Here is a 56,717-nt window from a genome sequence, read left to right as displayed (position 1 = left end):
GTCGATGGTCACGTGCAGAGTGAAGTAGTAAGGATCGATCCCCAACTCACTGAGCTCGTAACTGCTGATCAACAGGTGCAGGGGCAGCTGTTCGTAACCAAGGTTGTAACCGATCACCTCCGGGAGAAAATCCATGCCGCCGGCACCCAGGGCCAATTGCAGCGCGCCTTGCAGATAGCGTTCGTCGGGCAGCGGACTGCTGGGCTCGAGGCCCTGTTCGGCGAGCAGCTGGCGGTAGATCACGACGTGGTTCTGCGCCGGATTGCCCTCGCCCAGTTCTTCCAGATAAGTGCTGATCAGGCTACTGAAGCGCGGATCGCGCCACTGTCCGAGCAAGCCGTAGAGCCAGGCGCCATCAACCAGCTTGGTCGGCGCCACCGCTTGCAGGAAATACAGCGCATGAGCCTTGCAACTGAAGAACTGCCGTGCGCCTCCAGCCTTGCGTTGTTGCAGGTAGTCGGCGTATTGCCGGGCGACATCGGCACAGTGCTCAGCCACCCAGGCATGCCACTGCGCGGGGTCCGATGGCAGCTCATCCTTCAACTGCGCGGCTTGCAGCAGTTGATCTTCCAGAAAGGCGCGCGCCAGCGGCTGAGGATGTTCGTCGGCTAAAAGTGCTTCATGGATACGCCGCAACCCATCCAGAGAATCGAGCGGACGCGATGGGGCGGGGGCAGCTTGCAGGTGAGTCAGGACAGTCATGGCAATATTCTCGATCGATTGGCAGGACGCTCAGTCACTCGCCTCTAATGAAGCAGAGAGGCTTGGCGCGTCAAAAATTCAATCGGCTTGAAAATTGCCCTGACGGACGGAGCCTTCGGCTCGCTCCTTGCTTGAACAGAGCGGTCGAAGGCTGTGGGATGAGAGGGTCAGGCCGTGCCTTTGGCTTGCTGTTCGAGGTGAACCTGCAACTCCGGGTCAATCTGCAACGCCGCTGCCAGTTCATCCAGATAATTGCGCTCGGCGTCCTGCTGATCGTCGACCAGCATCACGCTGGCCAGGTACATCTCGGCGGCCATGGCTGGATCGTTCTGCGCCGCCTGCGCCACTTCGGTGGGATCCAGTGGTTTGGCGACCTCGTCGTCGAGCCATTGCTGCAGGTTCGGGTCATCGGTGTGCCTGCCGATTTCACTGCTGATGAGGTGTTTTTCCGACTCGTCGATCCGCCCGTCAGCCTTGGCCGCCGCGATCAACGCACGCAGGACGGCGTGGCTGTGTTCTTCGACTTGCGGGCCCGACAGCAGATCCGCGGTTTGCGGGGTTTGCTGCGGCGCAGCAGAAGCCTGGCTGCGTTGCCAGGCCTGATACGCCTGGAAGGCCATCATGCCCAGCGAGGCCAGTGCTGCGTAATTGGTGCCGCCGGAACGACGCTGCGTCCCGCCGCTCAGCGCCCCGCCACCGCCGAGCAATCCGCCAAGCAACCCGCCCAGGCCACCCAGCCCTCCGGCAGCAGAACCGCCGCCACTGCCGCCGCCCAGCAGACCGCCGAGCAACCCGCCAAGCCCACCCGCTCCCCCGCCGGCCGACGCGCCACCTGGTTGTCCCGCCGAGGCCTGGCCTCGCAGCAGTTGTTCGAGCAGATCGCTGGTGTTCATGACGTCGTCCTCAGGCAAAGGGGTATGACTGCGTCAGGCAACGATAGCCCTCCTGATGCGTTGCGCCAGCACCGTTGGGCTGACGTGGCCATGGGCGAGTGATTCTCCAGAGAAATTTTTCCCCGGCCAGCTAATCTTCACGAATGGGTGAACCTTGACCCGGCCCGACCGGTCGATAGCTGCAACCCCGACCCGGTTGGTCGCCGCCCTTGCTGCCCAAGGGTTTACGCGGCTTGCTGCATTTTCTGGAGAACGCCTTCGTGATATCGACCGTCCACATCGCCAGGCTCAAGGCCTGGGGCGCCCATGGTTTCACCGCGACCGGCGTGGTCACCGCTTTTCTGGCCACCCTTGCCCTGCTGGAAAACCAGCCAATCCACTGCCTGATGTGGCTCGGCGTGGCGCTGATCGTCGACGGCCTCGACGGGGCGCTGGCACGCAAGGTCAACGTGCAGTCGGTGCTGCCGAGTTTCGACGGATCGATCCTCGATCTGGTGATCGATTACCTGACCTATGTGTTCATTCCGGCGCTGTTCATCTATCGCTACATTCCCCTGCCCGACTACACCCTGCTGCTGACCGTATCGCTGATTCTGGTGTCGTCACTGTTCTGCTTCTGCAACGTCAACATGAAGAGCAAGGACAACTATTTCGTCGGCTTCCCCGCCGCCTGGAACGTGGTTGCGTTGTGTCTGTACATCATCGATCCGGGGCCGTGGCTCACCTTCCTGACGGTGATCGGCCTGGCGCTGCTGACCGTGACCCGCATGAAATTCCTCCATCCTTTCCGGGTACGCCGGTTCATGCCGATCAACATTGCGGTGACGGCGATCTGGCTGCTGTGCAGTCTGTCGCTGGTGCTGAACCACCCGGTGATCAACCCGCTGGTGATGGGCCTGTGGCTGCTGGCGTCGGCGTACTTTCTCGGCATCTGCATCTGGCGCACGGCGCTGGAGTGGTTTGACGGTGCGCATCTGAAATAGAAGCCCTGTCGCAATCCCTGTGGGAGCGAGCAAGCTCGCTCCCACAATGGTTTCAGCGCTTGGTGATGACGACCTCCAGATATTCACTCGGCACCACCATCGATTCCGCCCCCGCCCGGTTCAGCCCGTCGATCAGTAGCGTCAGATCCGTCTCCAGCGCCTGCCCGCTCTCCGGCGGCAACGCCGCGAACGCCTTGTGTACCGGGCCGTACCAGTGGCGAAACACATCAATGAAATGCGCCGCCGAGCGGTAGCGAAAGTTGAAGTGGCGGCGAGTCACCTGCACCTGAAACTGGCGATCGTCGAAATGCGAATGCAGCCAGGCTTCCGCGCCCCAGTTCGAGGGCGGTTGCGAACCGGGTGGCGGTGGCAGATAGCGCCCGAGGGTCTTGAACATCTGGCCGACGAAACCTTCCGGTGTCCAGTTGGCCAGGCCGATCCGGCCACCACGGCGGCAGACCCGCGCCAGCTCCTTGGCCGCCTTCGCCTGATCCGGGGCGAACATCACGCCGAAGGTCGACAGCACCGCGTCGAAACTGGAGTCGGCAAACGGCAGCGCTTCGGCATCGGCGACCTGAAAGGTCACGTCCAGATGCTCGGCGCGCGCCCGGTCCTGGCCGCGTTCCAGCAGCGCCGCGACATAGTCGGTGGACGTCACCAGACAACCCCGGCGCGCCGCCGCCAGCGTGGCATTGCCGTTACCGGCAGCAACGTCCAGCACTTCTTCATCGCAGCGCAGGTCGCAGGCTTCGGCGAGGGTTTCGCCGACGATCTGCAAGGTGGTGCCGATCACGGCGTAGTCGCCACTGGCCCAGGCGACTCTTTGGCGTTCCTTCAGGGCAGTGAGATCAATAGGGGTACTCATGAATGGGGGCTCCACGGCAGAGGGGTCAATCGGCGGTCGTCGGGTCGATGATGCTCGTCACCCGGGACACGCTGTTGGCCGGAAATCCCCCACGCTTGGCGTGTTCACGCACCAGTTCCTCGTTGGGTGCGATGTACACGCAATAGATCTTGTCGGCCGTCACATAACTCTGCAGCCACTGCACCTCTGGTCCGAGTTCACGCAGCACGTTGCAGGACGTTTGCGACACGGCCTTGAGTTCTTGCTCCGATAGCTTTCCGGCTCCTGGAATCTCGCGTTCAATCACGAACTTCGGCATGGCAACCTCGCTTTCTTTTTATGGATGTCAGAGCCGTGGCGGCCCTGCTCGCCCACTATCGCGCGGGCGCCGTGCGGCGTCCCTGCCAATCGTCCGGAGAGCCCGTGAAACCGGGCGTTGGCCGATGAATGGCGAGATTTTGTAAAGGCCCCGAAACACTGTCGGGGGGTTGCCAACGCGCCGGCTGATCGGCTCTCATGCAGACCCTCCCCCGAAACGGAATTCGATCATGTCCTTGCGCTTCGAATGGCTCACCGATCACATGCAGCACAGCGACACCTACGCGGCATGGATCCACCGCCAGTTTCACTACGAATATGCCGAGCAGCCACTGGCCGAATGGCAGCGCGAATTTGCCGAGGGCCAGACCAATGGTGACTGGCGTTGCCTGATTGCGCTGGACGGGGATCGACTGCTGGGCGGTGCGGCACTGGCCCGGGCGGACCTTGCCCTTCGACCGGATCTGGAGCCGTGGCTGGCCTGTGTGCTGGTCAGCCCCGAATCACGCGGCCAGGGCCTGGCAGAGAGGTTGATCGCGGGAATCGCTGAAGAAGCGAAACACCGGGGCCTGCCGCGTTTCTACCTGCACACCCAGAACAAACGGGACTATTACGCCAAACGCGGCTGGACGGTGCTGGAGCGTTTTCACGCCTGGGGCAACGAACAATGGCTCATGGTGCGCGACCTGTGAGCCATTGAGTTTTGCGGTTTACGCAGCCGGCGCCTTGGCCTCCTTGAGCAGTTGCTGAATCATCTGCTCCTGCGCCTGGTAACTGCCTTCGCCAAAGTGGGTGTAACGCACCTGGCCCTTGGCGTCGACCAGGTAATGCGCCGGCCAGTACTGGTTATCGAAGTTGCGCCAGATCGCGTAGTTGTTGTCGATGGCCACCGGGTAGGTGATGCCGAGCTTGTGCACTTGATCCTTGACGTTGTCGATGATCCGCTCGTAACCGTATTCCGGGGTGTGCACGCCGATCACCACCAGACCGTCCTTGCCGTACTTCTTCTCCCACTCCTTCACGTACGGCAGGGTGTGCTGGCAGTTGATGCAGTCGTAGGTCCAGAAGTCCACCAGCACCACTTTGCCGCGCAGGGACTCAGCGCTCAGTTCCGGAGAGTTCAGCCACTGCACCGCGCCGGACAGCGATGGCATCGCGCCTTTGCTCGCCTCGTCTTCAGTCGAGTCTGCACGGACTTTGCTGACAAAGTAGTCCACCACCTTCGGCACGTTTTCCAGCACGCTTTTCTCTACCGATGCCACGCCTTGGGACGAGGTGTTGGCCAGCAGCAGGTTGTCGGCACCGGTGGCGATCACCGCCGCCGTCGCCAGCACCGCAACACCCGCGCCGCGGCGGAACCAGCCGGTGAACGGAATCGACGGTTTCAGCCGATTGACCAGACCGCGACCGGCGAAAATCAGCGTCCCCAGCGACAGCGCACTGCCCACACCGTAGGCCAGCAACAACAGGCTGGTCTGGGCGTTGGCGCCTTGCAGCATGGCACCCGTGAGGATCACGCCGAGGATCGGACCGGCGCACGGCGCCCACAGCAGACCGGTGGCGACACCGATCATGATCGAGGCCATGGGTCCGGTCTTTTTCCGGGCGTCGGGGTCGAGGCGATTGCCCAGCAGCACGAAGGGCCGGGCCAGCCAGTCACCGATACGCGCGGAAATCAGCGACAGCGCAAACAGCACCATTACCGCCAGCGCGATATGGCGACCGGTGTTGCTGGCCTGAATCACCCACTCGCTGCTGACCACCGCCAGACTGGAGATCAGGGCAAAGGTCAGGGCCATGCCGCCGAGGGTCAGCAGGATCGAAGAACGGGTGCGGTCGGCTCCGGCGAACAGAAACGGCACCACCGGCAGGATGCAGGGACTGAGGACAGTCAACAGACCGCCCAGGAAAGCGATGAGAAACATGAGGTTCACCTTTTGAATGAGGGGTGGTCTGTTGAGTGGTTCGGGGGGCGCCCGTTACGGGCAGCCCCCTTCAATCCTCAAACCGTCTGGCTGTCCAGCCATTGGCTTTGTGGCGTACGGCTGGCACCGTTTTCAGCCACCATCTGGCCTTGCGGCGTATGGCTGGAACCGTCGGCGGCGACCATTTGCCCCTGCGGTGTGCGGCTGGAACCGTCGGCGGCCAGTGTCTGCCCCTGTGGCGTGCGGCTGGCGCCATCGGCGGCGATCAGGCCGTCGCTGACCGGCTTGGCCACCGGAGCCAGTTGGAAGCAGGTGCTGCTGCCACAGCTGTTCTGTTCGACGGCAGCGTTGGCGTGGGCTGCGACGCCGGCGAGGGAGAAGGCAACAGCGGTCAGATAGCGCGATACGTTGTTCATGGCGATGTTCCTTTTATAGAGGTGGGTAATCAGTTGTCTTCGTTGCAGCCGTCGGCGAATTTGCGGTAGTCGAGCACCTGGGTCTTGCCGGCCGAGTCGAGGTAGGTCAGGCGGGCGTCGACGATGCCGCAGGTCATCGAGTTGTCCTGTTTCAGCGACACCACTTTCTGGATGTCCAGGTGGCTGCCGTAGGAGTAGGTTTGCGGGGTGACATCGGCTTCGGCGCGGGCCGACAGGGTGCAGATGTTCAGAGCGGCAAACAGGCAAGCGGCAGCGATCGATTTGGTCTTGGTGTTCATGGCGTTTTCCTCGGGGCTTCAATGGTTGAATCGTTGATTGGGCCGAGGCGTTCTGTGTGTGCCTCGATGGAGCTCATTTAAAGCTCGCGAGGTATCGCGCATGTGTCGGCAAATGCCGTGTATAAATCGCTACGTATCCGCGCGCGCCCGGGATACACAGCGATACAAAACCCTGTAAAAATCCGCTTTTTGCGTCGGCGTGTATCCGTCACAGCGCTGGATACACTGCAATACAAAGGCAGGCAGGCGGCCTCGCGCAGGCTCGATAGACTGCCCGGCAATCCCCTTTGATTGAGGTTTGGCCCCATGGAACATGTCGATCACATCCTGATCGTCGACGACGACCGCGAGATTCGCGAACTGGTCGGCAATTACCTGAAGAAGAACGGCCTGCGCACCACGGTGGTTGCCGATGGCCGGCAGATGCGCAGCTTTCTGGAAGCCAACACCGTCGACCTGATCGTGCTCGACATCATGATGCCCGGCGACGACGGCCTGCTGCTGTGCCGCGAATTGCGCTCGGGCAAACACAAAGCCACGCCGATCCTGATGCTCACCGCACGCAATGATGAAACCGACCGCATCCTTGGTCTGGAAATGGGCGCTGACGATTACCTGACCAAACCGTTCGCCGCCCGCGAACTGCTGGCGCGGATCAATGCCGTGCTGCGCCGCACCCGGATGCTGCCGCCGAACCTGGTGGTCACCGAAAGCGGTCGGCTGCTGGCGTTCGGTCGCTGGCAGCTCGACACATCGGCTCGGCATCTGCTGGACAAGGACGGCACCATGGTCGCGCTGAGTGGCGCGGAATACCGTCTGTTGCGCGTGTTCCTCGACCATCCGCAACGGGTGCTGAGCCGCGATCAATTGCTGAATCTGACCCAGGGCCGTGACGCCGATCTGTTCGACCGGTCCATCGATCTGCTGGTCAGTCGCCTGCGCCAGCGCCTGCTGGATGACGCCCGTGAACCGGCCTACATCAAGACCGTGCGCAGCGAAGGCTATGTGTTCTCGTTGCCGGTCGAAGTCCTCGGAGCCCCCGCATGAATCTCGCCCTGCGCTGGCCGCGCACCCTTGCCTCGCGCTTGTCGCTGATTTTTCTGATCGGGTTGATCCTCGCTCAGGCGCTGTCGTTCGGCGCGCAGTATTACGAGCGCTACGAAAGCGCGAAAAACACCATGCTCGGCAACCTCGAAACCGACGTCTCGACCTCGATTGCCATTCTTGATCGGCTGCCCGCCGAAGAACGCCCGATGTGGCTCAAACGCCTGGCGCGCAAGAACTACGGTTATCTGCTGAGCGAAGGCGAACCGGGCACGCCGCTGGACCCGCAGGACGTGCCGATTGCCGTCACCTCGATTACCGACGCAATTGGCGAGGCCTATCCGCTGACGTTCACCGATATTCCCGGCCCGATAAAACACTTTCAAGGCCACCTGCGCCTGAGCGACGGCAGCCCGGTGACCATCGATGTGCGCCCGTCGATGGTGCCGCTGTCGCCATGGCTGCCGGTGGTATTGCTCGGGCAACTGGCGCTGATGCTCGCCTGCACCTGGCTGGCGGTGCGCATCGCCATCCGCCCCCTCACCCGCCTCGCCAACGCCGTGGAAACCCTCGACCCCAACGCGCACCCGATCAACCTCGACGAAAAAGGCCCGAACGAAGTGGCTTACGCCGCCCGCGCTTTCAACTCGATGCAGGCGCGCATCGCCGCGTACCTGAAGGAGCGCATGCAACTGCTGGCGGCGATTTCCCACGACCTGCAAACCCCGATCACCCGCATGAAACTGCGGGCGGAGTTCATGGACGATTCCGCCGAGAAAGACAAACTGTGGAGCGACCTCGGTGAGATGGAGCATCTGGTGCGCGAAGGTGTGGCCTACGCCCGCAGCATCCACGGCTCGACTGAAGAAAGCCGACGCACCAATCTGGACTCGTTCCTCGACAGCCTGGTGTTCGACTATCAGGACATGGGCAAGGAAGTGCAGTTGAGCGGCAAGAGTGACGCGGTCATCGACACCCGCCCCCACGCGTTGCGCCGGGTGCTGGTCAACCTGACCGACAACGCGCTGAAGTTCGCCGGGGCTGCCGAGCTGCTGATTCAACGCGACAAGAGCAGTCTGTCGATAAAGGTCATGGATCGCGGCCCGGGCATCGCCGAAGAAGAGCTGGCCCAGGTGATGGAGCCTTTCTACCGCGTGGAAAACTCGCGCAACCGCAGCACCGGCGGCACCGGGCTGGGGCTGGCGATCGCTCAGCAACTGGCGCTGGCGCTGGGCGGTTCGCTGACGCTGAGCAATCGCGACGGTGGCGGGTTGTGTGCGGAACTGAAACTGCCATTGAGCTGAGCACCAGCGGTCGCTACTGTCAGATCTGACAGTAGCCGGCCAGGCAGAATTATTGTGGGATGACACCTCGCTCAGCCGTTGCGTGGTGATCCATGTCTCTGCTCGAAACTGTCAACCAGGCGTGCCGGCGGCTCGCGCCGGGCGGCTGGCACTCGCTGTTGCTGGCCCATGGTCTGGACATTCTTGCGGTACCGCTCAAGGCCGAGCTGCTCAAACCGCTGCGTATCGACCGGACTGTTCCCGGTTTCGAGGACTTTTGCCCGGCCGGCAATCGGGCGATCGAACCTTCCCGGCCCGCTCAGAGCCTGCTCTTTCATGCGCTGACGTCACCACGGGTCACGCGCGACGCGGGCGGTCAGCCCCTGCAAACGTATCCAACCCTTACCGAAATCGAGGCGGTTCTGAACTATGTCTTTGGCGTTCGCCCCCCCACACTCAAGGATTTGCAGCGACAAGCCCAGGGCGCACCGCTGGCCGTGGCAGTGTTTGCCAGCGAGTACCGTTGCGCCGCCGATACGGTGCATGGTGAGCACGCCGATCTGTGTTACTCGCGCAGCGGTATTGCGCGTGTGGGCAATACCAGCGCCCTGTACGCCCCCGAGCTGCGCTGCTTCTTGCCGTTCGTTCAGGACGACCCCTACGGCATTCGCATAATGCCGGTGCATTACAGCGCCTATATCGCCGTGCAACGCCAAGGAAATCACGAACAGTTCGGCCCGATGGATGCTCAGCCGGACGTCGATCCCGCACTGAAATTCTGGGTGCCGATGCACAAGCTGTTCGATGGCAAGGAATGCCTTGCGGGACTGGATCTGGAGGTGAAATTCAAAGCTTTTCATATCAATGAAAAGATTCGCCACATCCATCTGCGTCACAGCGACACCGGCTGGCAAGAACCGGATATTTCCCAGTCGCCCTTTGTCATCACCGATGGTCTGGCAACGCTGGAGGTGGAGCGCGGATCGGGGTCGAGTCTACTGCTGCCCCGGCCCAGACCCCGGCTCGCCGAGCAGGCCTGGTACCGGGGCCAGTTGTTGTCATTCACGATGCCCAGGGACTCGGGAGGCATGATCCACGGTCGGTCAATGCTCCACGACAATGGCACCATCGAAGATCTGAACCACCGCGAGGGTGTCGCCGAGCTGGTGAAGCAAGGCGGCTATCGCGCCCTGCACCATCGGGACGGCACGGCCGACGGTTACATCCGCACGCACTGCACGTCGCTGGGGCATCTGCAGTCGATTCCTGCCTATTCGATCATTGCCACCCCGGATTTCTTTCCGTTTTGCCACCCACGGCGCCTGATGCACTGGGCCAGCCAGGTGCCTGCCTTCACCGGCTTGAGCATCTGGCATGCCCGACTGCAGGCGTTATCGAATGTGCGTTATTGCGCCAACCTGACACTCGCGGGTCAGCCGTTCTCCCCGGAGGATCGGGGAGTCACCGCGATTGTCGGTTTGCCGCGCAAGTCGGTCTCATGGACGCTGACCGGCACACGCCCTGTCGGCATCGACCGTCCTTCCACATTGCCGGACGGCGAAGCCGGACTTTTCGCCCCGGGTTGGGGGGTAGGCCGAGTGCGTGAGCAAAACCCGGACGGTAGCTGGATCGACCATCTCGCCGGTTACCAGATGGCCAGTCCTTTTCCCGAGGACGCCAGAATCTGCGCAGCACTGGGCTCTTTCTGGCCAGGCCTGGCACCCGACTCCGCGAGCACTTTCGAGCCCCGCTCCAGCCTGCACACCATTATCCCGTTGACCGATGCGGAAACCGGAAGAAGCGCCGTCGCCTGGGACAACCAACCACCCGCGCAGCTGATCCAGCATCAGGGTCGGACGTTCGTCCGCTATCGCGCCTACGAATACAGCGATTACACACAAGTCGCCCTTGAAAACAGATTCTCCCTGCAGCAGACCGGCGCAATCACCCAGCAGGAATATCAAGACCGGGTGCTCTCGATGTACCGCGTGTACAACGTACTCGGTGCGGGAACCGACAAGGCCTTGCGTAATACGTGGCCGTTGCTGTCCTTCATCCAGGTGCAGCGACCCGATCCGGAATTGGAATCGGCGCAACAGCAGGTCGGCATCGTGTTGCGCGGTTGGGTCTTTCGCTTCCTGATGTACGAACGCGGCGTCATGAGCATCCCTGCCGAAGACTTCAAATGGAGGGATGTGCAAGTCAAACAACAAGTGCGACTGTTCGTCAGCGCCGAAACGATACTGGTCAAATACGAAAATGCTGCGTGGCAACTCGCCCTTGAAGCCCTTTGATGTCGTGGTGATCGGTGGCGGTCCGGCGGGATCGGCGGCAGCGATCGGTTGCGCACAACGCGCTCTGCACGTGGCATTGATCGAGCGTCAGGAATTCCCGCGATTTCGCCCCGGTGAGAGCCTGCATCCAGGCATCGAACCCGTGTTGGCGCAACTGGGCGTCGCCGGGCAACTGTGTGTGCAGGATGCGCTGCGTTTCAACGGGCACTGGGTGCAATGGAACGGGCCGCTGCGTTTCAACGGCTTCGGCAGTGACGACAAGGGTTCATGGCGAGGCTTTCAGATTCCCCGGGCAACGCTGGACACAGCGTTATTGCAGCACGCCGCAGCGTTGGGGGTGATGGTGCACCAGCCGTGTCGCGCTCTCGCCGTCCTTGGCGAGAAGAGTCGCGTGCGCGGTGTCATAACCGATTCAGGCCCGTTGCACGCCGACTATGTGATCGATGCCAGCGGCGCGTCAGCCTGGCTGCATCGACAGCTGGGATTGACCATCCGCCGCTGTTCGCCACGCCTGATTGCCCGCTACGGTTACGTCCGGGGTTGTCCACTCGCTTATCGGCACGCACCGCACTTGTCAGCAGTTCCCGGTGGATGGACGTGGATCGCAAACGTGCAGGCGCAATTGACGCACTGGACGCATCTGGCCTTCGACGCGCCGAACCTGCGCCGCCCGGCGATTCCAGAGCAGCTGCAACACTTGCCCACGCAAGGCGCCATCCACGGCGCCGATGTAACGTGGCGGATCAGCACGGCAGTCGCCGGTAACGGCTACTTCATGGTCGGTGACGCGGCCAGTCAGCTTGACCCGGCGTCTTCCCATGGCGTGCTCAAGGCCTTGATGACCGGCATGCAGGCCGCGCAGGTGGTGTCCGACTGCATCGGGCAACCCTCTGTGCAATCGTCGGCTCAGAGGCAATACAGCCAATGGCTGGGCGACTGGTTCGAGAAAGACATGGAACAACTGCGTCGCTTCTATCGCCTTCATCCTGACCCGCCACGCTGGCTGCAACCTCATGTCTGACTCAGACAACGCCGATCACCCCGTCCTCATGCAGTTGCCGTAACAACGCCAGTCCGCTTTCCATGAACGACGCAGTTCCGGGCAACCCCGCCTCCAACGCCAATCCTTGCAGTTGCTCATTACCGCTCAACAACGGTAACTCCTCGATGCGCTGCAACAACCGCCAGGCCAATGGGCTCAGCTCGGAAAACTTCACGCTCCAGTCCGCCGTTCGCCGCACCAGCAACAGCGTCGGTTGGGCCGGTGGTGTGGCCGGTTGATGATCCGGCCCGAGCATCTGCACCGGCCAGGTGTACGCCAACGGCCAGGCCAGCGCCGAAACCCGCAACGGCCGCTCCTGCAAGTGCGCCGGATCACTCGCGAGCAAAGTTTCGGCGTCGGACTGCTGCAACACCATTTCTACCCACTCGTAATGCGCCAGCTCCACCAGGAACGCCGGCCAGTCACCCTCGCTCAACACGGCCGGTTCCGAGGCGAGGTAACCGACAAACTCCTCGGCGATCTCGCCGAATTTCGGCGTCTGCGCCCGGTAGTCCCGAAGGAAGCCGCGGATCAATGTGCGCCAGCGCTGATGGCCGATGATCCGGATCAGCACCGGAAACGTACCGCCCAGCAGTTGCGAGACGTTGTTGAACACCAGATCGCGATAGACATTGACCCGCGCCGCGTTCATGCCGGACGGCAGCGCTTCATGTTCTGGATCGCGCAAATAGCGGGTCAGGGCCTGTTGTTGCCGCAGAAGATTATCCACGCGGGCCTCCTTCGGATTGCAGGCGGCGAATGGTTTGCAACTCGGCCACCAGTTCAGAAAACGCCGGGAAATTGAAATCCCGCTCCAGCAACGTCGGCTGCGCACCGAATCGGGCATAGGCGTCGGCCAGCAACGACCAGACCACCGGTTTGACCGAGGCGCCGTGGGTATCGATCTTCAGCGTGTCGGACTCGTCGAAGTGCCCGGCCACGTGCATGCCGACCACCCGGCCCGGCTCAATCGCAGCCAGGAACGTCTGCGGATCGAAACCGTGGTTGATCGAGTTGACGTAGACGTTGTTCACGTCCAGCAGCAGGTCGCAATCGGCCTCGCGCAGCACGGCATTGGTGAAGGTCACTTCGTCCATCTCCTGCCGGGGCGCGGCGTAGTAGGAAACGTTTTCCACCGCCAGACGCCGGCCAAGAATGTCCTGGGCCTGGCGGACCCGAGCGGCGACGTGGTGCACCGCTTCTTCGGTGAACGGCAGCGGCAGCAGGTCGTAGAGGTGGCCGTCGTCGCTGCAATAGCTCAGGTGTTCGCTATACAGCGGCACTTTGTGATGATCGAGAAAGGTCCGCACTTCCCGGAGAAAATCGACGTCCAGCGGCGCCGAACCACCGAGCGACAACGATAACCCGTGACAGGACAACGGATAGCGCTCGGCCAGTTCACGCAGCGCGGCGCCATGGGCACCGCCGACGCCGATCCAGTTTTCCGGCGCCACTTCGAGAAAGTCGAAATCGCCGGTGCGCGCGGCTTGCAGGTCTTTCATCAAGCCGCGACGCAGGCCGAGCCCGACGCTGGCCTGCAAGGAGGGGTGGGGAATCTGCATGGGCAAGATCTCTGCTGAGGAGCCGCCGGGCGTGGCGACTGACAGGTTCAGTAAAACCGGCGGGTGTATCGCGGCTGTGTGGGCAATGCGCGGGAAGTGGCGGGTTTTGTATCGGCGGCGGGTCTGTACACAGTGGGATACAGACCCGCTGCCGTCTTGGTGAGCGGCGAGTTACGCGAGGTCGTACTTCTCGCGGACCAGGTCACCAATGCCGAGGCGATCGAGCACGTCCATCGGGCACAGGAACGTCACCCGCACCGTGCCGGGCAAACGGCTGATGTCGATCGAACCGTTGATGGTCGCGCGGTTGAGCACTTCATCGTATGGCAGGCCGGTGACGGCGGCGGCCCGTTGCAGGCCGTTCTCCACCGCGACGTTGAGGTTTTCGCCGCTGCCGATGAAGGTGATCGGCCCGGTGGCCTGAATGTCGTGCTGACCCCAACGGGCGCCGAGCTCGCGGACATGGCGCAACTGCTCGGCGCTCAAGGGCCGGGCCATCGGCGGCAGATCGTCGAGGTTCTGCAGCAGGATCGGCCCCTCCAGGGTCAGGCCCTTGATCACATGCACCTGTACCTCGGTTTCCCCCGAGCAATCGGTGGCGTGGCCGGCGATTTCGCCGTTGCCCTGCTGCGCGTGCATGTCACCCATGTACACCCCGGCGCCCGGCACCTTGACCGGACAGATCAGCACGCAACCCTCGCGGATCGAGTTGGTGTCCATGTGGCCGTCGGTCTTGGCCGCGTGCAGTTCTTCGCGGGTCATGCCGAAGCGGTGCGGGGCGCCGATCAGGTACTGGCCGAAATCGGCGCAGTTATGCGAGTCCGGCAGATCCCGCGACGGCGTGGTGCCGATGTTGCCGAGAAACGGTCGCATGTGCGCCGCCACGCCGGGCATGTCGGCCCGGGCCAGGGACAGAATCGAGTGCTGCGCCGCCATTTCAGGCAACGCCGACACCTGCGACGCCTTGCCGGCCAGACGATCCGCCACCTCTTGATTGACCGTCAGGCTGACCTGGTGCTCGGCGTCGAACACGATCACGTAACCGTGGCTGAAGCGAAACGCACTGACTTCGGCGCCGCAATGGTTGCAGCGAATCGCCTCCTCGCCGATCCCCTCCACATGGCTCGCCGGGTGTTCGGTGCCGCACTGGCTGCAGTATTTGGCGACGAACGGATCGCCGTGATATCGCCCTTCAACAAAACTCATCACTCCTGACGACGTGGCGTGGGACGTGACCTGCATGCGTTTGATCTTGATCGCTACCGCATCGCCGACCTCGGCGCCTTCGATGTACACCGGTTGCGTCACTTCATGGCCGCCCTCGAATGACGGCGTGATCATCGGCCCCCAGCACCCCGGCGGCGTCCCCGTGACCAGCGTGCCGCCGTCGGCCAGCGGGCCGCGCATCTTCTGGCCTGGGCCGATCAGGCCGTTGGTGTACTGGTTGACGTGCAGCCGTTCGACGGACAGCTGAATGGGAGCGCTCATGGAAATCACCTCGTTGGCAGGCTGGGCGGCTCAGTTCAACGCAGGTTTGTATCGGCGCTGTGTCCGGCCAACGCTGCAATGGTCAGTCTGTGTATCCACGCACCGTCGCGATACACAACGATACAAGCCTCGAAATCCACGCAGCCCGCTCCCACCGGCGCCAACAGCGGCTAGACTCAATCAGTACCCAGTCGAGGGGGACGCAGGACAGCAGTGTCGCCCTGCCCGTTTCCACGACCACCGCCCGGTGGTGAATGCCTCGACCCCCAAACGCCACCGGACTGTGATCCTGTCAAAGGAGCACATGAAATGGACGAGGCCAGACTCAACGAATTCATGGGCAAACTGGTCAACGACATGGGCGGCGCGGCGATGCTGGCCAATGTCATTGTCGGCGAAGAACTCGGCCTTTACCGGGCGATGGCCGACAGTCAGCCGATCAGCCCCGAAACCCTTGCCGAAAAAACTACCTGCAACCCGCGACTGGTGCGCGAATGGCTGAGCGCCCACGCGGCGTCCGGCTACATGGAACACCACGACGGCAAGTTTCGTTTGCCGGAAGAACAGGCGCTGGCCCTGGCCAAGGAAGATTCGCCGGTGTACGTGGCCGGCGGCCTCGGCGTGGTGGCATCGTTTTTCCATGACAAGGACAAACTGGTCAAAGCCATGCGCGGCAACGGCGCCCTGCCGTGGGGTGATCACCATCCGTGCATGTTCACCGGCACCGAGCGCTTTTTCCGCCCCGGCTACAAGGGGCATTTGATCGCCGAGTGGCTGCCGGCGCTGGACGGCGTGGTGGCCAAACTCGAAGCAGGCGCCAAGGTCGCCGATATCGGCTGCGGTCATGGTGCGTCCACGGTGATCATGGCCCAGGCCTATCCCAACTCGCGGTTCGTCGGCTTCGACTATCACGCGCCTTCGATCACCGTCGCCACCCAACGGGCCGAAGAAGGCGGCGTCAGCAGTCGCGCGCGGTTCTTCCAGGGCACGGCGAAAAGCTATCCCGGCGATGACTATGACCTGATCTGCTATTTCGACTGCCTGCACGACATGGGCGATCCGGTCGGTGCGGCGAAGCATGCGTTTGAATCGTTGAAGGACGACGGCACAGTGCTGCTGGTCGAGCCGTTTGCCAACGACACCCTGGACGAAAACATCACGCCGGTCGGGCGCTTGTTCTATGCGGCGTCAACGTTCATCTGCACGCCAAATTCGCTATCCCAGGAAGTGGGCCTCGGCCTCGGTGCGCAGGCGGGCGAGTCACGCTTGCGCAAGGTGTTTACCGAAGCCGGCTTCAAACACTTCCGGCGGGCGACGCAGACGCCGTTCAACCTGATTCTGGAGGCGCGCAAGTAAAAACCGGGCACAGGACGCGCCTGCCGGGGAGCGTCCGTCGGTGCTAACCTGCAAGGCACTTACAGCCTGCGGAGCGCTGATCATGCTCGACCGTCCCCTCCCCGACCCGCTCGACTATCTGCAACAGGTCATGGCCGACGGCGACTTCATTGTGCTGACCGGCGCCGGCATCAGCACGCCGTCGGGAATTCCGGACTACCGCGACACCGACGGTGTGCGCCGTGGCCGGCAGCCGATGATGTACCAGGAATTCCTCGCCGCCCCGGAATCGCGCCGCCGCTATTGGGCCCGGGCCATGCTCGGCTGGCCGCGCGTGCGCCAGGCGCGGCCGAACGTTGCCCATGAGGCGTTGGCCAGCCTCCAAAGCCAAGGCCGGATCGGCGGTTTGATTACTCAGAATGTCGATACCTTGCACGATCAGGCCGGCAGTCACGACGTCATCGAACTGCACGGCAGCCTGCACCGGGTGCTGTGTCTGGATTGCGGCCAGCGCAGCGAGCGGGACTCGATTCAGCAATTGATGGAAACGCAGAACCCGTATCTGGCCGGCGTCGATGCCATGCAGGCGCCGGACGGCGACACTCTGCTCGACCCGGCCTTCGAAGCACGATTTCAGGTGCCGCACTGCCCGCATTGCGCGGGCGAACGGATGAAGCCGGACGTGGTGTTTTTCGGTGAGAACGTGGCGCAACCGACGGCGGCGCGAGCCATGGCGCTGGCAGAAAATGCCGCCGGGATGCTGGTGGTGGGTTCGTCGCTGATGGCGTATTCGGCGTTTCGCCTGTGCCGGGTGATTGCGGACCGGGGCAAGCCGCTGATTGCGATCAATCTGGGGAAGACGCGGGCGGATGAGTTGCTGGATTTGAAGATTGAAGCGTCCTGCGAACAGCTATTACCGTTGCTGACACAACGCCTGATTTCATGACCTGCCCAGGTCAGTGTTCAGCCTTGAGAATGTCAAAAAGCGCCTGCGCCGCCGCCGACAGTTCATTCCCCGGATCCGTCAGCACGCCAATCGCCCGCTCCACCACCGGCTCGTGCAAGGTCAGGCAATGCGCGCCCAGCTCGCGCATCTGCCCGGCACACAAGGCCGGCACCGCACTGACGCCCAGCCCGCTCGCCACCATCCGCCCGACCGTCGCCAGTTGATGGCTTTCAAACTCCACCGGCAGTTTCATCCCTCGGGCCTGCAGGTGTTCTTCCAGCATCACCCGAACCGTGGACGGTCGTTGCAGGGTGATGAACGGTTCCTGCAGCAAGGTCTGCCAATCAATGTCGCTACGGTCGGCCAGCAGCGAATCCTGCGGCACGACGGCGACAAAGCGATCGCGGTAAAGCGGCGTGAACGTCAGCGAAGTGCTCTGCATCGGCTCGAAGGCCACGCCGAGTTCGACCTGACGATCGCGAACCATTTCCAGCACTTGCTCGTTGATCACGTCGTTGACTGTCACGTTGACGTTTGGATAGCGCGCGCGGAAGGTCTTGAGGATCGGCGGCAGCAGATTGCCGGCAAACGACGGCATCGCCGCCAGCGTCACCCGCCCGCGTTGCAGGCTGAAGCGCTGGCGCATCTCGTCTTCGGCGTTGTCCCAGTCGGCGATCAGGCGCCGGGCCAGCGGCAGCAGCGATTCGCCCTCCGGGGTCAGCGCCACGTTGCGCGTGTTGCGGCTGAACAGACGCCCGCCCAAACCTTCTTCCAGCGCCTTGATGGTCAGGCTCAGCGCCGATTGCGACAGGTGCAGGCGCTCGCAGGCCACGGCAAAGCTCAGGCTTTGGGCCACGGCGAGAAAAGCGCGTATCTGCTTGATGGTCATGGTTGTGTTACTCGACGGACTAAGCTGAACATCCGTCCGCCGACCACGGCGGACATTTAATGAGCTTTATCAATCAATCAACCTTAAAAATCAACTTAACAAATATATCCTTCAGCGCGACACTCCAGTCATTCGGCTAGCCAGCCGCCCGACAAACAATAAAAGAGGTGCATATGGCAGGTTTCGACAAGCGCGTGTATTCCTACGAGGAAGCCATGGCAGGTCTTGAAGACGGCATGACCGTGATCGCCGGCGGCTTCGGCCTGTGCGGCATTCCGGAAAACCTGATCGCCGAGATCAAGCGCAAGGGCACCCGCGACCTCACCGTCGTCTCCAACAACTGCGGCGTTGATGGCTTCGGCCTCGGCGTGCTGCTGACCGACCGCCAGATCAGCAAGGTGGTCGCCTCCTACGTCGGCGAAAACAAACTGTTCGAAGAGCAACTGCTCAAAGGCGACATCGAAGTCGTACTGACCCCGCAAGGCACCCTCGCCGAGAAAATGCGCGCAGGCGGCGCCGGCATCCCGGCGTTCTTCACGGCTACTGGCGTCGGCACCCCGGTCGCCGAAGGCAAGGAAGTACGTGAATTCCACGGTCGCAAGTACCTGATGGAAGAGTCCATCACCGGCGACTTCGCCATCGTCAAAGGCTGGAAAGCCGACCATTTCGGCAACGTCATCTACCGCCACACCGCGCAGAACTTCAACCCGCTGGCCGCCACTGCCGGCAAGATCACCGTGGTCGAAGTCGAAGAAATCGTCGAACCCGGCGAGCTGGATCCCGCACACATCCACACGCCCGGCATCTACGTCGACCGGGTCATTTGCGGCACGTTCGAAAAACGCATCGAACAACGCACCATCCGCAAATAATCCAGGCTGACGGAGAACAAGAACATGGCACTTACCCGCGAACAAATGGCTCAACGCGTCGCCCGCGAAATGCAGGACGGCTACTACGTTAACCTCGGCATCGGCATTCCGACCCTGGTCGCCAACTACATCCCCGAAGGCATGGAAGTCATGCTGCAATCGGAAAACGGCCTGCTCGGCATGGGCCCTTTCCCGACTGAAGACACCATCGACGCCGACATGATCAACGCCGGCAAGCAAACCGTAACTGCGCGCATCGGCGCATCGATTTTCAACTCCGCCGAGTCCTTCGCCATGATCCGCGGCGGCCACGTCGACCTGACCGTGCTCGGCGCCTTCGAAGTGGACGTGCAAGGCAACATCGCCTCGTGGATGATCCCGGGCAAACTGGTCAAGGGCATGGGCGGCGCGATGGACCTGGTGGCCGGCGCCGACAACATCATCGTGATCATGACCCACGCGTCCAAGGACGGTGAGTCCAAGTTGCTGAGCCAATGCAGCCTGCCGCTGACCGGCGCCGGTTGCATCAAGCGCGTGCTGACTGACCTTGCGTACCTGGAAATCGAAAATGGCGCTTTTGTCCTCAAGGAACGCGCACCTGGCGTCAGCGTCGAGGAAATCGTCGCCAAAACCGCTGGTAAACTGATCGTCCCGGATCACGTACCGGAAATGCAGTTCGCTGCCGAGTGAGGAATTCGAAAATGCAAGACGTCGTCATTGTTGCCGCCACGCGCACCGCGATCGGCAGTTTCCAGGGATCGCTGGCCACCGTCTCCGCCGTGGATCTGGGCGCAGCGGTCATCCGCCAGTTGCTTGAGCAGACCGGACTGGACGGTGCCCAGGTCGATGAAGTGATCATGGGCCAGGTGCTGACCGCCGGCGCCGGCCAGAACCCGGCGCGCCAATCGGCGATCAAGGCCGGCCTGCCCCACGCAGTGCCGGCCATGACCCTGAACAAGGTCTGCGGCTCGGGCCTCAAGGCCCTGCACCTCGGCGCCCAGGCGATCCGTTGCGGCGACGCAGACGTAATCATCGCCGGCGGCCAGGAAAACATGAGCCTGGCCAACTACGTCATGCCGGGCGCACGCACCGGTCTGCGCATGGGGCACGCGCAAATCGTCGACACCATGATCAGCGATGGCCTGTGGGATGCGTTCAACGATTACCACATGGGTATCACCGCCGAAAATCTGGTCGAGAAATACGAGATCAGCCGCGAGCAGCAAGACGCCTTCGCTGCCGCGTCGCAACAAAAAGCCGCCGCAGCCATCGAGGCCGGTCGCTTTGTCGATGAAATCACCCCGATCCTGATCCCGCAGCGCAAAGGCGATCCGGTGGCGTTCAAGGTCGACGAACAACCACGTGGCGATACCACCGCCGATTCCCTGGCCAAACTGCGTCCGGCCTTCAAGAAGGACGGCAGCGTCACCGCCGGCAACGCTTCGTCACTGAACGACGGCGCGGCTGCCGTGATCCTGATGAGCGCCGAAAAAGCCAAGGCCCTGGGCCTGCCGGTGCTGGCGAAAATCGCCGCTTATGCCAACGCCGGCGTCGACCCGGCGATCATGGGCATCGGCCCGGTGTCCGCCACTCGCCGCTGCCTGGACAAGGCTGGCTGGAACATCGGCCAGCTGGATCTGATCGAAGCCAACGAAGCCTTCGCCGCGCAATCGCTGGCGGTGGCCAAGGATCTGCAATGGGATCTGGACAAGGTTAACGTCAACGGCGGCGCCATCGCCCTCGGTCACCCGATCGGTGCATCGGGCTGCCGTGTGCTGGTGACCCTGCTGCACGAAATGATCAAACGTGATGCGAAAAAGGGTCTGGCGACCCTGTGCATCGGCGGCGGTCAGGGCGTGGCCCTGGCGCTGGAACGCGCGTAAGGCCGCAGAGTTACAAAAGCGAGTTCACAGCGGGCGGCGGATCCACGATATCCACTGCCCGTTGGCAACAAAACCCGGTACGACTCACGTCGCACCGGGTATTTTTTTGCCCGGCCGTCAGGCGAACTTCACCAGATTCAGCACCGGCAATGGTCCGCCGGGGAACTGTACCAGTCGCGCACCCACGCTCAACTCGCCCAGATCGATACCGAAGAAACCGAGCTGATCAATCAGCGCGCCCACTTCAGCCTTGGCCTGAGCGTCATCTCCGGACAGGAACTGCACGCGCTTGCCGCCCTCCGACGCCGGATCCGCTTCCAGCAAACGCGCCAGCAAGTGGTTGAACGCCTTGACCACCCGCGCGCCCGGCACCCATTCGGCGAACACTTCGCTGGACGGCCGTCCCTGCAAATCCACCGGTTTGAAGGACGGAGCTTCAATCGAGTTGTTGGCGTCGATGACGATCCGCCCGCCGAAGTCCGGCAGACCGGCCAGTGCGGTTGGCAGTTTCGACCAGTTCACCGCGACCAGCACGATGTCCTGGGCGGCGGCTTCTTCACGGGTAACGGCGCGAGCGGTCGGGCCGAGTTCTGCGACCAGTTCAGCCAGGGTCTCCGGCCCGCGGCTGTTGGCGATGACCAACGGGATGCCCTGACGCGACAAGGCTTTGGCAAACGCTGAACCGATGGCGCCAGCGCCGATGATTCCGATAGTGCTCATGGTGTTCTCCTGAAAGTGAGGTAAGACTCGAAACGAATCTTGCGCTTGCCATTCCCACTTGATTAGCCGGTAATGCCTTGAATGATCTTCAAGCATCGCTATCAGGTCGAATCCATGGAAACCCTCGCCAATCTGGAATCTTTCGTCCGCAGCGCCGAGACCGGCAGCTTCTCCGCCGCCGCACGGTTGCTGGCGCTGACCCCGGCGGCGGTCAGTCGCAACGTGGCAATTCTTGAACGCAACCTCGGCGTGCGGCTGTTTCAGCGCTCGACCCGCAAGCTGTCGCTGACCGAGGTTGGTGAGAGTTTTCTGGCGAGCATCGGCGGCAACCTCGATGCCTTGCAGGCCGCGATTGCTACGGTGGCGACCGAGCGCGGAGAGCCGGCGGGCGTGCTCAAGATCAGCCTGCCGCCGACGTTCGGCATCGATCACATGCTGCCGCTATTGCCGGAGTTTCTGGCGCGCTATCCGTTGATTCGCCCGGAATGGCACTTCGAAAATCGTCAGGTGGACTTGATCGCCGAGGGTTACGACGTAGCGATTGGCGGCGGATTCGAGCTGACACCCGGCGTAGTCGCCCGGCCATTGTCGTCCGCCGAAGTGCTGGCGGTGGCGTCGCCGGCGTATCTGGCGGGCCGTACCCTGCCGCGACATCCGGCTGATCTCGCCGATCACCAGGGCATCGTCATGCGCGGCCTGCGCACCGGGCGCCTGCGCCAATGGCAGATGCACAACGAAACCGGCGAACAGGCCAGCGCCCTGCTCAACCCGAGCATCGTGCTGAATGACCCGATGGCCATGCGCAAGGCCGCGCTGCTGGGCTTGGGCGTGACGATGCTGGTGCTGCCCGATGTCAGCGCGCAGATCGAACGCGGTGAACTGGTGCAGCTGTTGCCCGACTGGCAATGCGATGCCGGCGCAATATCGTTGTACTACCCGAGCCGAACCTTGCTGCCGGCCAAGACCCGAGTGTTCATTGATTTTGTGGTCGAAGCGTTTGGCCGCTAGGCCGCCAGCTGCAGAATCAACCAGGCATTCGCCCCGCTGATCAGCACAAACAATCCCCACGCCAGCACCCGCGTCGGCCAGCGATTCACAAACGGTCCCATCAGCTGTTTGTCGTTGGTCATGCGAATCAGCGGATACAGCGCAAACGGCAATTGCAGGCTCAGCACCACCTGGCTCAACACCAGCAACTTGCCCACCGCGCCGTCGCCCATCAGCCACACGCCGATGAATGCCGGAATAAGCGCCAGCCCACGGGTGATCAGGCGTCGTTGCCAGCAGGGAATCCGCAGGTTCAGATAGCCTTCCATGATCACTTGCCCGGCGATGGTGCCGGTGAAGGTTGAGCTCTGCCCCGACGCCAGCAGCGCCACGCCGAACAGCACACTGGCCAGCGCGCCGCCCACCAGTGGATCGAGCAAGTGATAGGCGTCCTGGATGTCGACCACGTCGGTGTGCCCGGACTGATGAAAAGCGGCCGCCGCGAGTATCAGGATCGCCGCGTTGACCAGCAACGCCAGCGCCAGCGAACCGATGGTGTCGATGCGCGCCAGTTTCACCGCATCCTGCTTGCTGGCCAGATCCTTGCCGATCAGCCGCGTCTGCACGATCGAGGTGTGCAGGTACAGGTTGTGTGGCATCACCGTGGCACCGAGGATGCCGATAGCCAGGTACAACGGCGCAGCATCGCTGATCGCCGACAGCGACGGTGTGAAGCCTTGAGCGACATCCGGCCAGTACGGTTTGATCAGCAGCAACTCGACAAAGAAGCACGCGCCGATGGTGCCCACCAGCACCAGCATGATCGCCTCCAGCCGGCGGAAACCGCGGTTTTGCAGGGCCAGCACCAGCAACGTATCGAATGCGGTCAGGGCGATGCCGAACGTCAGCGAACAACCCAGTAACAGGTGAAACGCCAGCGCGCAGCCGAGCACTTCCGCAAGGTCGGTGGCGATGATCGAGATTTCCGCCAGCACCCATTGCAGCCGCGCCGTCGGGGTGCTGTAGCGTTCGCGGGACAGCTGCGCCAGATCGCGCCCGGTGGCGATGCCCAGCCGCGAGCACAGGCATTGCACAACCATGCCCGCCAGGCTCGCCAGCAATACCACGAACAACAGGCTGTAACCGAAGCGCGAACCGGCCTCGATGGCAGTGGCCCAGTTGCCCGGATCCATGTAGCCGATCGACACCAGCAAACCGGGGCCGGCAAAGCGCAGCACGCGTTTGAAGAACGAGGCGTTGGGATCGACCGGGACACTGCCGGCCACTTCCGGCGGGCAGAACGGCGCAGTGGCGATTTTGGGCAAACTGAATTTCACGAACACATCCAGAAACAAGTCGAAAGGCGCAGCTTAGACGTTTCAGTCGGCGTGCCCAAGCGCCGATGTGATGGACTCAAGGTTTGGCGTCGCCCAGCAATTGCTGGCGCAGCTCGGGACTGCGCGTGCGCGGGTCAAGCCAGATGTCAAAAAATGCCCGGGCAAACTGCGGATCATTAATTTCATGCTGCAACTGCTGCCCGACAAAGAACCGCGCGCCTTGGCCCGGCAAATACACTCCGGTGATCCGCGTACCGGCCTGCACGTCGACAAATGATTGCTGCATCTGGGTTTGCCACACGGCCAATTTCACCGGGCTGAGGGAGGAACCGGCCAGACGCTTGATCTCGTCGACGCTGGCCTTTACCAGATCGTCGCGGGAAATGGAGCGTCGGTAGATCAGCTCAAGGGCAAAGGGTTGGCCGTCGGCTAGCGGTCGCGCCGCGCTCCACAACCGGGCGTTGTAGACGTCGAAGCCGAACACACTGAAATCGCCGGTGCCGATGATCTGTGCGCCGGGGACTGCGTCCTGCCAGCTGGCCCAGGTAGGTGTCAGCAGCAAGGCCCACAAGCCGATCCCGCAGCATCCACGCAACCACTTCGGTGTATCGCTCATCGCGGTATCGACTCCGGTAAACCCTGACACTCACAGCATAGTCCGCTATCACGCCCGTTATTTTGTATACATGTTTTGCATACATATGCAGCAATCCGCCAATGACAATGCTAACGTGGCCCACTGCCCCCGATGGAGACACCTGCGTGCTGATCCTTAAACTGCTGCTGATTCCCGGTTTCCTGCTGCTGATTTCCCTCGCGGGCAAGCGTTGGGGCCCGAGTGTCGCCGGATGGCTGTCGGGGTTGCCGGTGGTGGTCGGGCCGATTCTGTTTTTCCTCGCCATTGAGCAGGGCCCGGCGTTTGCCGCGCAATCGGCGGTGGCGGCGTTGTCGGCCATGTTTGCGATGATCGCGTTTTGCATCACTTATGCGCAGGTGGCGCAGCGGGCGAACTGGCCGTTGGCGTTGCTGGTTTCCTTATCAGTCTGGGGCGTGCTGGCGCTGATTCTGTCGGTGATACCGGCCTCTCTGCCCTTCTCGATTGCCGCCGCTGCAACTGCCCTTCTTACCGCACCGTACCTGTTTCCCAAAGTGCAACCGCTGGTCAGCGGCCCGGGGCCAAAGTCAGACAAACTGGTCTGGCGGATGATCGCCGGGGCCGCGTTGACGCTGGTGGTGACGATGCTGGCCAGCACGGTGGGCGAGCGCTGGAGCGGATTGCTCGCGGTATTCCCGGTGCTCGGCAGCGTGATGGCGGTGTTTTCCCAACAGACCCGTGGCCCGGCGTTTACCGCCGCGTTGTTGCGGGCGACGGCGACGGGGATGTATTCGTTTTCGGCGTTTTGTCTGGTGCTGGCGATTGCGCTGCCGGGATTTGGGTGGTGGGGGTTTGCGATGGCTGTAGGGGTTTCGATGGGGATGCTGATTTTTACAAAACGACTGGTGATGAGTTCGACGAAGAATGCGCAGCGCACGGCAGCGACTTCACGCTGATTTACCTGAACGGCACCTTAAGTAATTTCAGGGTCGCGACATTCGGATAGAAGCTCTATTTCCGCTTTCCAAAATCGGTGAATTCAAAAAGGTAATAATCAGAACTCGATGGGTTGGGTGGAAGCCCATCGCTTTCCTGGCAAACGACCACCGGGAACGTTCCACCACCTGAAGGGGTATTGGTGGCCTGCATATTGAAATTCTGAGTTTCGTAGTTCAAATAGCTCCCCAGCGATTCCCATGTGCCGGATCCGCTGAGGTAGTACGCCTCTATTTGTGTAGGTTCAGAGGTGGGCGCAATCCCGTGGATAAAGGTGTGATAACCCACTTCTTCAATTTTGTTGATGACGAATTTTGAACCTGACATGGCAATTCCCCCCCGTACCTACCGCCAACCGATAAGCATCGATTCATTGTTCAAAATCGAGGGAAGCGTTGGCACCTGACAGAAATGACAGTTCCGACGAGCGGTTCCTGCCCGGCCTGACATTCCGCACTGGAGTCCACCAACGCCACCATGGGATGATCGCCGCCCAAGCGCGACCATCCCTCGGAGATTCGAATGTCATTGCTTAGCAAGAAAGCCGTCGTCCTCTTGTTGGCGGCGGTGGCCGGTTTCGGCGCCATCAATGCTCAGGCAGCCAAGGCCAAAGAGAAGGCTGTCACCGAGAAAGTCTCGATGCTCGATGGCAAATTCAGTTTCGTCCTGCCCAAGGGCTTTGTCGGCGACCCGCTGCCGGCCGGTCCGACTGGCGCCAAGGGCATGATGTACAGCAACGATGCCACCAAGACGGTCGTCATCACCGCCGAAAATCAGATTCCCGAAGGCAACAACGTCAAGGACAACGACAGTGCGTTTCTCGACGGCACCGTCTCCGATTTCATCGACGCCCAACGCAAGGCCCTGCCGGACTTCAACAAGCTCAGTGAAAAGAGCCTGACCCAGAAAGGCAATGGCCTGGGCCTGCGCCAGGTCGACAGCACCGCCACCCAGGGCGGCGGTCAGACTCTCAATACCACGTTGCTGGCCGGATCCGGCACGCGCATGGCGCTGGTCCAGGTGATTTCCCGGGCCAGCGACAAGAGCGGTCACGAAGCGCTGGTGAAAACCATCCTCAAGGAAAAATGATCTTTACGGGTTGAGTTGCTGCAACCAGTCGTTCAAATCCCGAAGCTCGGCCGTGCTGATGCTGTGGCCGACGCCGGGATAGGCATGAAATTGCGGTTTGTACGACAGCTTCTGCAACAACGCATCGGCTTCGGTGCCACCGCTGTAAGGCACCCGGTCATCCGCCGTGCCGTGGCCGATGAAGATGTCCAGCGGCGGATGCTGTTGCTCTGACTTCAGCTCGCTCTTGAGCACCGGCAATACCCGCCCGCTCAACGCCGCAATGCCCCCCACCGCCGCAGGCTGCCGCAACCCGACCTCGTAAGTCATCATCGCGCCCTGACTGAAACCGATCAGGTACACCTTCTCCGGTTGCGCGTGATATTTCTGCGCCGCTGCGGCGATAAAGGCCCGCAGTTTCTGGCTGCTGGCCTTCAGATCATCAGTCTCGCCGTTGTAGGCACCTTCACCTTTCTTGCGAAACCACTGATAACGTCCTTCGCCCAATGCCATCGGTGCCTGCACCGACAGGTAGTTGTACTGCTTGGGCAGCTGAAATTTCATACCGATCAAGTCTGCTTCGTTGCTGCCATAGCCATGCAGGAAAATCACCAGCGGACGCTGTTCGGCGTCCGGGTGCACCTGAGCCAGGTAGTTGAGTGGCAGATCGTTTTGCAGCGAGGTCTGAGCCTGAACGGCAGTGGACGCCAGCAGCGTCAACAGCGCAAACACCTTCAACATAAGCCTTCCTTCACACAGTGCAGGGTTCGGGGGAGAGCCTAACACTGTGATCCGGAGGATAGGGTGTCAGTCGTTGATCAGTTTCCCGACTCGAATCGGCTCACGCCCCGCCACCTTCGCCTGCCAGATGCCCGGCTGGGTGTAGCGTCCGCGATCGATGGCGAACAACACGCCGCTGGTGCCCGCGCGCACGGTGGTCACGCGTTCGTTCAGCGGATCGACCACTTCGAACAGCGCTTCACCGCGCTCGACCCACTCACCGGCATCACGCAGGAAACTCACCACGCCATGATGCGGGGCGAACAGGTATTCGGTGCCTTCGAACGGCATGCCTTCGCAGCATTCTTCCGGCGCTGTTGGCCATTCACCGCTGATGAAGCCCTGTTCGGCGAGAAAGCCCAGGATCGCCTCGCAGTTGGCCTGAGCCTGATCGACGCGGGTGTCGCCCATGCTGCCCAGCTCCAGGGTGGTGGCGAGGTTGGCCGGTGGAATCGCCGCGTTCGGGAAGGCCCGGGCCAGGCGCAACCACGGCGAGGAGCAGGATTCATCGAACGAACTGCCGCCGGAGTCTTCACACAACAGCGCCACGCCAGCCTTCAGGCGTGCAGCGAGGGATTGCCACTGTGGCCAGTGCTGCGGCAGTGCGTAAATATGAATTGCGGCGTCGAAGTCGCAATGCAGATCGAGGGTGATGTCGGCCTCACAGGCGTGGCGCAGCAACAGACGGTGCAGTGCTTCCAGTTGCGAGGCCGGGGCTGGCAGTTCATCGAGTACCTGGCCCATGGCCTGGCGGATCAGCGCGATGTTGGCTTGGGCATCACCGCCCAACTGACTCCCGATGCGCTCGGCCACCGGCGCACTGAGTTCGACGAAGGAGCGGTTGAAGTTCTTGCCGCTGCCCAGTTCGAAACGGCCCATGTGACTGCCTTGCAGATGCTGATCGAGGCCGATCGGGTTGGCCACCGGCACCAGTTCGATCACGCCTTGCAACTGACCGTTGCTTTCCAGCCCAGCCAGGCGTTTTTTCAGTTCCCACGCGGTGCGCATGCCCGGCAGTTCATCGGCGTGCAGGCTGGCCTGGATGTAGACCTTGCGCGGGCCGGCGCCGTAACGGAACACGCTCAGAGAACGTTCGCTGCCCAGGTGGCTCCAGGGCAGAAGATGGTCGATGCGTTGCATGGGGAACTCCGGAAATTCTGTGGTCGCTGCTACCCAGTGACCGCATTGAAAATGTGCTGACAGGATAAATCACGGGCGAAAAAAAAGTGGCCACCGCATCAACGGGGCCACTTTTTTCTACGGCGTATTAATGGCCGTATACGTCAAAGTCGAAGTACTTGTCCTGCACTTGCTTGTACTTGCCGTTGGCGCGGATTTCGTTGATGGCGGTATTGAATTTTTCCGCCAGCTCGGTATCGCCTTTACGCACGGCGATACCGGCGCCACCGCCGAAGTACTTGGCGTCTTCGTAGGTCGGGCCGACGAATTCGAAGCCTTTGCCGGCGTCGGTTTTCAGGAAGCCGTCGCTCAGGTTGACCGAGTCGGCCAGCATCGCGTCGATACGACCGGAGACCATGTCCAGGTTGGCCTCCTGCTGCGAGCCGTAACGCACCAGCTCGATGCCGGCCGGCACCAGTACTTCGGTGGCGTAGCGGTCGTGGGTACTGGCGCGCAGCACGCCGACTTTCTTGCCTTTGAGCTCGGTCAGCGGGTCTTTCACGCCGGAGCCTGCCTTCATCACGAAGCGCGCCGGGGTGTGGTAGTACTTGATGGTGAAATCGACGTTTTTCTTGCGGTCGTCAGTGATGGTCATCGAGGACAGGATCGCGTCGATCTTCTTCACTTTCAGCGCCGGGATCAGGCCGTCGAATTCCTGCTCGACCCAGGTGCATTTGACTTTCATCTGCTCACACAGCGCATCGCCGATGTCCACGTCGAAACCGGCCAGTTTGCCGTCAGGGGTTTTCATCGAGAATGGCGGGTAACCGGCTTCGATACCGATACGGATCGGCTTGGCGTCTTCGGCCACGGCGGTCAGGGACAACATCGACAGTGCCAGGGCACCGAACATAACCAGCTTTTTCATTTATTACTCCCGTGTGCGGAGGCTTTTATTGGCAGCTTTCGATTGTCAGGTTCGGCCTTGGGCTGTACAGCGCAAAAAAACCGAAGTGGCCGGCAGTCTATGGCGGCGCGCACGGGGCAAATTGTTTTTAAGCGACAAATACTTACAGAAAATCGGCGAGTGCCATCACCTGGGAAAAGTGTGCGTCAGAGCAGTGCGCGGGTTGTAGGACAAAGCCGACAAAAGTGCCGCCGAAGCGGCAACTCTCTGGCTATCAACAATCGCAAGCGATCGGGGCAGTGGCGACTCGCGGTGCCGTAACGCTCAACTGAAAGCCTTCATCCAGCCAACCGGTCACCCCGCCGATCATCTCTTTGACCGGATAACCCAACGCCGCCAGCTTCACCGCGGCCTTGTTGGCGCCATTGCAGTGGGGACCGGCGCAATAAACCACGAACAGTGTGTTTTTCGGGTAGTTCGCCAGCCCTTCTGCCGTCAACAGACGCCCCGGAATATTGATCGCTCCCGGCACATGACCACGCTCGAAGGCCAGCGGCCCGCGCACATCGACCAGCACAAAATCGATCTCACCAGCCTGCTGGCTGCTGAAGACGTCGGAACAATCGGTTTCAAAGGTCAGACGGTTGCTGAAATGCATCAGGGCAATGGCCGAAGGCGCTGCAGGAATTTCGCGAACCAGGCTGGGCATGTTGAATCACTCCTTTGTCGGTGGGGATGAACAGACTTTATCGGGCCGTCGCTTGCCGCTACAGTGGCGCACAAGACACTCACCGGGAATTTTCCGCCAAATGCCTGATTCACCTGGATTGGTCGCGATTCTGGCCTACGATGGCCTCTGCACCTTCGAGTTCGGCATCGCCGTGGAGATCTTCGGCCTGGCCCGGCCGGAGTTCGATTTCCCGTGGTACGAGCACTGCATCGCCGCCGTCGATCAAGGCCCGATGCGCGCCATGGGCGGGATTCAGGTGCTCGCCGACGGTGGGCTGGAGTTGTTGGCGCAGGCGCGCACCATCATTATTCCCGGCTGGCGCGACCGAAATGCGCCGGTGCCGGACACCTTGCTTGAAGCATTGCGTGATGCCCATTCACGCGGCGCCCGTTTGCTGTCGATCTGCTCGGGCGTGTTTGTGCTGGCCGCCAGCGGCCTGCTCGACGGGCACGGCGCCACCACCCACTGGCGCTACACCACAGAACTGGCCGAGCGCTTCCCGGCCATTGATGTCGATCCGGATGTGCTTTACGTCGATTCCGGCCAGTTGATTACCTCGGCGGGCAGTGCGGCCGGGCTCGACGCCTGCCTGCACCTGGTAGCGCGGGACTTCGGCACCCAGATCGCCAACTCGGTGGCGCGGCGACTGGTGATGTCGCCGCAGCGTACCGGCGGTCAGGCGCAATTCATTCCGACGCCGGTCAGCCCGACGCCACGCAGCGATCTGTCGCGTGTGATGCAGTGGGCCCGCGAGCGCCTGCACGAACCGCTGGAAGTGCGCGATCTGGCCAGCGAAGCGGCGATGAGCGAACGCACCTTCCTGCGCAAATTCAGCGAGGCCAGCGGCCAGTCACCCAAGGCCTGGTTGCAACACGAGCGTCTGGCCCGAGCCCGGGAATTGCTGGAAAGCACGCCGCAGAACACCGAGCAGATCGCCCTGCGCTGTGGCTATCGCTCGGTGGAAAGCTTTCGTGTGGCGTTTCGCAGCGTGGTCGGGGTGCCGCCGTCGGTATATCGCGAGCGCTTTGGTCGTGAGGTCAAGGCTTGCGCAACAGATAAGTGTCCATGATCCAGCCATGTTCGACCCGCGCTGCCTTGCGCACCCGCTCGATCTCATCGGCAACGTCGCCGAGCTTGCCATGGATGAGGATTTCGTCCGGCGTGCCGAGGTAGGCGCCCCAGTAAATCTCGGTCTCCCGATCCGCCACCCGATGGTAGGAATCTTCGGCGTCGAGCATCACCACCAGGCTGTCCGTATCACCCACCTGCCCCGCCGTCAGGCGTCGGCCGGTGGTGATTTCAATCGAACGGCCGATGGTGTTCAAAGGCACCTTGTGCTGTGCCGCCAAGGCCTGAACGCTGGTGATGCCCGGAATGACTTCGAATTCAAACGCACATCGCCCCGAGGCCAGAATCGCCTGCAGGATGCGAATGGTGCTGTCGTACAACGCCGGATCGCCCCACACCAGAAAACCGCCGCACTGCCCGTCAGACAATTCGTCATTGATCAGGCGTTCGAAGGTTTGCTGCTTGGCGCGGTTCAGTTCATCGACGCTGGCGCTGTAGTCCACATCGCCGCGCTCGCGCTCCGGGCTGTGAGCTTCGGCGAAACGGTAGGTACGATCAGTAATGTAGCGTTCGCAGATTTCGCGACGCAGGTCGATCAACTTGTCCTTGCTCTGGCCCTTGTCCATCAGGAAAAACACGTCTACCTGGTTCAGCGCCTTCACCGCCTGCATCGTGATGTAGTCCGGGTTGCCGGCACCGATGCCGATCACCAGCAATCGCTTCATTGCTCTGCTCCTTCCACGCTCATGCCGGACAAGCGTAGCCGCCAGCGCCCGGCAAACCGCAGATCGACCGCCGCCAGCGGCTCGACATCAAGGCTGTGAAACGCCTCGCCCTGCACAACCTGCATCAATGCAGCGCGAATCACGAACGGATGGGTGACTGCCACCACGTGCCCCGGCGTGGCTTGCAGCGAAACCAGCCACGCCGCCGCCCGCTCACGCAGCTGCACCACCGACTCGCCTCCATGGGGTGCGGCGTGCGGATCTTCGAGCCAGGCTTGCAATGCCTCGGGTTCGTTCCGCTGCAAGTCCTTGATCGACTGACCTTGCCAGCGTCCCCAGTCGCAATCACGCAGGGCATGATCAATGTGTATTTCATGGCCAAACCACGCCGCCGTCTGGCGAGTGCGCAGTTCCGGGCCGCAAGTCAGACGGAATGTCTTGTCGAAACACGAAGCCAGCGAGCCGGACGGCGCCGTCTCTTCAACAGGTTCGTTCGTAGGAAAACACGCCAATTTTTGTGCGACTGTTCTGGCATGGCAGATCAATGTCAAACGGATGGTCTGCACGGGAAGTCACTCGGCTGGAAGACAGGACGGTCATCGGCGTAATCGCTGGTTAAGCGGCAATTGTGCCGTAAATCGGGAGCCTTCTGGCAAGTTGATTGGATGATCTGAGGGTGTGAAAGCGGCAATATCTGACACCGCTATGGGCAATGGACTACAAGACTGATCGACATCCGTGTAACCCTTACGTTACGGGCATCCCGCCCCATTTTGGGGCTTGGTTTAAACGCCGAAAAATTCGCTAGACATGTAGCGTCAGTTACATAAATACTGTTTTAACGGATTGTGAAGCGAATTCAACACCCCATCCAGCAGGAGCCCGGATGCCCCCTTTAAGAGACCTGATCACCGACCCCGGCCTTGACCTGACGCCGTCGGAGCGCAAAGTCGTTCGCGCCTTGCTCGATCAGTATCCACGCAACGGGCTTGGCCCGATGGCGCGCCTGGCCGAACATGCCGGCGTCAGCGATCCGACCATCGTGCGGCTGGTGAAAAAACTCGGCTTCGGTGGTTACGCCGAATTCCAGGACGCCCTGCTCAGCGACATGGACCATCGCCTGCGCTCGCCGCGCACTCTGTTGCAACCGCGCTCGCATCAGAACAAAGACGATGCCTGGAGCCATTATCTGGCTCATAGCCATAACCTGCTGGCCGAAACCCAGGCCCTGACCCAACCGGAAGATGTACGAATTCTGGCCGACTGGCTGCTCGACACCCGGCATCAGGTCTACTGCTTCGGCGGGCGCTTCAGCAGCCTGATGGCGACTTACCTGCTCAACCACTTGCGCCTGCTGCGCCCCGGCTGCTTTGCGCTGGAAGACAACGCGCAACTGCCCGATCGCCTGTTCGACCTGCAACGCCAGGACGTGGTGCTGGTGTTCGACTATCGCCGCTACCAGACCCAGGCCCTGCGCGTGGCGAGCGCGGCGAAGAACAGCAATGCTCGCGTCGTGCTGTTCACCGACATCTACGCCTCGCCGCTGCGCGAACTGGCCGACATGATCATCAGCGCACCGGTGGAGTCGGCTTCGCCGTTCGACACCATGGTCCCGGCGCTGGCTCAGGTTGAAGCGCTGATTGCCTGCCTGACCCTGCGCAGCCCGGACCTGGCCGATCGCCTGGAAGGCATCGATGCCCTGCGCAACGACTTCGACACCCATTTGCTGGAGGATAAATAAGGATGTTCAGCCTTCCCCATCGTTCGCCACGGGACCTGCCGTTTGCCACCGACCACACCGCCCTGTTGCTGGTGGACATGCAGCGCGCCTGGCTCGAGCCACAGTTCGACCCGCACCTCGAAGGCCCGGACGCCGCGTACTTCCTCAACCGCACGCGCTCGCAAGTGGTGCCCAATCAGGTTCGCCTGCTCAATGCCTTCCGCGACGCACGGCAGAACGTGCTGCACACCCTGATCGAAAGCCTGACCGCCGACGGCCGCGATCGCTCGCTGGATCACAAACTGTCGGACATGCACCTGCCCAAGGGCAGCCCGCAGGCACAGGTCATTGCCGAGCTGACGCCGGCGGAAAACGAAATCGTGCTGCCCAAGACCTCGTCCGGGGTCTTCAACTCGACCAACATCGACTACGTGCTGCGCAATCTGCAAACCCGCCACCTGATCATCGCCGGAATCGTCACCGACCAGTGCGTGGACATGGCCGTGCGTGACGCCGCCGACCGTGGCTACCTCGTCACCCTGGTGGCGGACGCCTGCGCGACGTACACCGAAGCACGCCACGACGCCTGTCTGAATGCGATCAAGGGCTACTGCTGGATCACTGACACCGACACCGTGCTCGGCCGGTTGCAGGAGATGCAGCCATGAGCGAACGCCTGTCACCGTTGCCGATGACCACCATCGTCACCACCGACCTGATCGGCGTTACCCGTGGCCGTTCGTTTCCCACCGATGAGCTGGAACACTATCAAGCCGCCGGTTGCGGCTGGGTGCCCGCCAACAGCGCGCTGACGCCGCAGGACATTATCGCTTCGACCAGTCCGTGGGGCGCTTATGGCGATCTGCGGCTGATTCCCGATCTGACCAGCCGCGTCACCGTCGGCAACGGCCCGGACGCCGCAGCGCCGGCGCTGGATTTCATCCACGGCGACATCCGCGAGACCGATGGCCGACCATGGGCGGCCTGCCCGCGCACCCTGCTGCGCAATGAGGTCGAGCGCTATCGCGATGAGCTTGGCCTGCAGATCAACGCCGCGTTCGAACACGAATTCAACCTGCACGCCGGGTTTGCCGAACATCTGGCCTTCTCGCTCGAAGCCCAGCGCCAAGGTGCGGAATTCGGTGGCTGGTTGCTCAGTGCGCTGCGCGCCGGTGGGGTCGAGCCGGAAATGTTCCTGCCCGAATACGGCAAGCATCAATACGAAATCACCTGCCGTCCGGCCCTTGGCGTGGCGGCGGCGGATCGCGCGGTCAACGTGCGCGAGATTACCCGCGAGATCGCCCGGCAGATGGGCCTGGACTTGAGCTTTGCACCGAAGACCGCCGCCGACGCGGTGTGCAACGGCGTGCACTTGCACGTCAGCCTGCTGGACCTGGCCGGTCAGCCGATTCTTTACGACGCCGGCACCAGCAATGGTCTGTCGACCCTGGGTCAGCACTGGGCGGCGGGCGTGCTGCATTACTTGCCGGCGCTGTGCGCGTTCACTGCACCGACGCCGGTGTCGTATGAACGCTTGCAACCGCACCACTGGAGCGCGTCCTACGCGTGCCTCGGACAACAGAATCGCGAAGCCGCGCTGCGTATCTGCCCGACCGTGAGCCTGGGCAACAAACCCGTGGCGAAGCAATACAACCTGGAATTCCGCGCCATGGACGCCACTGCCTCGCCGCATCTGGCAATGGCCGCGCTGCTGATCGCCGGACGCCTGGGCATCGAGCAACGTCTGGCGCTGAACGCGATCACCGATGAAATCCCCGATTCACTCAACGACGAACAACGCAAGGCTCGGGGCATCGTTGCCCTGCCCGCCTCTCTGGACCAGGCACTGGATTGCCTGCGTCGCAGTGAAGCGCTGGTCGAAGCGCTGCCAAGCGCGTTGCTCGAGACTTTTTTCGCCCTTAAAACCGAGGAACTGGCGCTGACGGAACAGCTCTCGCCCGCTGACCTTTGTGAGCACTATGCACGCCTGTACTGAATCCGTTGAGCTTGGGTTGTACACCCGACCGGTCTACAACCTGAGCCGTGAAGATTCGACGCACCCGCTGATTCTGGTGTGCGAACACGCCAGCCGCTACATCCCCGAGGCCCTGAACAATCTGGGCCTGGATGACACGGCGGCGCGCGAACACATAGCCTGGGACATCGGCGCCCTGGCGCTGGCCGAGCAACTGTCGGAGCAACTGGGCGCCACGCTGTTGAGCGCCAACTATTCGCGCCTGCTGATCGACCTCAACCGCCCTAGACATGCGCTCGACAGCATTCCGGCGCAGAGCGAGATCTATCAGGTGCCGGGCAACCGTGAGCTTGACGAGGCCACCCGCGAATACCGTCGCCAGAGCCTGTTCAAGCCGTTTCATACGCGGCTGCAGCAATTGATCGATGCACGTCTGGCCGAAGGTCGGCCGGTGCGGGTGGTAGGAATTCACAGTTTCACCCCGGTGTACTACGGCCAGCCGCGCGAGCTGGAAGTGGGCGTGCTGTTCGGTCAGGCCAGGGCCTATGCCCAGCGGATGCTTGAAGGGCTGGAACGACATCCGCTGAAAGTCGCCGGCAACCAACCGTACAAGATAGACCCGCTGGGCGACATGACCGTGCCGGTTCACGGCGATGCCCGGGGCCTGGAGTCGGTGCTGATCGAAGTGCGCAACGACCTGCTGCGCAGCCCGGAAGCGGTGACTCGCTGGGCGGATTATCTGGCTCCATTGCTGTAAGGATTGTTGTAACCACTGCTGACGCTGTAAACGACGGACCGATATAACAACTAAAACGACCGATTGGCTGACAAGGAGTTGCGCTTCATGGAAATAGAAGAGTTCGGCTACAAACAGGAGTTGAAACGTAGCCTGACACTGACCGATCTGGTGGTGTACGGGATGATCTTCATGATCCCCATCGCCCCGTTCGGCGTGTATGGCTACGTCAACGCCGAGGCACCGGGGATGGTGCCTCTGGCGTACATCATCGGCATGGTGGCGATGGTTTTCACCGCGCTGAGTTACGGCAGCATGGCCCGGGCCTTTCCGATTGCCGGATCGGTGTATTCCTACGCGCAACGGGGCTTGAATCAACATGTCGGTTTCATCGCCGGCTGGCTGATGCTGCTCGACTATCTGCTGATTCCGCCGCTGCTTTACGTCTACGCGGCGATGGCGCTCAACCACTTGTACCCGGACATCCCGAAGGTCGGGTTCATTCTGGCGTTTCTGGTCAGCGCGACCTTCGTCAACCTGCGCGGCATCACCTTTACCGCTCGCATGAACATTGTGTTCCTGCTGGCGCAACTCGTGGTGCTGGGGATTTTCCTGTTCTACGCCTGGAACGCTCTGCACAACGGTGGCGGTAACGGCCAGTTGACCCTCGCGCCGCTGTATCACCCGGAAACCTTCAACTTCGCCCTGCTGATGCAAGCGGTGTCGATTGCGGTGCTGTCGTTCCTCGGCTTCGATGCGATCTCGACCCTCGCCGAAGAGATCAAGGGCGACCCGGGCCGCAGCGTCGGCAAAGCGGCGCTGATCACCCTGGTGGTGATGGGGGTGATTTTCGTCGCGCAAACCTGGATCGCTACCGATCTGGCAGCCGGCATGGGCTTCAAGTCCGCCGATACCGCGTTCTATGAAATCGCCGAAATCGCTGCCGGCAGCTGGCTGGCGACCCTGACCGGTGTCGCTACCGCTTTGGCCTGGGGCGTGGCGGTAGCGATCACCTCGCAAGCAGCGGTCTCGCGCCTGCTGTTCGGCATGGCCCGCGACGGCAAGCTGCCGAAAGTGCTGGCCAAGGTGCACCCGAAACACAACACGCCGTACCTGAGCATTTATCTGGTGGCCGTGCTGTCTCTGGTGATCTGCTACCTGTTCATCAATTCGGTGGACACCCTGACCTCGCTGGTCAACTTCGGCGCCCTGAGCGGCTTCATGCTGCTGCACCTGACCGTGATCAATTACTACTGGCGCCGGCAGAAATCCGGACAGGTGATCCGTCACCTGATCTGCCCGGTGATCGGCTTCATCATCGTCGCGGCCATCATGTACAACATGGGCGTCGATGCACAGAAACTCGGCCTGATCTGGATCGCACTGGGTCTGGTGTACCTGTTCTTCCTGAACAAGCTCGGCGCCAGTACCGCGCTGCCTGACCCGAGCAACGGCTGACAAGAAAAAGAGCGGCGTCTGACAACAAATCAGGCGACCGCCGCTTTAACGCGTGGAAACCGACAGTGATAGTCAGGTTCGGCGAATGGGCCGAACCTTTTGATACAGGAGTGCATCCATGCTGGTCTTACGTCCAGTCGAGCCAAACGACCTGCCTCAATTGCAACAATTGGCGCGCGACAGCCTGGTGGGCGTCACGTCCCTGCCGGACGACAGCGAACGCCTGAGCGAAAAAATCGCCGCGTCCTGTGCTTCGTTCGACAGTGATGTCGCGGCTCAGGGCCCGGAGAATTACTTCTTCGTGCTCGAAGACCTGGACACACGCCGACTGGTCGGCTGCTCGGAGATCCTCGCCACCGCAGGTTTCAACGAGCCGTTCTACAGCCTGCGCAACCGCCACTTCACCAGTGCCTCGCGGGAGCTGAACATCGAGCACGGCGTGCCGGCGCTGTCGCTGTGTCACGACCTGAGCGGGCACACACTGCTGCGCGGTTTCCACATCGACGCGGCACTGGTGCGCACGCCGTTTTCCGAATTGCTGTCGCGGGCACGGCTGCTGTTCATCGCCGCCCACGCGCCGCGATTTGCCGAAGCGGTGATCACCGAAATCGTCGGCTACAGCGACGAGCAAGGCCATTCACCGTTCTGGGATGCGCTGGGCAAACATTTCTTCGACCTGCCCTACGTCGAAGCCGAGCGCCTGTGCGGCTTGCAGAGTCGTACGTTTCTCGCCGAACTGATGCCGCAATACCCGATCTACGTGCCGATGCTGCCGCAAGCCGCGCAGGACTGCATCGGCCGCATCCACCCGGACGGCCAGGAAGCTTTCGACATCCTCGAGCGCGAGGGTTTTGAAACCAACAGCTACATCGATCTGTTCGATGCCGGCCCGACCTTATATGCACGCACCGCCAACATCCGTTCGATCGCCCTTAGCCAGACAGCCAAGGTTCAGGAGGAACCCCTGATCGACGCTCGCGGTCGCTATCTGGTGAGCAACGATGCTCTGCATGGTTTTCGGGCGGTGGTCGCCGAGCTGGATTTCCAGCCCGGTCAGCCCCTGGCACTCGATCCGGCCCTGTGCGCGGCGCTCAACGTTCGCGCCGGCGGCACGATCCGGGTGATCGCCCTGTGAACCGCGCCCCTACCCAACGACAGTGCCCGAGCAGGCGCGCAAAAGGAGTTGCAGCATGATTGTCCGTCCGGTCCAAGTCAGCGACCTGCCAGCGTTGATGACGCTGGTGCAACAGGCCGGTCCGGGGTTCACCACCCTGCCCGCCAACGAAGATCGCCTGGCCCACCGGGTACGCTGGGCACAGCGCGCTTTCGCCGAACAGGTCGAGCGGGCCGATGCCGATTACCTGTTCGTGCTTGAGGACGACGAGCAGCGCGTGATCGGGGTCAGCGCCCTGGCCGGGGCCGTCGGCCTGCGTGAGCCCTGGTACAACTACCGGGTCGGGCTGACCGTCAGCTCGGCGCCGGACCTGGGTATTCAGCGGCAGATCCCGACCCTGTTCCTCAACAACGAACTGACCGGACAATCGGAACTGTGCTCGCTGTTCCTGCGCCACGATCAGCGCCACGGCAGCAATGGGCGTCTGCTGTCGCTGGGACGTTTGCTGTTTGTCGCCGAATTCCCGCACCTGTTCGGCGAGAAAATGATCGCCGAACTGCGCGGCAGTGCCGACGAACAAGGCTGTTCGCCGTTCTGGGACAGTCTCGGCCGGCACTTCTTCCAGATGGACTTCAGCCACGCCGACCACCTGTCCGGGCTGGGCAACAAGGCCTTCATTGCCGAACTGATGCCGCGCCAGCCGCTGTACACCTGCCTGCTCACCGAACAGGCCCAGGCCGTGATCGGTCAGGCCCACCCGAACACCGAGCCGGCACTGAAAATCCTCCAGTCCGAGGGTTTCGCTCACAAGGGCTATATCGACATCTTCGACGGCGGCCCGGTGATCGAGGCGCCGATTCGCAGCATCCGCACGGTGCGCGACAGCCTGGAGCTGACCCTGAGTATCGGCACGCCGGACGATCAGGCGCCGCTCTGGCTGATCCACAACCGCCGCCTGGAAAACTGCCGCATCACCGTCGCGCCGGGCCGCCGGGTCGGCAGCAGTCTGGTGATCGACCGCCTCACAGCCAAACGTCTGCAATTGCAGCCGGGCAACTCGGTGCGGGCGGTGCCGCTGCCCAATCAACAGCAGCAGGCAGTGGCGGCCTGAGCGCCTCTGCCTGCTGCAAGAAAGCCTGAACAGGATTTTCCTGGTTAACTTCCTCGTTAATTCGTCATGATCCTTGACCCATTGGCGTGATAGCCTTTTCACCTTCGGCGTTGACACCTTTGCTCAAGCCTTTCCATTCCTTTGTATTGGTGGAACTCGTATGACCAGGCTTTCTCATCAAGATTTGCGCCGTAACTTCCGTCAGCTGCTGGCTTCCGACACCTGCTATCACACCGCCTCGGTGTTCGATCCGATGTCCGCCCGCATCGCCGCTGACCTGGGTTTTGAAGTAGGGATTCTCGGCGGCTCGGTCGCCTCGTTGCAGGTGCTGGGCGCTCCGGACTTTGCCCTGATCACCCTCAGCGAATTCGCTGAACAGGCCACCCGCATCGGCCGCGTCGCCCAATTGCCGGTGATCGCCGACGCCGACCACGGCTACGGCAACGCGCTCAACGTAATGCGCACCATCGTCGAGCTGGAACGCGCCGGCGTCGCCGCGCTGACCATCGAAGACACCCTGCTGCCCGCTCAGTTCGGCCGCAAATCCACCGACCTGATCACCGTCGCCGAAGGCGTGGGCAAGATCCGCGCGGCACTGGAAGCCCGGGTCGATTCGGAAATGGCGATCATCGCCCGGACCAACGCCGGTATCCTGCCGAACCAGGAAATCATCAGCCGCACCAAGCAATACCAGGCCGCAGGCGCCGACGGTATCTGCATGGTCGGTATTCAGGACTTCGACCAGCTCGAACAGATCGCCGAGCACCTGACCGTCCCGCTGATGCTGGTGACCTACGGCAACCCGGCGCTGCGCGACGACAAACGCCTGGCCGAACTGGGTGTGCGCGTGACCATCGACGGCCACGGTGCTTACTTCGCGGCGATCAAGGCGACCTACGACAGCCTGCGCGAACAACGCCAGATCTTCACCCAGGCCTCGGATCTGAGCGCCACCGAACTGACCCACACCTACACCCAGCCTGAGGAATACATCCTCTGGGCCAAGGAATACATGAGCGTCAAAGAGTAACCTCGCACCACGCTACAAAGAGGCAGAGCGGCCCGACGCCATTACGAGTCCACTCGCATGGCGCCCGCCGCGAAACCGCTGCCTGCCGTTACCGTTTCGCCAACTCCATGATCATCCGCGACAACAGATAAATCCGCGGCGCCACGCTCTCCACCTCCGCGTATTCCTCCGGCGTATGAATGTTGCCGCCGACAATCCCGAACCCGTCCAGCGTCGGCGTCCCAACCCCGGCCGACAAACTGGCGTCCGCTGCCCCGCCGCTACCTTCTTCGGTCAACTTGCGGCCAATCTCACCGTAAATCCCCTGGGCCATCGCCATCAATCGATCCGACTCCGCCGTCTGCGGCATCGGCGGTAAGCCGCGTTGCAATGAAGTCTTCACTTCGGTCTCAGGGATCAGCTTGTCCTGGGACACCCGCGCCAGATCCTTCTCGATCCGGTCGAATTCTTCCGGCACCGCCGCCCGCACGTCAGCCCTGGCCGTGGCCTGATCCGGGATCACGTTGGTGCGGTCGCCCGCCTTGAGCACGGTGAAGTTGATGGTGGTTTTCTTGGCTTCGTCGCCGAGCTTGCCCAGTTGCAGGATCTGATGCGCCGCTTCCATCGCCGCGTTGCGCCCCAGTTCCGGTGCGACGCCGGCGTGAGCAGCTTTGCCCTTGACCTCCACCAGCGCAGTGGCGCTGCCCTTGCGCCACACCACCAGACCATCGGCCGGACGACCCGGTTCGAGGTTCAGGGTGACGTCGTGGAGTTTGGCGGTTTTCTTGATCAGATCGGTGGCGACGTCCGAGCCGGTTTCTTCACTGGCATCGAGCAGGAAAGTGATTTGCGCGAAGTCCTTGAAGTCGAGGTTCTTCAGGATTTTCAGCGCATAGATGCCGGCGACGATCCCGCCCTTGTCGTCCATCACGCCCGGCCCGTAGGCGCGACCGTCCTTGATGTGGAACGGTCGCTCGGCGGCTGAGCCTTCCTTGAACACCGTGTCCATGTGCGCCATCAGCAGGATTTTCGCCTTGCCGGTGCCTTTGAGCGTGGCGAGTACATGGTTGGTTTTTTCCGGGGTGTTGGGCACCAGTTCGATGGTGGCGCCGAGCTTTTTCAGCTCATCGATGGCGATGTCGCTGACTTGCTTGAGCCCCGGTTCATAGCCGGAACCGGAGTCGATATTGACCAGGCGCTCGAGCAGTTTCAGGGCTTCGGGTTGGTATTGCTCGGCGTCGGCCAGCACCTGTTTGTGCGGTTCGGCAAAGACACCGGAGGCTGCAAAAGTGAGGGACAGGCCGGCCAGCAGAGAACCACGGAATTTGAATGTCATGAATCAATCCTTGTTTCGTGTCGGGTACTGAACCGTACCTGACATCCGCCCAAGGCTCTATCCCCGATGCGACACCCGATCTGTTCAAACCGAATCGAATACCTCGCGGCGCGGGTTGTTATCGCTGCAGCAAATCACCCGGTTACGTCCGCCGGCCTTGGCTTCATACAGTGCCTGATCGGCGTCATCGAGCCAGCGCGTCGCGTCGCCGTGTGCCGGATCGAGCGCCGCCAGACCGATGCTCAGGCTGACTTTCAGCGCCGGGTTCTGTTCGTACACCAGAAAGGAAAAACGCTCACGCAACGCTTCCATCGCCTGCGCCGCATTGAACAGCGGCAAGTCCGGCAGGATCACGCAGAACTCGTCACCGCCGTAGCGCCCCGCCACATCGGCCATGCGCAGGTTCTGCTTGAGCATCTTGCTCAGTTGACGCAGAACGATATCGCCGGCCACGTGGCCGTAGGTGTCGTTGATCGCCTTGAAGTGGTCGATGTCGATCAGCGCAATCGCGGCACCGGTCTGCTGACGTTTGCAGCGTTCGAATTCGATTTCCAGTTGATCCTTCCAGGCGCCGTGATTGAGCAGACCGGTGAGGCTGTCGGTGCGGCTCAGGGCCAGAAGTTCACGTTTATGCAAGCCGAGGGTATAGGCCTGGCGAAAGCAGATCCAGCCCAGCGCCAGCGGATACAGCGTCAACAACGGCAGACAGGCATAAAGCTGTGCCGGTGTGGTCATCGGGACGAACGCCGGGGCAAATACCACCAGCCCGACACCGACACCAAGCAACTGCGCCGCCGTCCCGGCCAGCAGAAAACGCAAGCCGCCGATGGCAACGTTGTTCATCGCCATCATCGAAATGGTCGTGGCACTGGGCAAGGGATTGAAGTGCATGGCCGCCACCCAGAAGCCACCGAGAAAAGCATCGATCAACAGATTGCGGTGTTCGGCGTGGTAAGGAACCTTCGCCCGGCGGGCCCATTGATAAGCAAGGTGTGGCCAGACCAGGCCGTTGAACAGCATCAGCGCCCAGACCCAGGCGGGGGGATCGAGCGGGTACATCGCGACGCTCACGCACAAAAGCCCCAGGACCAGCCCGAGGATTCGCGATGCATAGAGCCTCCTGGCCAGTGAAAGTCCCTTTCCTCCCGTTCTTCCCATAAGGGCCTCGACCACTCGACGGTACTGCGCAGACCGCAGACCGGATGTGCTGGGAGTCTATCAGGGCAACGTTAAATAGCCATCACCGGCCAGCAGGCCGAATACCCCGTCATCAGCACCACACGGCAGGCAAATGATTGGCTATACATGAAAGGATGAAAATGGAAAAAAGACTCTAAGAAGGAGGCCCATGCAGACCTACCAAGTGTTGATCATCGGCAGCGGTTTTGGCGGCCAATGTGCGGCGGTCAATCTGCTCAAGGCCGGTATCGACGACTTTCGCTTACTGGAACGCCGGGACTTTTTCGGCGGCACCTGGTGCCAGAACACCTACCCCGGCGCAGCGGTGGATGTGCCGTCGCCGCTGTATTCCTTGTCATTTGCGCCTTATCGCTGGACGCAGATGTTCGCCGAACAGGCCGAACTGCACCGCTACACCGACCATGTAATCGAACGCTTCGGCCTGCGCGATCGGGTGGAACTGGAGGCCAACGTCGAACGCGTCGAATGGGACGACACCGAAAAACGCTGGGCCGTACACACTGGCACCAAAGGCATTTTTTATGCGCAGTTCCTGATCAATGCCACCGGGCCGTTGAGCCAACCGGTTATCCCACACTTCCCCGGTCAGGATCGCTTTCAGGGCAAGACCTTTCATACAAACAATTGGGATCACAGCTACGACTATCACGGTAAACGGGTAGCGATTGTCGGCAGCGGTGCCAGTGCGGCTCAGGTGATTCCGGCGATTGCACCGAAGGTCGCCCATTTGCATGTGTTTCAGCGCACCGCGCATTGGGTGCTGCCCCGGGCCGACCGTACATTCGGGCGGTTCCAGCGCTGGTTGCTGGGTCTGAAACCGGCCTACAAACTGCTGCGCTGGATGATCTACTGGCAATTCGAAACCCGGGTCATCGCCTTCAAATACTCGAAACCGGCGATTCACATGGTGCAGCGACACGCCCTGAAGTTTCTCAAGCGCCAGGTAACTGACCCCGAACTGCGGAAAAAACTCACACCGGACTTCACCATCGGCTGCAAACGGGTATTGGTCTCCAGTACCTACTATCCGGCGCTGACCCGGCCCAACGTCACGCTGCACAGCCGCGAACAGGGCATCGCCAGCCTCGACGAAACCGGCATCATCACCACGGACGGCCAGCACATCGACGTCGATCTGATCGTCTGGTCGACCGGTTACGACGCCACCGACGGCGTGATTTCCTACCCGGTCAGCGGAAAAAACGCCGTGCAACTGCGCGACGTGTGGGCGCAATACCCGCGCGCCTACCTCGGCACCAGCCTGCCGGACTTTCCCAACCTGTTTATCGTCACCGGGCCGAACACCGGCATCGGGCATACGTCGGCGCTGTTCATCATCGAATCGCAGATGAACTACATCCTCGACTGCATCCGCACCGTGCAGGCCAAAGGTCTGCGCAGCATCGAAGTTCGCCCCGAAGCAGAACGTACCTACACTCAGATGATTCACCGGGAAATGGAACGCACGGTCTGGAAAACCGGCGGCTGCCACAGTTGGTATCAAAGCAGGAGCGGTCATGTGATCGCGATGTTTCCCGGCTTCAGTTTCAGCTATCACCGGTTGACCCGGGCGCTGAAACCGGCCGACCACATTCTGTCTTGAACAAGGAAGACCCACGATGCTTTTGTTGTTTGTCGCCCTCGCGGTTTTCGTGGCCTGGAGCTGGTTGAGTTACCCGGCGGTCGGCCACTGGCTCTACGATCTGAGCGCGGCCCTGGAGGCCAGGCTGTACCGGTTACACAAGATCGAAGTGCCGATTGCCGAAATGACCGTGTCGACCTGGCAAGGCGGGCCTTATGAAGCGTCGAGCAGCATCTTGATGCTGCACGGCTACAGCGCCGAAAAGAACCTGTGGCTGCGCTTTGCCCGGCATTTTGTCGGGCAGTATCGGGTGATCATCCCGGACCTGGCCGGCCACGGTGAAACCGGCTTCAAGGCCGGCGGTGGCTACGATATTCCGGTGCAGGCCAAGCGCATGATCCAGTTGCTCGACGTCTGCGGCGTCGAGAAAGTCCACGTGATCGGCAATTCCATGGGCGGCTACATCGCCGCGTGGCTGGCGGCGACCTACCCGGATCGCATCGCTTCGGTAGCGCTGATCGACCCGGCGGGCGTCACTGCGCCCGAGCCCAGCGACATGGAGCGCCACCTGGCCCGTGGGCACAATCCGTTTCTGATCAATTCCCGGGAAGAATTCCGACGCTTTTATGCCATGACCATGGCCTCGCCACCGTGGGTGCCCGGCCTGGTGCTCGACGCGATCGCCCAGCGCTACGAACAATGCCGCGACGAACTGGAAGAGATCTTCCGCGATTTTCGCGCCAGCCCGCCGATGGAGCCGAAACTGCCGGACATCAAATGCCCGGCGCTGTTGCTCTGGGGCCGCAAGGACCGGTTGATCGACGTCAGCAGCGTGCCGGTGTGGAGCAAAGGCATCAGCAATTTGCGGGTCGATGTCTGGGATGGCGTCGGCCATATGCCGATGGTCGAGCAACCGTCGAACACGGCACGTCTGTATCGGGAGTTTCTGGGGGAGCATTCGCGTCAGGACAGGTAAACGGTCAGTCGTTGGCAGAATGAAGTCCGTAGGATTCTTCGTTTGCCCGCGTCGGCGAAGGCTGCGATCTTTTCCAACACCTTTTACGTGACCGTGCCAGGAATTTTTTTCATGACCGTGCAGCCTTTCGTCAGCCCCGACCTGATCCGCCAACGCTTCTCCAAAGCGATGTCCGACATGTACCGCGAAGAAGTGCCGCTGTACGGCGCGTTGATGGAATTGGTGGAACAGACCAACCGCGACGTGCTGGCACGCGAACCGCAGATCGCCAGCCAACTGCACAGCACTGGCGAAATCGAACGGCTGGACATGGAGCGCCACGGTGCCATCCGCGTCGGCACCGCCGCCGAGCTCGCCACCCTCGCCCGCCTGTTTGCGGTGATGGGCATGCAACCGGTGGGCTATTACGACCTGACCCCTGCCGGGGTGCCGGTGCATTCCACGGCGTTTCGCGCGGTGCATGAAGATGCGCTGCAGGTCAGCCCGTTCCGGGTGTTCACTTCGTTGCTGCGACTGGAATTGATTGAAGACCCCGAGCTGCGGGCCTTCGCGCAATCGGTGCTGGATAAGCGTTCGATCTTTACGCCATCGGCGCTAAGGTTGATCGAACAGGCCGAATCGGCTGGCGGTCTGGATGAATCCGAGGCCGGGGAATTTGTCCTGCAAGCGCTGGAGACTTTTCGCTGGCACCACAGCGCCACCGTCACTGCCGCGCAATACCAGACGCTCAGCGCCCAGCATCGCTTGATCGCCGATGTCGTGGCCTTCAAGGGCCCGCACATCAACCACCTGACCCCGCGCACGCTGGACATCGACATCGTCCAGGCACAGATGCCGCTGCATGGCATCACGCCCAAAGCGGTGATCGAAGGCCCGCCGCGCCGGCAGCATCCGATCCTGTTGCGTCAGACCAGTTTCAAGGCGCTGGACGAGCCGATCGCCTTCACCGACCAGACACAAACCCGCGGCAGCCACAGCGCCCGCTTCGGCGAAATCGAACAACGTGGCGCAGCGCTGACCCCCAAGGGCCGTGCGTTGTACGACCGCCTGCTGAACGCGGCGCGCGATGAACTCGGCGACTTCCCCAACGAAGCCAACGCCTCACGTTACAACGCGCTGATGACCCAGCATTTCAGCGAATTCCCTGACAGCCTCGAGGGCATGCGCGAGCAGGAACTGGCGTACTTCCGTTATTTCCTGACAGACAAAGTAGGTCGTCCCGCAGATGTAACGCTGCAAGGGTTATTACGCGACGGCTATGTGAAAGCCGAACCGCTGGTGTACGAAGATTTCTTGCCGGTCAGTGCGGCGGGGATTTTTCAGTCGAACCTGGGGGATGCAGCGCAGACGCACTATGGCGAACATTCCAATCGACAGGCGTTCGAGTTGGCCTTGGGGCGTTCGACCATTGATGAGTTGGGCCTGTATGCCAAAACCCAGCAACGTTCGATTGAGGAATGCCTCACTGCAATTGCCCGCTCCGCGTGAAAAGCGGCGATTGGCCATACTGCGCAAGAAGTTGCGCACTTGTTTCGTAAAAATGCTCACCAATTCCGCTGGAGGCCATGTGTTTCAAGGCCTCCAGCCAAGTGCGCAAGAAGTTGCGCAGTACTGCGCAACTTCTTGCGCACTTCGAGCCACCTGACTGATCAAAAAACGCTCAAAGCCGCGATCCAGAGCGGTGGAGTCCCCGGCTCCCGGGGACGTGGCAAAAGCTGGCACGCTCCTTGATAACAGTCAGGCACCCACCGGGCGATTTCGCCTCCCGGGCACCCTAACTTTATCCGCAAGGAGCACCTCCCATGGCAACACCAGCGTACATGTCGGTTACCGGCGAAAAACAAGGCCTGATCACTGCCGGCGCTTTCACCGCCGACTCCGTTGGCAACACCTACCAGGAAGGTCACGAAGACCAGGTCATGGTTCAGGCGTTCAGCCACGACGTGATCATCCCGCGTGACCCGCAATCCGGTCAGCCAACCGGTCAGCGCGTTCACAAGCCAGTGATCATCACCAAGGTCTACGACAAGGCTTCGCCTCTGCTGCAAGCCGCTCTGACCTCCGGCGAGCGCATGAGCGAAATCGTTATCCAGTGGTACCGCACTTCGGCTCAAGGTACCCAAGAGCACTACTACACCACCAAACTGGAAGACGCGATCATCGTCGCCATCAACAACAAAATGCACAACTGCCAGGATCCAGGCAACTCGCACTTCACCCACCTGGAAGAAGTGCAGTTCACCTACCGCAAAATCACCTGGACCCACGAAGTATCCGGTACTTCGGGTTCCGATGACTGGCGTGCTCCAGTCGTTTAATTACGGCTGATCGTTTCAAGCATCGGCCAGCTCTGCTGGTCGATGTTGTTTACGCCCCTCCAGAATTTCGCGTACGTTGACCCGCTTTGCGGGCGTCGACGAGCGCCGCTGTACAGCACGAGGAACAAGGGATGTTCGCGCCGGCCAATGAAACCCATTTTGCCCTGACCATCGAAGGTCTTTCCGCCGACTTTCAGGTGTTTACCCTGACCGGCCGGGAAGCCATCAGCCAGCCTTTCGTATTCGAGGTGGAGCTGGTCAGTGAGCAGCCGTCGCTGGACCTCGAAACCCTGCTGCACAAACCGGCCTTCCTGCAGCTGTCGCCCGACGGCAGCGGCATCCACGGCCTGATCTACCGCGCCGCGCAAGGCGATTCCGGCAAGCGCCTGACGCGCTACTCCGTGACCCTGCGCCCGCAACTGGCGTACCTCGCACACCGAATCAACCAGCGGATCTTCCAGAACCTCAGCGTGCCGAAAATCATCGGCAAGGTCCTCGAAGAACACGGCATCCAAGGCAACGCCTATGCCTTCCAGACCGGCTCGATCTACCCCGAGCGCATCTACTGCGTGCAATACGACGAATCGGACCTGCATTTCATCCAGCGCCTGTGCGAAGAAGAAGGCATTCACTACCACTTCCAGCACAGCGCCACGGGCCACAAACTGGTGTTCGGCGATGACCAGACGGTGTTCAAGAAACTGGCGCCGGTGGCCTATCAGCAGGACTCCGGCATGGTCGCCAGCGACCCGGTGATCAAACGCTTCGACCTGCGCCTGGAAACCCGCACCAGCCGCACCACCCGCCGCGACTACGACTTCGAAAAACCGCGCCTGACGCTGGAAAGCGAAAACCGCGGCGACGCCCTGCCCGACCTCGAGGACTACGATTACCCGGGCCGTTTCGTCGACCGCGAGCGCGGCAAGCACCTGGCCAAACGCGCCCTCGAACGCCACCGCAGCGACTTCCAGCTCGCCGAAGGCAAGAGCGACCAGCCGTTGCTGGTCAGCGGCCATTTCCTCGCGCTGAAAGAACACCCGAAGGCCAAGTGGAATGACCTGTGGCTGCTCACCGAAGTCCACCACGAAGGCAAACAGCCGCAGGTGCTGGAAGAGTCGGTGACCAGTGACACCACCGCGCTCAAAGACGATTTCCATCAGGGCTACCGCAACCGCTTCCAGGCCACCCCGTGGGACGTGCCGAACCGCCCGCCCCTGCGCCACCCGAAACCGCGCATCCTCGGCAGCCAGAGCGCCGTGGTCACCGGCCCTAAAGGTGAAGAAATCCACTGCGACGAATACGGCCGCGTCAAAGTCCAGTTCCACTGGGACCGCGACGGCCAGGCCGACGACAAGACCAGTTGCTGGCTGCGCGTGTCTTCAGCCTGGGCCGGCGCCCAGTACGGCGGCATCGCCATCCCGCGCATCGGCATGGAAGTGCTGGTCACCTTCCTCGAAGGCGACCCCGACCAGCCGCTGATCAGCGGCTGCCTGTACCACAAGGAAAACACCGTCCCGTACGCCCTGCCGGCGAATAAGACGCGCACCACCTTCAAGACCCTGAGCTCGATGGGCGGCGGCGGCTTCAACGAACTGCGCATCGAAGACAAGAAAGGTCAGGAACAGATCTTCCTGCACGCCCAGCGCGACTGGGACGAGAACATCGAACACGACCAGAAAATCCGCGTCGGCAACGAACGCCACGACGTCGTGGAAAAGAACAGCTACACGGAATTCAAGGCCGAAGAACACCACACCGTTTACGCAGACCGCAAAGTCGAAGCACGGGCCAACGACCACCTGACCGTGGGCGTGAACCAGCACATCAAGATTGGCACCGGGCAATTCATCGACGCCGGCCAAGAAATTCACCTGAGCAGCGGAATGAAAGTGGTGCTGGAGGCTGGGGCCGAACTGACGCTGGTCGGCGGTGGCAGCTTCATCAAGATCGATGGCGGCGGCGTGACCATGAGCGGGCCGGCGATCAACATCAACTCCGGCGGCGGACCAGGCAGCGGCACGGGTGCCGCCCCGTTGATGCCGGGCGTGCTGAAACAAGCAGATGCCGACAAGGCGGGCGCCGTGCTGACGCCGGCGCAAATCAACACCCTCAAACGTAATGCGCCGTTCTGCGAAGAGTGTGAAAAATGCAAGGCAGGTGCCTGTGCCATCTAATCGAATGACACCCAAGGATTGGCTGGCACAACAGCCGCTGCAAAAAGATGAGCGTCTGTATCTGGTCATCAGCGCCGCGAGCGATGCCGAAGCGCTCAAAGCCTTGTATCAGAGCGAACCGTCCGTGCAGGCCATTCCCGTCTGGGGTGGAACGCCCTACTCCACCTGGCAACCGGTGATGCCATACGTCGCCGAACTCAAGGCCAACTCGGCCTTCCTGCCCTGGATCACCGAAACCGACGCCCTCGACTGGGGCTGGCTAGCGGTCTCCCGCTCGGAACCCAACGAAGTCTTCGAACACCTGCGCAGCCTGACCCAAGTGAAGATGCCGGACGGGACCGAGGTGTTTTTCCGGTTCTGGGATGGGCGGCATATCTATCCGATTCTTGAAGGGTTGGGTGAGACGGCTGGGGAAGTGCTGCCGGTGTTTGAGCGGTATCTGATTAATGGGCGGAGCCTGGAAGTCGGGCCGAGGGTGGTGCCGAAGGCGAAGGATTGGCCGTGGTGGGAGGTGCCGAAGAAGTTGCTGGATCAGTTGGCGAAAGAAGATCACACGACGCTGGTCGGCAACTTGATGCAATGGCTCGAAGAAGCACGCCCGGACCTCTACAGCGCGTGGCCCGAGAACAACCTGAAACTGAAAATCACCCGTTTCGTACGTCGCCCGGATGCTCCGGACAACCTTAAAGAAGCACTGTTAAACCACCTGATTCTGGAGCAAGGCTGATGGATCGCGTTGCCTTTGTTGACAACCAACTGAACACCTTCAAGGACAGTCTGAAGCTGTATCAGGAACAGACCAAAACCTGGTACGCCAGCGTCGCCGACAAAGCCAGCCGGGCGGCTGATTTCCCTTCCCTGCTGGGCATGGAGCGAGTGATCAAGGTTGGTGACACCAGCAAGTCGGTGAGCATGACCGACGGCGACTTCACTTCGAACGTGGCTCAGTGCCCTTTGAAGGGTCCGCTGCTGATCGAGAGCAAGTTCGAATCGGTTTATGACATACCTGTAGGCGATATCGAAGTCGAGATCGTCGCGGTGGAAGGTGGTGCAGTCAGCAAGGTCAAACTCGATCAACAAGGTAAAGCCAGCTGGACCGGTGGGATTCCCGGCAAGTTCTACAAGATCCGTGTTCACAACGAAGTGACACCCGCGCAGATCGACGCTCTGTTCAGCTCCTACAGCGGCGTGACAGCAGACCTCGAAGGTTTCCTGCGCAAGGAGTGGGCCGGGTTCAAACCACAGTGGTCGAACCTGTCGGCTTCGGGCACTGCGATGGCGATCGGCAACGGCATTCTTGAAGGTGGCTGGGAGGCCATCAAAGGCGTGTGGGATGGCATCAGTCTGGTGCTCGACATTCTGCAAGACCCCAAGAAGTTTGCGAATGATCTCGGTGCCGGCGTCCAGGACCTGATCAAAGTCGCCCAAAGCTCGCCAGACATCATGAAAAAAGCCATGTTGCTGGCCAGCGACGAAGCCGCTTTGTTCCTGCTGGTACGCAGTGCCGTGATCTGGCTGGCAGGCTTGCCGCCAATGAAGATGGCCGGCGACGTTGCGAAGATGACCACGGCCATTGTCGTCGGCATCGCGATCGACATCGTGATTGGCGTGGTACTGACGATTGCAGCTGAAGGCACAGGGGTTATCTACCTCGCCGCCCGACTGAAGAAGTACGGTGAGCTTGTCATCAACGCTGTCACCAGCTTCGTGAAGTCGCTGTTCAAGATCATCAATGGCTTTATGGAGTACGTTGCCAAATACACTGCCGTTGCGGCACGTGGGGTGACGGCGAAGGTGAGAAACGGCATCTCGGAGTTGCGTTTCGACGGTAAGCGAGTGACAACCGTCGAAGCACCAAAAGCCCATCACGACGCGCCTGCACAATCCAAGACGCCTGACGAAAAAAGTGCAACTTGCGCTAAAAACACATGCACGAATGGTTGCCCGGTTTCGATGGTGACCGGCGAAGAACTGCTGACACTAACTGATGGGGAACTGGATGGTATTTTGCCATTTTCCTGGACTCGTCTTTATCGCACTAGCGCAGCAGAAATCGATTGTGGCCTTGGCTATGGCTGGAGTCATGCGCTGGCACAACGGGTTGACGTCAACAATGATGAAGTAGTCTGGACTGACCACGAAAATCGAGTTATCACTTTCCCGCTGCCGAGCCTGCAACGTCCAGCAATAACAAACAGCCTTTCTGAAGCTGCAATTTTTATTGGTGATGATCCCTCTGAGCTCATCCTGGCTCAGGCTGGCGAACGCTCCCAGTTTTATCATTTCCGCTACAACCGTACCGGCGCAACACTGATTGCTGTCAGCGACGCGTATGGAAACAGGCTGCATATCACTCGCGATATCCATGGCCGCATCAAGCGAGTCGATAACGGTGCAGGTCGCGCGTTGCTTCTGCGGTATGACCGCAAACACATCGTAGCCATCGAATATCAGCAATTCATCCCAGCAGACAATCTGGAAGATGCATGGAGCACAATCCAGACCATAGTTGCTTACAGCTACGACTCAGAACATCGACTGATCGCGGCAAAAAACGCAGCAGGTGAAACGGAGCACTACGCATACAACGCTCAGAACGTCATCCTAGAACGGCGCCTGGCTGGTGGCGCCATCTTTTACTGGGAATGGGAAAAGGAAGGTAAATCTGCTAGGTGCATCCATCACTGGGCTAACTTTTCGCAAATGGACACGCACTACGCTTGGGATGATAAAGGTAGTGTCACTGTCACCAATGCGGACGGCAGTGAAGAGGTCTACACCCACGATGACAAAGCACGACTGGTCGCCAAAGTTGATCCTGACGGTGCTGAAAATCTCAAAGCCTATGATGACAAGGGTCGTTTGGTCGCAGAGCAGGATCCTTTAGGTGCAATTACTGAATTCCATTACAACGAAACCGGGCGACTGATTGCGGTTATTCCTCCAGAGGACGAACCCACCGGCTATGAGTACAGCCACGGATTCGTAAGCAAAGTCAGTCGCGGAAAAGCCACTTGGAAGTACCAACGCAACAACCAGGGCGATGTAACGCAGCAGACTGATCCAGATGGCAACACGACCCACTACAGTTACGACAACCGGGGACGACTGCTGGAAATCAGTCACCCCGACGGTGGCCGTCATCAATTGGGCTGGAACAACCTTGGCCAATTATTGGAGGAGCGCCTCCCTGACGGTGGTCAGCGTAAATATCGCTACGACGCACTCGGTCGGCAAATCACGCGCCAAGATGAGTCCGGCCAGATTACCCAGTATCAGTGGGATGCCGCTAACCGACTCTCGCAGATTACCCTGCCAGGTGGAGCCACTCGCGCTTATACCTATAACCCATATGGGCGCGTCACTGCCGAACGCGACGAACTCGGCCGCGTCACCCGCTACGAATATGCCGACAACCTGCACCTTGTCAGCCGTCGCATCAATCCTGACGGCAGCCAGCTGCGCTACCGCTACGACAACTCGCGCCTGCTACTGACCGAAATCGAAAACGAGCGTGGCGAGCATTACCACCTCGACTACTTCCCGAATGGCCTGATCCAGCAGGAAACCGGCTTCGACGGTCGTCGCACTGCGTACGAATACGACCTCAATGGCCAGTTGCTGAAGAAAACCGAATTCGGCGATGACGGCAGCGAGTTGGTGACTGAATACCAACGCGACGCCGCGGGCAGACTGCTGGTGAAAACTCTTCCCGATGGCGAAGAAATCCACTACAGCTACGACGCCCTCGGTCGCTTGGTCAATGTCGACGACGGACACTGGCCGCTCGCCTACGAATACGACCTGCAAGATCGCCTCGTCACCGAACACCAGGGCTGGGGCACCTTGCGTTATGAGTACGACAGCGTCGGCCAGCTCAAGCACTGTCGCTTGCCCGATGGCAGCAAACTCGATTACCGCCATCAACCCGGCGGTATGCTCAGCGGTATCGACCTCAACGGCTCACGCCTGACGTCTCACCAATTCAGCGGTGGTCGCGAACAGCAGCGCCAGCAAGGCCTGCTGCTGAGCCAGTATCAATATGACGAACAGGGCCGCTTGCAGGCCCACAGCGTCAGCCAACGTGAAAAAAACCTGTTCCAGCGCCGCTACAACTACGACGCAAACGGCAACCTCGCCGGCATCGACGACAGCCGCAAAGGCAACCGCAGCTACCACTACGATCCGCTCGATCGCTTGATCAGCGTTCGTGGCGCTACGCCGGAAAGCTTTGCTCATGATCCGGCCGGTAACCTGCTCGGCCAGAACAACGAAGGCACAGCCAACCTCGCCAACGTAAAAGGCAACCGTCTGCTGATGCAAGGCGACCGCCACTACGACTACGACGCGTATGGCAACCTGATTCGCGAACGTCGCGGCACCGGACAGAAACTTGTCACCGAATACCGCTACGACTCCCAGCATCGACTGATCGGTGTCAGCCTGCCGGGCGGCAGCACTGCATCCTACAAATACGACGCCTTCGGTCGTCGCATCGAGAAAACCGTCGATGGCCAAACCACCGAGTTCTTGTGGCAAGGCGAACGCCTGATCGCTGAAAGCGGTGACAACCGCTATCGCACCTACATCTACGAATCTGGCAGCTTCCGCCCGCTGGCGATGCTCGACGGGGAAGGCCCGCGTAAGGCAACGCCGTTCTACTACCAGCTCGATCATCTGGGCACACCGCAGGAACTCACTGACTACAGTGGCGAAATCGTATGGTCAGCGAAGTACCGCGCCTACGGTAACCTGGCTGCGCTGGACGTCAGCGAAATCGATAACCCGTTGCGGTTCCAGGGTCAGTATTTCGATGCAGAGACAGGGTTACATTACAACCGGCACCGCTACTACAATCCGGGGACTGGCCGTTTTCTGACACCGGATCCGATCAAGCTTGCGGGTGGGTTGAATAGCTACCAGTACGTACCTAACCCTACGGGTTGGGTGGATCCGTTGGGTCTGGATTGCAAACCAGGCCAATGCCCAGATGCAGAACCGCCTAAGAAATGGACTGAAAAATCGGTATTTAATAAGTACCCTGAAAAAACAGTTATCAAGACCTCTGGGCCAGAAGAACAAGCAGCATTCCTACAGGAACACCTTCCCGGCCTGCCCAAGGAACAAGCTCAAATGATTCTTGAAGACTCTTATAAAAAGGGAACCTCAGTAGTCATTGGAGGAAGTAGGGTACGAGGTGACAATTTGCCGGGTAGCGATTTAGATGTTGGTTTCGGCCACCTCAATGCAAACCAAGCTGGTAAACATGTGAAAGCACTGGAAGGGAAATTTGAGGGCCGAGAGGGTTTCCTTTCTCTTGAGAAAACTCGAATCGTGCCAGGAAACAAAACCGCTAATATTGAAGAAATAAAATCACCAGAAGAATTTTTCCAGCGTTCAGGAACTCGCTCAGGTCTTGATCCGAAAGCTGGACAAGAGTACAAGCCATCTGGATCTATTACATTGGAAAAAGATGGAACAATCACTTTACTTCCACCAGGGACAACCCCATGAAATTCACATCAGAAGGTGAGGTAATCAATCCATGCTCTGTCGGATATCGAAGTCTAGGATTTGGCGAATCGACAAACTTACAAACAAAAAATTACGAATTGACAGTTGAATTCAACGAATTACCTGACAGCTTTATAAAATGCGCCGACTCATTTATTGAACAGTGTAAAATTGACGACACAGAACAAGGACACCCAGAAATACCTGAACTTGAAGAGCTGCAATACCCAGACTTTTTAGAGCTAATTCAAAAAAACCCAAAACAAGCCACCGAACTAATAAAAAACTACCTGTATTTCGATCTATTATTTTCATTATTCCCAAACACCAACAATCTAAAAATAGTAATAAATAATATAAATAGCATCAGCACAACCACAACAGGAATAGCAATATCCGGAGAAACTTTCCCTTTCAAGTCTTAAATCAAACAAGGGGGGGGGG

General features: G+C 60.9%; 54 protein-coding genes (1 of these 54 running past the window's edge). 31 read left to right on the top strand and 23 right to left on the bottom strand.

What is annotated here, in order from left to right; genetic code table 11:
- Positions 1–702, bottom strand: the 5' portion of a protein-coding gene (locus tag QRN46_RS25395; RefSeq protein WP_011333533.1) for an iron-containing redox enzyme family protein. Its footprint begins 675 nt before the window's first position; the window shows 702 of its 1,377 coding nt (coding positions 1–702); the start codon lies at positions 700–702; its stop codon lies beyond the left edge, outside the window.
- A 167-nt stretch (positions 703–869) separates the two neighbouring features.
- Positions 870–1,595: a tellurite resistance TerB family protein gene (locus QRN46_RS25390; protein ID WP_285358010.1), complete on the bottom strand. Its 726-nt coding sequence runs from the start codon at positions 1,593–1,595 to the stop codon at positions 870–872.
- A gap of 260 nt (positions 1,596–1,855) precedes the next feature.
- On the opposite strand from QRN46_RS25390, the gene pcsA reads away from it, so the two are divergent.
- A complete protein-coding gene (gene pcsA / locus QRN46_RS25385) occupies positions 1,856–2,578 on the top strand; it encodes a phosphatidylcholine synthase (RefSeq protein WP_041475528.1) in 723 nt (240 codons plus the stop codon).
- Between the two features lie 52 nt (positions 2,579–2,630).
- On the opposite strand, the gene QRN46_RS25380 is transcribed toward pcsA, so the two are convergent.
- Both QRN46_RS25380 and QRN46_RS25375 read right to left on the bottom strand, forming a co-directional pair.
- Positions 2,631–3,443 (bottom strand): class I SAM-dependent methyltransferase, encoded by an 813-nt coding sequence (locus QRN46_RS25380; protein WP_285358009.1) that lies wholly within the window; start codon positions 3,441–3,443, stop codon positions 2,631–2,633.
- 25 nt (positions 3,444–3,468) lie between these two features.
- Complete coding sequence (locus QRN46_RS25375; RefSeq protein ID WP_007957179.1) at positions 3,469–3,741, bottom strand: DUF4242 domain-containing protein; 273 nt, start codon at positions 3,739–3,741, stop codon at positions 3,469–3,471.
- A gap of 229 nt (positions 3,742–3,970) precedes the next feature.
- Here QRN46_RS25375 and QRN46_RS25370 point away from each other — a divergent pair, with 229 nt between their 5' ends.
- Positions 3,971–4,432 (top strand): GNAT family N-acetyltransferase, encoded by a 462-nt coding sequence (locus QRN46_RS25370; RefSeq protein ID WP_201817509.1) that lies wholly within the window; start codon positions 3,971–3,973, stop codon positions 4,430–4,432.
- An 18-nt stretch (positions 4,433–4,450) separates the two neighbouring features.
- Here QRN46_RS25370 and QRN46_RS25365 read toward each other — a convergent pair whose 3' ends face one another.
- From QRN46_RS25365 to QRN46_RS25355, 3 genes are all read right to left on the bottom strand, one after another.
- The gene (locus QRN46_RS25365) at positions 4,451–5,665 is read right to left on the bottom strand and encodes a cytochrome c biogenesis protein DipZ (protein WP_201817510.1); all 1,215 of its coding nucleotides are present in this window, start codon (positions 5,663–5,665) and stop codon (positions 4,451–4,453) included.
- A gap of 77 nt (positions 5,666–5,742) precedes the next feature.
- Positions 5,743–6,081 (bottom strand): hypothetical protein, encoded by a 339-nt coding sequence (locus QRN46_RS25360; RefSeq protein WP_201817511.1) that lies wholly within the window; start codon positions 6,079–6,081, stop codon positions 5,743–5,745.
- 29 nt (positions 6,082–6,110) lie between these two features.
- Positions 6,111–6,380 carry a DUF2790 domain-containing protein gene (locus QRN46_RS25355; protein ID WP_007956290.1) on the bottom strand — a complete coding sequence of 90 codons (270 nt, stop codon included), beginning with the start codon at positions 6,378–6,380 and terminating at the stop codon, positions 6,111–6,113.
- Positions 6,381–6,686: 306 nt separating this feature from the next.
- Here QRN46_RS25355 and QRN46_RS25350 point away from each other — a divergent pair, with 306 nt between their 5' ends.
- From QRN46_RS25350 to QRN46_RS25335, 4 genes are all read left to right on the top strand, one after another.
- Positions 6,687–7,427 carry a response regulator gene (locus QRN46_RS25350; RefSeq protein WP_011333526.1) on the top strand — a complete coding sequence of 247 codons (741 nt, stop codon included), beginning with the start codon at positions 6,687–6,689 and terminating at the stop codon, positions 7,425–7,427.
- Positions 7,424–8,728, top strand: coding sequence for an ATP-binding protein (locus QRN46_RS25345; protein ID WP_221615716.1), 1,305 nt, complete (start codon positions 7,424–7,426; stop codon positions 8,726–8,728). The genes QRN46_RS25350 and QRN46_RS25345 overlap by 4 nt, the downstream gene beginning before the upstream one ends.
- Before the next feature lie 92 nt (positions 8,729–8,820).
- A complete protein-coding gene (locus QRN46_RS25340; RefSeq protein WP_285358003.1) occupies positions 8,821–11,001 on the top strand; it encodes a hypothetical protein in 2,181 nt (726 codons plus the stop codon).
- Positions 10,988–12,022, top strand: a complete 1,035-nt coding sequence (locus QRN46_RS25335; RefSeq protein WP_285358001.1) for an NAD(P)/FAD-dependent oxidoreductase — start codon at positions 10,988–10,990, stop codon at positions 12,020–12,022. Before QRN46_RS25340 ends, QRN46_RS25335 begins: the two co-directional genes overlap by 14 nt.
- A 1-nt stretch (position 12,023) precedes the next feature.
- Here QRN46_RS25335 and QRN46_RS25330 read toward each other — a convergent pair whose 3' ends face one another.
- From QRN46_RS25330 to QRN46_RS25320, 3 genes are all read right to left on the bottom strand, one after another.
- Positions 12,024–12,773, bottom strand: coding sequence for an HvfC family RiPP maturation protein (locus QRN46_RS25330; RefSeq protein WP_201817518.1), 750 nt, complete (start codon positions 12,771–12,773; stop codon positions 12,024–12,026).
- Positions 12,766–13,605 carry an HvfB family MNIO-type RiPP peptide maturase gene (locus tag QRN46_RS25325; protein ID WP_221615714.1) on the bottom strand — a complete coding sequence of 280 codons (840 nt, stop codon included), beginning with the start codon at positions 13,603–13,605 and terminating at the stop codon, positions 12,766–12,768. The genes QRN46_RS25330 and QRN46_RS25325 overlap by 8 nt, the downstream gene beginning before the upstream one ends.
- A gap of 171 nt (positions 13,606–13,776) precedes the next feature.
- Positions 13,777–15,093, bottom strand: a complete 1,317-nt coding sequence (locus QRN46_RS25320; RefSeq protein WP_285357998.1) for an acetamidase/formamidase family protein — start codon at positions 15,091–15,093, stop codon at positions 13,777–13,779.
- A 309-nt stretch (positions 15,094–15,402) separates the two neighbouring features.
- On the opposite strand from QRN46_RS25320, the gene QRN46_RS25315 reads away from it, so the two are divergent.
- Together QRN46_RS25315 and QRN46_RS25310 are read left to right on the top strand one after the other, a co-directional pair.
- Entirely contained in the window at positions 15,403–16,449 is a 1,047-nt protein-coding gene (locus QRN46_RS25315) for a class I SAM-dependent methyltransferase (protein ID WP_011333519.1), read from the top strand.
- An 82-nt stretch (positions 16,450–16,531) separates the two neighbouring features.
- Positions 16,532–17,374 carry an NAD-dependent protein deacetylase gene (locus tag QRN46_RS25310; protein WP_285357996.1) on the top strand — a complete coding sequence of 281 codons (843 nt, stop codon included), beginning with the start codon at positions 16,532–16,534 and terminating at the stop codon, positions 17,372–17,374.
- A 10-nt stretch (positions 17,375–17,384) separates the two neighbouring features.
- On the opposite strand, the gene QRN46_RS25305 is transcribed toward QRN46_RS25310, so the two are convergent.
- Positions 17,385–18,263 (bottom strand): LysR family transcriptional regulator, encoded by an 879-nt coding sequence (locus tag QRN46_RS25305; protein WP_201817533.1) that lies wholly within the window; start codon positions 18,261–18,263, stop codon positions 17,385–17,387.
- Between the two features lie 173 nt (positions 18,264–18,436).
- On the opposite strand from QRN46_RS25305, the gene QRN46_RS25300 reads away from it, so the two are divergent.
- From QRN46_RS25300 to QRN46_RS25290, 3 genes are read left to right on the top strand one after another with little or no spacing between them, the layout of a single operon-like run.
- Positions 18,437–19,135, top strand: coding sequence for a CoA transferase subunit A (locus QRN46_RS25300; RefSeq protein WP_007956274.1), 699 nt, complete (start codon positions 18,437–18,439; stop codon positions 19,133–19,135).
- Positions 19,136–19,159: 24 nt separating this feature from the next.
- Positions 19,160–19,825: a CoA transferase subunit B gene (locus tag QRN46_RS25295; protein WP_011333516.1), complete on the top strand. Its 666-nt coding sequence runs from the start codon at positions 19,160–19,162 to the stop codon at positions 19,823–19,825.
- An 11-nt stretch (positions 19,826–19,836) separates the two neighbouring features.
- Entirely contained in the window at positions 19,837–21,018 is a 1,182-nt protein-coding gene (locus QRN46_RS25290) for an acetyl-CoA C-acetyltransferase (RefSeq protein WP_285357989.1), read from the top strand.
- A gap of 117 nt (positions 21,019–21,135) precedes the next feature.
- Here QRN46_RS25290 and QRN46_RS25285 read toward each other — a convergent pair whose 3' ends face one another.
- Entirely contained in the window at positions 21,136–21,834 is a 699-nt protein-coding gene (locus tag QRN46_RS25285; RefSeq protein ID WP_285357986.1) for an NADPH-dependent F420 reductase, read from the bottom strand.
- 18 nt (positions 21,835–21,852) lie between these two features.
- On the opposite strand from QRN46_RS25285, the gene QRN46_RS25280 reads away from it, so the two are divergent.
- On the top strand, positions 21,853–22,746 hold the full coding sequence (locus QRN46_RS25280; RefSeq protein WP_221615773.1) for a LysR family transcriptional regulator: 894 nt from the start codon (positions 21,853–21,855) through the stop codon (positions 22,744–22,746).
- On the opposite strand, the gene QRN46_RS25275 is transcribed toward QRN46_RS25280, so the two are convergent.
- Positions 22,743–24,011 carry an Nramp family divalent metal transporter gene (locus tag QRN46_RS25275; protein ID WP_489105274.1) on the bottom strand — a complete coding sequence of 423 codons (1,269 nt, stop codon included), beginning with the start codon at positions 24,009–24,011 and terminating at the stop codon, positions 22,743–22,745. The two genes, QRN46_RS25280 and QRN46_RS25275, sit on opposite strands and share 4 nt — an antisense overlap.
- 127 nt (positions 24,012–24,138) lie before the next feature.
- Complete coding sequence (locus QRN46_RS25270) at positions 24,139–24,678, bottom strand: chalcone isomerase family protein (RefSeq protein WP_011333511.1); 540 nt, start codon at positions 24,676–24,678, stop codon at positions 24,139–24,141.
- A gap of 146 nt (positions 24,679–24,824) precedes the next feature.
- Here QRN46_RS25270 and QRN46_RS25265 point away from each other — a divergent pair, with 146 nt between their 5' ends.
- Entirely contained in the window at positions 24,825–25,613 is a 789-nt protein-coding gene (locus tag QRN46_RS25265) for a hypothetical protein (RefSeq protein WP_041475207.1), read from the top strand.
- A gap of 55 nt (positions 25,614–25,668) precedes the next feature.
- Here the strand turns inward: QRN46_RS25265 and QRN46_RS25260 are convergent, their stop codons facing one another.
- Complete coding sequence (locus tag QRN46_RS25260) at positions 25,669–25,980, bottom strand: hypothetical protein (protein WP_011333509.1); 312 nt, start codon at positions 25,978–25,980, stop codon at positions 25,669–25,671.
- A gap of 195 nt (positions 25,981–26,175) precedes the next feature.
- Here QRN46_RS25260 and QRN46_RS25255 point away from each other — a divergent pair, with 195 nt between their 5' ends.
- Positions 26,176–26,742 carry a DcrB/PsbP domain-containing protein gene (locus tag QRN46_RS25255; protein WP_011333508.1) on the top strand — a complete coding sequence of 189 codons (567 nt, stop codon included), beginning with the start codon at positions 26,176–26,178 and terminating at the stop codon, positions 26,740–26,742.
- Between the two features lie 3 nt (positions 26,743–26,745).
- Here the strand turns inward: QRN46_RS25255 and QRN46_RS25250 are convergent, their stop codons facing one another.
- From QRN46_RS25250 to QRN46_RS25235, 4 genes are all read right to left on the bottom strand, one after another.
- Positions 26,746–27,462: an alpha/beta hydrolase gene (locus tag QRN46_RS25250; protein ID WP_221615712.1), complete on the bottom strand. Its 717-nt coding sequence runs from the start codon at positions 27,460–27,462 to the stop codon at positions 26,746–26,748.
- Between the two features lie 66 nt (positions 27,463–27,528).
- Complete coding sequence (locus QRN46_RS25245) at positions 27,529–28,641, bottom strand: succinylglutamate desuccinylase/aspartoacylase family protein (protein WP_285357979.1); 1,113 nt, start codon at positions 28,639–28,641, stop codon at positions 27,529–27,531.
- 127 nt (positions 28,642–28,768) lie between these two features.
- Positions 28,769–29,548, bottom strand: coding sequence for an L-arginine-binding protein AotJ (gene aotJ, locus QRN46_RS25240; RefSeq protein WP_011333505.1), 780 nt, complete (start codon positions 29,546–29,548; stop codon positions 28,769–28,771).
- A 253-nt stretch (positions 29,549–29,801) separates the two neighbouring features.
- Complete coding sequence (locus tag QRN46_RS25235) at positions 29,802–30,236, bottom strand: rhodanese-like domain-containing protein (protein ID WP_011333504.1); 435 nt, start codon at positions 30,234–30,236, stop codon at positions 29,802–29,804.
- Between the two features lie 100 nt (positions 30,237–30,336).
- Here QRN46_RS25235 and ftrA point away from each other — a divergent pair, with 100 nt between their 5' ends.
- A complete protein-coding gene (gene ftrA, locus QRN46_RS25230; RefSeq protein ID WP_285357971.1) occupies positions 30,337–31,326 on the top strand; it encodes a transcriptional regulator FtrA in 990 nt (329 codons plus the stop codon).
- Here ftrA and cobF read toward each other — a convergent pair.
- A complete protein-coding gene (cobF, locus tag QRN46_RS25225) occupies positions 31,295–32,050 on the bottom strand; it encodes a precorrin-6A synthase (deacetylating) (protein ID WP_201817543.1) in 756 nt (251 codons plus the stop codon). The two genes, ftrA and cobF, sit on opposite strands and share 32 nt — an antisense overlap.
- Positions 32,047–32,616, bottom strand: a complete 570-nt coding sequence (locus QRN46_RS25220; RefSeq protein WP_201817544.1) for a histidine phosphatase family protein — start codon at positions 32,614–32,616, stop codon at positions 32,047–32,049. The genes cobF and QRN46_RS25220 overlap by 4 nt, the downstream gene beginning before the upstream one ends.
- Positions 32,617–32,936: 320 nt before the next feature.
- Between QRN46_RS25220 and QRN46_RS25215 the strand changes: the two genes are divergently transcribed.
- The 8 genes from QRN46_RS25215 (at position 32,937) to QRN46_RS25180 (ending at position 41,194) form a co-directional block, all read left to right on the top strand.
- Complete coding sequence (locus tag QRN46_RS25215; RefSeq protein ID WP_011333500.1) at positions 32,937–33,791, top strand: MurR/RpiR family transcriptional regulator; 855 nt, start codon at positions 32,937–32,939, stop codon at positions 33,789–33,791.
- Between the two features lie 2 nt (positions 33,792–33,793).
- On the top strand, positions 33,794–34,438 hold the full coding sequence (locus tag QRN46_RS25210) for a cysteine hydrolase family protein (RefSeq protein ID WP_201817545.1): 645 nt from the start codon (positions 33,794–33,796) through the stop codon (positions 34,436–34,438).
- Positions 34,435–35,766 (top strand): type I glutamate--ammonia ligase, encoded by a 1,332-nt coding sequence (locus QRN46_RS25205; protein WP_011333498.1) that lies wholly within the window; start codon positions 34,435–34,437, stop codon positions 35,764–35,766. Before QRN46_RS25210 ends, QRN46_RS25205 begins: the two co-directional genes overlap by 4 nt.
- Complete coding sequence (locus tag QRN46_RS25200; protein WP_041475206.1) at positions 35,750–36,502, top strand: N-formylglutamate amidohydrolase; 753 nt, start codon at positions 35,750–35,752, stop codon at positions 36,500–36,502. The genes QRN46_RS25205 and QRN46_RS25200 overlap by 17 nt, the downstream gene beginning before the upstream one ends.
- An 87-nt stretch (positions 36,503–36,589) precedes the next feature.
- Positions 36,590–37,939, top strand: a complete 1,350-nt coding sequence (locus QRN46_RS25195; protein ID WP_011333496.1) for an APC family permease — start codon at positions 36,590–36,592, stop codon at positions 37,937–37,939.
- A 118-nt stretch (positions 37,940–38,057) separates the two neighbouring features.
- On the top strand, positions 38,058–39,074 hold the full coding sequence (locus QRN46_RS25190; protein ID WP_011333495.1) for an arginine N-succinyltransferase: 1,017 nt from the start codon (positions 38,058–38,060) through the stop codon (positions 39,072–39,074).
- A 55-nt stretch (positions 39,075–39,129) separates the two neighbouring features.
- The gene (gene astA / locus QRN46_RS25185) at positions 39,130–40,164 is read left to right on the top strand and encodes an arginine N-succinyltransferase (RefSeq protein WP_011333494.1); all 1,035 of its coding nucleotides are present in this window, start codon (positions 39,130–39,132) and stop codon (positions 40,162–40,164) included.
- Between the two features lie 160 nt (positions 40,165–40,324).
- Positions 40,325–41,194, top strand: a complete 870-nt coding sequence (locus QRN46_RS25180; RefSeq protein ID WP_007956238.1) for an oxaloacetate decarboxylase — start codon at positions 40,325–40,327, stop codon at positions 41,192–41,194.
- An 88-nt stretch (positions 41,195–41,282) separates the two neighbouring features.
- On the opposite strand, the gene QRN46_RS25175 is transcribed toward QRN46_RS25180, so the two are convergent.
- Together QRN46_RS25175 and QRN46_RS25170 are read right to left on the bottom strand one after the other, a co-directional pair.
- On the bottom strand, positions 41,283–42,509 hold the full coding sequence (locus QRN46_RS25175; protein ID WP_201817553.1) for a M20/M25/M40 family metallo-hydrolase: 1,227 nt from the start codon (positions 42,507–42,509) through the stop codon (positions 41,283–41,285).
- 84 nt (positions 42,510–42,593) lie between these two features.
- Positions 42,594–43,667 carry a diguanylate cyclase gene (locus QRN46_RS25170; RefSeq protein WP_201817566.1) on the bottom strand — a complete coding sequence of 358 codons (1,074 nt, stop codon included), beginning with the start codon at positions 43,665–43,667 and terminating at the stop codon, positions 42,594–42,596.
- A gap of 190 nt (positions 43,668–43,857) precedes the next feature.
- Between QRN46_RS25170 and QRN46_RS25165 the strand changes: the two genes are divergently transcribed.
- The 8 genes from QRN46_RS25165 to QRN46_RS25130 all read left to right on the top strand — a co-directional run bounded on the left by QRN46_RS25165 (position 43,858) and on the right by QRN46_RS25130 (position 56,698).
- Positions 43,858–45,312, top strand: coding sequence for a flavin-containing monooxygenase (locus QRN46_RS25165; RefSeq protein ID WP_011333490.1), 1,455 nt, complete (start codon positions 43,858–43,860; stop codon positions 45,310–45,312).
- Positions 45,313–45,328: 16 nt separating this feature from the next.
- Positions 45,329–46,267 (top strand): alpha/beta fold hydrolase, encoded by a 939-nt coding sequence (locus tag QRN46_RS25160; protein ID WP_011333489.1) that lies wholly within the window; start codon positions 45,329–45,331, stop codon positions 46,265–46,267.
- 111 nt (positions 46,268–46,378) lie between these two features.
- A complete protein-coding gene (gene hglS / locus QRN46_RS25155; RefSeq protein WP_221615706.1) occupies positions 46,379–47,755 on the top strand; it encodes a 2-oxoadipate dioxygenase/decarboxylase HglS in 1,377 nt (458 codons plus the stop codon).
- 314 nt (positions 47,756–48,069) lie between these two features.
- Positions 48,070–48,585 carry an Hcp family type VI secretion system effector gene (locus QRN46_RS25150; RefSeq protein WP_003226246.1) on the top strand — a complete coding sequence of 172 codons (516 nt, stop codon included), beginning with the start codon at positions 48,070–48,072 and terminating at the stop codon, positions 48,583–48,585.
- A gap of 131 nt (positions 48,586–48,716) precedes the next feature.
- A complete protein-coding gene (locus QRN46_RS25145) occupies positions 48,717–50,759 on the top strand; it encodes a type VI secretion system Vgr family protein (RefSeq protein ID WP_011333487.1) in 2,043 nt (680 codons plus the stop codon).
- A gap of 4 nt (positions 50,760–50,763) precedes the next feature.
- Complete coding sequence (locus QRN46_RS25140; RefSeq protein ID WP_489105442.1) at positions 50,764–51,486, top strand: DUF4123 domain-containing protein; 723 nt, start codon at positions 50,764–50,766, stop codon at positions 51,484–51,486.
- Positions 51,486–56,273 carry an RHS repeat-associated core domain-containing protein gene (locus tag QRN46_RS25135; RefSeq protein ID WP_285357954.1) on the top strand — a complete coding sequence of 1,596 codons (4,788 nt, stop codon included), beginning with the start codon at positions 51,486–51,488 and terminating at the stop codon, positions 56,271–56,273. Before QRN46_RS25140 ends, QRN46_RS25135 begins: the two co-directional genes overlap by 1 nt.
- On the top strand, positions 56,270–56,698 hold the full coding sequence (locus tag QRN46_RS25130) for a hypothetical protein (protein WP_285357952.1): 429 nt from the start codon (positions 56,270–56,272) through the stop codon (positions 56,696–56,698). The genes QRN46_RS25135 and QRN46_RS25130 overlap by 4 nt, the downstream gene beginning before the upstream one ends.
- The last annotated feature ends 19 nt before the right edge of the window (positions 56,699–56,717 follow it).

The sequence above is a fragment of the Pseudomonas sp. lyk4-R2A-10 genome, assembly GCF_030209075.1.
GTDB lineage: Bacteria > Pseudomonadota > Gammaproteobacteria > Pseudomonadales > Pseudomonadaceae > Aquipseudomonas > Aquipseudomonas glycinae.
Note: the sequence above shows the minus strand (reverse complement) of the source record. Positions and strands in the feature narration are given on the sequence as shown.

Excerpts from the sequence above, each read along its gene's own strand:
- QRN46_RS25320 (WP_285357998.1), bottom strand. The coding sequence starts at position 15,093 with ATGAGCGCTCCCATTCAGCTGTCCGTCGAACGGCTGCACGTCAACCAG.
- QRN46_RS25190 (WP_011333495.1), top strand. The coding sequence starts at position 38,058 with ATGCTGGTCTTACGTCCAGTCGAGCCAAACGACCTGCCTCAATTGCAA.
- QRN46_RS25210 (WP_201817545.1), top strand. The coding sequence starts at position 33,794 with ATGTTCAGCCTTCCCCATCGTTCGCCACGGGACCTGCCGTTTGCCACC.
- QRN46_RS25250 (WP_221615712.1), bottom strand. The coding sequence starts at position 27,462 with ATGTTGAAGGTGTTTGCGCTGTTGACGCTGCTGGCGTCCACTGCCGTT.
- hglS (WP_221615706.1), top strand. The coding sequence starts at position 46,379 with ATGACCGTGCAGCCTTTCGTCAGCCCCGACCTGATCCGCCAACGCTTC.
- QRN46_RS25345 (WP_221615716.1), top strand. The coding sequence starts at position 7,424 with ATGAATCTCGCCCTGCGCTGGCCGCGCACCCTTGCCTCGCGCTTGTCG.
- QRN46_RS25360 (WP_201817511.1), bottom strand. The coding sequence starts at position 6,081 with ATGAACAACGTATCGCGCTATCTGACCGCTGTTGCCTTCTCCCTCGCC.
- QRN46_RS25340 (WP_285358003.1), top strand. The coding sequence starts at position 8,821 with ATGTCTCTGCTCGAAACTGTCAACCAGGCGTGCCGGCGGCTCGCGCCG.
- QRN46_RS25150 (WP_003226246.1), top strand. The coding sequence starts at position 48,070 with ATGGCAACACCAGCGTACATGTCGGTTACCGGCGAAAAACAAGGCCTG.
- QRN46_RS25390 (WP_285358010.1), bottom strand. The coding sequence starts at position 1,595 with ATGAACACCAGCGATCTGCTCGAACAACTGCTGCGAGGCCAGGCCTCG.
- QRN46_RS25205 (WP_011333498.1), top strand. The coding sequence starts at position 34,435 with ATGAGCGAACGCCTGTCACCGTTGCCGATGACCACCATCGTCACCACC.
- QRN46_RS25370 (WP_201817509.1), top strand. The coding sequence starts at position 3,971 with ATGTCCTTGCGCTTCGAATGGCTCACCGATCACATGCAGCACAGCGAC.
- QRN46_RS25215 (WP_011333500.1), top strand. The coding sequence starts at position 32,937 with ATGCCCCCTTTAAGAGACCTGATCACCGACCCCGGCCTTGACCTGACG.
- QRN46_RS25375 (WP_007957179.1), bottom strand. The coding sequence starts at position 3,741 with ATGCCGAAGTTCGTGATTGAACGCGAGATTCCAGGAGCCGGAAAGCTA.
- QRN46_RS25270 (WP_011333511.1), bottom strand. The coding sequence starts at position 24,678 with ATGAGCGATACACCGAAGTGGTTGCGTGGATGCTGCGGGATCGGCTTG.
- cobF (WP_201817543.1), bottom strand. The coding sequence starts at position 32,050 with ATGAAGCGATTGCTGGTGATCGGCATCGGTGCCGGCAACCCGGACTAC.
- QRN46_RS25160 (WP_011333489.1), top strand. The coding sequence starts at position 45,329 with ATGCTTTTGTTGTTTGTCGCCCTCGCGGTTTTCGTGGCCTGGAGCTGG.
- astA (WP_011333494.1), top strand. The coding sequence starts at position 39,130 with ATGATTGTCCGTCCGGTCCAAGTCAGCGACCTGCCAGCGTTGATGACG.
- QRN46_RS25305 (WP_201817533.1), bottom strand. The coding sequence starts at position 18,263 with ATGACCATCAAGCAGATACGCGCTTTTCTCGCCGTGGCCCAAAGCCTG.
- QRN46_RS25200 (WP_041475206.1), top strand. The coding sequence starts at position 35,750 with ATGCACGCCTGTACTGAATCCGTTGAGCTTGGGTTGTACACCCGACCG.
- QRN46_RS25245 (WP_285357979.1), bottom strand. The coding sequence starts at position 28,641 with ATGCAACGCATCGACCATCTTCTGCCCTGGAGCCACCTGGGCAGCGAA.
- QRN46_RS25310 (WP_285357996.1), top strand. The coding sequence starts at position 16,532 with ATGCTCGACCGTCCCCTCCCCGACCCGCTCGACTATCTGCAACAGGTC.
- QRN46_RS25315 (WP_011333519.1), top strand. The coding sequence starts at position 15,403 with ATGGACGAGGCCAGACTCAACGAATTCATGGGCAAACTGGTCAACGAC.
- QRN46_RS25365 (WP_201817510.1), bottom strand. The coding sequence starts at position 5,665 with ATGTTTCTCATCGCTTTCCTGGGCGGTCTGTTGACTGTCCTCAGTCCC.
- QRN46_RS25165 (WP_011333490.1), top strand. The coding sequence starts at position 43,858 with ATGCAGACCTACCAAGTGTTGATCATCGGCAGCGGTTTTGGCGGCCAA.
- QRN46_RS25140 (WP_489105442.1), top strand. The coding sequence starts at position 50,764 with ATGACACCCAAGGATTGGCTGGCACAACAGCCGCTGCAAAAAGATGAG.
- QRN46_RS25130 (WP_285357952.1), top strand. The coding sequence starts at position 56,270 with ATGAAATTCACATCAGAAGGTGAGGTAATCAATCCATGCTCTGTCGGA.
- QRN46_RS25195 (WP_011333496.1), top strand. The coding sequence starts at position 36,590 with ATGGAAATAGAAGAGTTCGGCTACAAACAGGAGTTGAAACGTAGCCTG.
- ftrA (WP_285357971.1), top strand. The coding sequence starts at position 30,337 with ATGCCTGATTCACCTGGATTGGTCGCGATTCTGGCCTACGATGGCCTC.
- QRN46_RS25355 (WP_007956290.1), bottom strand. The coding sequence starts at position 6,380 with ATGAACACCAAGACCAAATCGATCGCTGCCGCTTGCCTGTTTGCCGCT.
- QRN46_RS25280 (WP_221615773.1), top strand. The coding sequence starts at position 21,853 with ATGGAAACCCTCGCCAATCTGGAATCTTTCGTCCGCAGCGCCGAGACC.
- aotJ (WP_011333505.1), bottom strand. The coding sequence starts at position 29,548 with ATGAAAAAGCTGGTTATGTTCGGTGCCCTGGCACTGTCGATGTTGTCC.
- QRN46_RS25180 (WP_007956238.1), top strand. The coding sequence starts at position 40,325 with ATGACCAGGCTTTCTCATCAAGATTTGCGCCGTAACTTCCGTCAGCTG.
- QRN46_RS25380 (WP_285358009.1), bottom strand. The coding sequence starts at position 3,443 with ATGAGTACCCCTATTGATCTCACTGCCCTGAAGGAACGCCAAAGAGTC.
- QRN46_RS25325 (WP_221615714.1), bottom strand. The coding sequence starts at position 13,605 with ATGCAGATTCCCCACCCCTCCTTGCAGGCCAGCGTCGGGCTCGGCCTG.
- QRN46_RS25295 (WP_011333516.1), top strand. The coding sequence starts at position 19,160 with ATGGCACTTACCCGCGAACAAATGGCTCAACGCGTCGCCCGCGAAATG.
- QRN46_RS25175 (WP_201817553.1), bottom strand. The coding sequence starts at position 42,509 with ATGACATTCAAATTCCGTGGTTCTCTGCTGGCCGGCCTGTCCCTCACT.
- QRN46_RS25285 (WP_285357986.1), bottom strand. The coding sequence starts at position 21,834 with ATGCTTGAAGATCATTCAAGGCATTACCGGCTAATCAAGTGGGAATGG.
- QRN46_RS25350 (WP_011333526.1), top strand. The coding sequence starts at position 6,687 with ATGGAACATGTCGATCACATCCTGATCGTCGACGACGACCGCGAGATT.
- QRN46_RS25300 (WP_007956274.1), top strand. The coding sequence starts at position 18,437 with ATGGCAGGTTTCGACAAGCGCGTGTATTCCTACGAGGAAGCCATGGCA.
- QRN46_RS25260 (WP_011333509.1), bottom strand. The coding sequence starts at position 25,980 with ATGTCAGGTTCAAAATTCGTCATCAACAAAATTGAAGAAGTGGGTTAT.
- QRN46_RS25170 (WP_201817566.1), bottom strand. The coding sequence starts at position 43,667 with ATGGGAAGAACGGGAGGAAAGGGACTTTCACTGGCCAGGAGGCTCTAT.
- QRN46_RS25135 (WP_285357954.1), top strand. The coding sequence starts at position 51,486 with ATGGATCGCGTTGCCTTTGTTGACAACCAACTGAACACCTTCAAGGAC.
- QRN46_RS25290 (WP_285357989.1), top strand. The coding sequence starts at position 19,837 with ATGCAAGACGTCGTCATTGTTGCCGCCACGCGCACCGCGATCGGCAGT.
- QRN46_RS25145 (WP_011333487.1), top strand. The coding sequence starts at position 48,717 with ATGTTCGCGCCGGCCAATGAAACCCATTTTGCCCTGACCATCGAAGGT.
- QRN46_RS25255 (WP_011333508.1), top strand. The coding sequence starts at position 26,176 with ATGTCATTGCTTAGCAAGAAAGCCGTCGTCCTCTTGTTGGCGGCGGTG.
- QRN46_RS25235 (WP_011333504.1), bottom strand. The coding sequence starts at position 30,236 with ATGCCCAGCCTGGTTCGCGAAATTCCTGCAGCGCCTTCGGCCATTGCC.